The organism is Acinetobacter sp. Ag2 (assembly GCF_001005515.1).
In the GTDB taxonomy this organism is placed as follows: domain Bacteria; phylum Pseudomonadota; class Gammaproteobacteria; order Pseudomonadales; family Moraxellaceae; genus Acinetobacter; species Acinetobacter bereziniae.
The window spans coordinates 1-48,665 of the sequence record NZ_LBNA01000026.1 but is presented as its reverse complement, the minus strand read 5'-3'; the positions used below and the strand labels follow the sequence as shown (position 1 = coordinate 48,665).

Here is a 48,665-nt window from a genome sequence, read left to right as displayed (position 1 = left end):
AACATTGTTAGCAGGGATTAAAATAAAGTTAGAATCAGTTTAGCATTGAATATAGGACAGCCAAATAACAATCAATTTTATAATGATGAGGAAGTCCAACGAGATCATCTGTATCAATTAAATATGCTTATCTGTGACTCACAAATTTTCTAAGAATCTTGATAAAAGTATAGGGTCTGTGGACAATTCGTCTATGTTTGCGACTAGGTGTGTTTTTTAGGCGATTCTAGGCGCGAAATACGAAATTTAGTCATTCTAAATAAGTAGTTCGTAACGACGAAGCGACAAAAAACACGCTAGTCCCCGCTGCGCCTTGCGCTGCAAACAAAGCAGTGCTTTGTTCTGGCTCAGGGTTGTGGCTAAAATTATCTCAGGCTACGTTATGAAACTTAAAAATAGTCTCGCTATTCTCTTCATTTCCTTGCGGAGTATACTCCTCATACCTGCTCAATTTTAACCTAAACGCAAGCCATTTATGAAATGTAAACAGACCCTAAGATGAAGATTTTTTTATGAAAGAGAGGAATGATGATCGTTAGATAAGTTCATGAGAAAAATAGACGTTTACCCATACCAAGCTCGGAGCGCCCTGTAATATTCGGATTTGATCGTCACGCCAACTACAGGACAGCAAATCAAAAGTATTGGTGACTTTTGATCTCTCTGCGGATACATGGGTAATGTATTGCGGGAAGTAGATTACTCTAATTTTGATCAACTTGGGTAAATATTTAGTCGAATTATATTTTTTTGAGTAAAAAATAGACGAATAATTTAAACAGATTGAATAGATAAAATTTGAATTTAAAAACAGGATGTCAATGCATCCTGTTTTTAATAAATAGCTTAGTTCAATGATAGAGAAAACAATTAACGTTTAACCACAATCGAATCAATTCCACTATGTTGTAAGGTTTGCTGAGCGATGACTGCGGCATTCTGTGATTCATATGGACCAGAAATCACACGATACCAAGTTTTACCACCCTCAGTACTTTGTACAACATCAGCAGATAAACCATTTAAAATGATTTCGGCACGTCGAGCATCTGCGGCATCGGGATCATCATAACTACGAACTTGTAAGATGTATTCAGGTTGAGCAGGTGCTGTTCGTTCAGCATTGACACCGACATCAACATTGTCAGTTTGAGTTTGAGAAGGTGCTTCAACAATAACGGGTTGCTGCTGATTTTTATTCTCTGGAACCGCTTGTTCAGGAATCGGCGTCACTTGTTGTTGTGGCAACAAATCATAAAAGCGATAGTCTTTGTTGGTATCTTCTTGATAATGTTCAGACGTAATTTCATTTCGAGGTTGAACAGGCGCCCACGGTTTCCAGAGCATCAGAGCGACACCAAAACTTAACACGATTAAAATGACCACAAGCATCCCTAACCATTTAGGAATCAATGGTTGTTTAGGTTTGGTTGGTCTTTCAGACACACCGCGTTGCGTTTTTCCAAACACGAGAAATCCTCTTATTATTTATTGTTTAACATCGCGTTCAAGCATAGTTTCGCTTGAGCGCGATGTAAAGTAATGATTTATTGCTGACTTACATGCTTTCAGGTGCAGAAACACCAAGCAGTTCTAAACCATTACGAAGAACTTGCTGAACATTGGCAGAAAGCAATAAACGTGCTTGCGTCAATTCAGCATCATCACCTAAAACTTTATTCTCGTTGTACCAACCATGGAATAAAGCTGCAAGTTCTTTCAAGTAGTTACCCACTTGATGCGGTTCATAATTGTTTGCTGCACGAATAATCACTTCAGGGTATGCCGCAAGTTTCGCTAAAATCTCAGCCTCTGCTTCAAGTTCTAATTTTGCAGCAAATTGACGCGCACTTTCAGGATCAAATTGAATATTTGTTGTTGCCGCTTTTTCTAACATACGGCAAATACGAGCATGTGCATATTGAATATAATACACTGCATTGTCTTTGCTTTGTGATACAGCTAAATCTAAATCAAAATCAATGTGTTGTTCAGATTTGCGCATAACATAATAGAAACGTGCTGCATCATTTCCAACTTCTTTACGAAGATCACGTAAAGTCACAAATTGACCAGAGCGAGATGACATTTGTACCATCTCACCACCGCGCCATAAGCTTACAAACTGGACCAATAACACGGTGAGTTTTGATGAGTCATAACCCATTGCATCAATAGCTGCTTTTACACGTGAAATGTAACCGTGGTGGTCTGAGCCCCAAATATCAATCAGGTCAGTATAACCACGTTGTAACTTATTCAAATGGTAAGCAATGTCAGAAGCAAAATACGTGGTTTGCCCATTACGACGTTTTACAACACGATCTTTTTCATCACCAAATTCAGTCGATTTAAACCAGATGTTGCCATCTTTTTCATAAAGATAGCCACGTTGATCTAAAGTTTGTAGGGCTTCGTCAATTTTATCAGTCAACGATGCTTCACTAAACCATTGGTTGAAAGTTACGCCGAACTCACCAAGGTCATCTTTAATATCATCTAAAATGGCATGTAATGCAGCTTGATGGAACACACGATAGCCTTCACCAACCAATGTTTGTGAATTTTGAATCAAGCCATCGATATGCTTTTCTTTATCGCCTGAAAGCACAACTTTATTGCCATCTGCATCCAATTCCTCAGCGTATTGAACGTCTTCTGGAACATCTTTATAGATATCAGCAACAGCACGCACATAAGCATCACCATCTTTATCGATAATGCTTTGAGCAATTTCTTTAACGTAATCACCTTGGTAGGCATTTTTTGGGAAAACTAAAGTTTGCCCAGTCAATTCTAAGTAACGTAAATAAGTAGAGGTCGCAAGGATGTCCATTTGACGTCCTGCATCGTTGACATAATATTCACGATCAACTTTAGCACCTGTTGCTTCGAGTAATGTAGCAACAGTCATCCCGTAAGCTGCACCACGACCATGACCGACATGTAGGCTAGAGGTTGGGTTGGCAGAAACGAATTCAACTTGAATCTTTTTAGCTGCATTGGCTTGGGTTTTACCAAACAAATCTTTTTGTGCTTGAATTTGATCAAGTACAGCAAAGCGTTGATCTGCATTGAGGAAGAAGTTAATAAAACCAGGTCCAGCAATTTCAGCTTTTGCGATATCAACCACTTCTGGGAGGTTTGCTAAAATTTTCTCAGCAAGATCACGTGGTTTCATACCCGCAACTTTTGCACCCATCATGGCAATGTTTGATGCGAAATCACCGTGGCTTCGGTCCTTGGTTCGCGTTAAAACACTTGTGTTTTTCCAGTCAGATGGAAGAGTCCCTTCAGCTTGTAGGGATTGCACTGCATGATCAAGAGCTGCTTGTATGGCCGTATTCATAATCTATAGAGAAATAAATGTTGCAGAAAAACGCTAAATATAGCAAATTTTGAGCCTTTTAGGTGAATGCATTTGTATAGAATAAAACTTATTCAATCAGAAAGATCGTAGTGTGAGAGATTTGATCTATTCTCGAGTTTTATATGATCAACTGACAGCCTAGATAACCTGAGTTCGATAAAAATCCTTGATGAAAGATGATACATCCAAACCGCCTGATTATTCATACAAGTGATTTGGATGATTCATTTATTTTGTACTTTTTGAATTATTGATGGTCTTGCTATCTTCAGGCGACATGGATGTCGCCATGTTGAGCGGGGGTAAAGGATGTACCCCTCGCTCAACGAAAGATTTTTGTCACTTTTCATCTCTGAAAAGTGAGGGATCGCCTACGCAAAAGAATTTAAACTTTAGCACTAAATCGTGGCAGTGCAAGCTTTAGATCATCAAACAATTTATTGATCGCCTTCATTTTATTGATCAGAGAAATGAAACTATATTGATGGTTGCGCTTACGAAGCTCCGCTCCTCATCCAAAATCGGATGAAAATCCAGCAAAAATCCAGCAAAAATCCACATAGATTTATTATCTTTCAATGAGTTGAAGATTTGATTGCATCGAATTCACGTTAGATAGATCTTCTTTCAAAAAAGGATAACAAATGATGTTGGTGAGCTTTTTGGATCAATTTGATCATCAGGAAATGAAAAAAGAACAAATTATTCGGTTGTTTAGTTAAGTCCAAGATCTTGAATTTTCAAACTCAGGCTATTTTGTACTGGATATTCCAAATTAAGGACAAATCATTCTGTTATTTTGGTTTGTTGACAGCAAACACTTGATCTTGCGCTACGACAAAAATATCCCTACCGCACAACAAGGCGAATCTTGGTTAACTTGTAATGAACAAATGAATTCGAAATTTTTTGATATTGGCGACGATACTTGGCTGCCTTTAAACACAATCATTACATTGGAGCTTGCTTTAAATAGCATAGCCATGTTCTACGATGAACCAATGCGCTTACCTAATGAAACAAAGTGGCAAAATGTGTTGGATGTGATGTGGAATGATTGATTGTTTCACTCAGCTGAAAAGCATAAAATTGCCGTGCTAATTCAATTTTGAGTTCTCATGTCAAATATTCCTCCCACGATTATCGGAAATATTCCGAAACTCCCTGCAAAATTCGCTGCATGGATCATGCCTTTTTTCTTATCCTGTTTAATGAGTGGCATGGTGTCATTGATCAATATGTTCATCAATGTGGGTTTAGTGGAGGGTTTTTTGGCAAAATGGTTTTCGGCATGGATGGTTTCGTGGACCGTGGCATATCCAGTGGTATTGGTTGTTTTGCCGTTAGTACGTCGACTCACAGCTGTTTTTGTGGATATGCCCAAATAATTTAGTAGGTTGCTTACATGCAACTTACAGGTTTGCTGAGCAATTCAGCATGACCATTGTTAAAGGTGTAAAGTTTAGAATTATTAAAAATCTTAATCACTTTAGCCTTACTGAGCGCAGCTTGGAAACTTGGCATTTTTTTCGCATTGACCAGATCAAAAGGATTGCCATAGTTTTTATTGTCAATTAAAAACTGAACTTGTCCTGCTTGAGGGTCATGTGCTTTGAGTAATTCCTTAGCATCTTTGTCTTCAATACTAAATCCAGATTTTTGTGAAGGAATTTTACAGTTCAGACGTAAATACAAAATATTGCCGTCAGCAGATTTGTTTTGTAGGGTATAAATTCCTTGTAAATCATTTTCAATATAGACCCATTGTCCAGTAGGCATATTGAGTTTCATTTGTTCAAGCTTTTCTAAGGTTGCTTTACTGACATCGACTACGCCTTGTTTATCGACTTCTGGAACTTTTGCTTCGCCTAGACCAACCAAGCTTTTCACTTTTTCAGTGGTTTTGGAAACACTAGAAGATACTTTTTTGGCTGTTTGACAACCTGTGCAGATGACTGCAGTGCTTAGTAGAAGTATAAAAATATTTGTGTTCATTGTTATTGGTTTTGCTTCATTCAATTAAGGACAAAATAAATTGAAATACGAAAAAAATCAATCGTAGCTCAATGACATTGGAAATCGATAGATTTTAAAATTTGGATTAATTCATTGTTATTGATATAAAAAACAATAGATTGTATTAAATATTTAAAGAATTTGTAAAAAATGAGAATAATTTATCATTCTGTAAAATACTTTGAATATCACTATCACGTATCTAAATACCCATTTAGTGAAAAATAGGCTTAAGCTTGTATGCGACCAAAGTCGTAGCTTAGCAAAAGATAGAAGCAGAATGATTGCTTCAATGAGAATGGAAATGCCAACGGAAACCTTGAAAAAATATCCTCTATATATTCATTACGCAGGCAATGCCTTACTAGAACTGCCATTACTCAACAAAGGTTCAGCTTTCACAGAGGAAGAAAGAACCCAGTTTAACTTACATGGTTTGATTCCTCATGTGATTGAAAGTATCGAGGAACAAAGTCAACGTTCTTATCAGCAGTATTGTTCTTTCAGTGAAGCAATCAATAAGCATATTTATTTACGAAATATCCAAGACACCAACGAAACACTTTTTTACCACCTGATTGAAAATCATTTAAGTGAAATGATGCCGATTATTTATACTCCAACAGTGGGTGAGGCATGTCAGCGTTTTTCGGATATTTATCGACGTCATCGTGGCGTATTTATTTCATACCCTGATCGTAAATATATTGATGAGATCATCCATAACGTCAATCGTAAGAATGTTAAAGTGATTGTGATAACAGATGGTGAACGTATTCTTGGTTTAGGTGACCAAGGTATCGGTGGTATGGGGATTCCAATCGGAAAATTATCACTTTATACCGCTTGTGGTGGTATTAGCCCTGCATATACTTTGCCAATTACAATAGATGTGGGAACCAATAATCAACAATTACTCAATGATCCAATCTATATGGGATGGTCACAACCACGTGTCAGTGGTGACGAATACTATGAGTTTGTTGATGAAGTCATTGCTGCGGTAAAACGTCGTTGGCCAAAAGCTTTGATTCAGTTTGAAGATTTTGCACAAAAAAATGCCATGCCTTTGTTAGAAAAATATCGTGATAAGATTTGTTGCTTTAATGACGATATTCAAGGTACAGCAGCAGTGTGTGTAGGAACACTGATTGCGGCAAGCCGTGCGGCAGGCAAACAATTGAAAGATCAAAAAGTGACTTTCTTGGGTGCAGGTTCAGCAGGTTGTGGTATTGCAGAACAGATCATTGCGCAAATGGTGGCGGAAGGTTTAACTGATGCTGAAGCGCGTGCACAAGTATTTATGGTTGATCGTTTTGGTCTCATCACAGAAAATCAGCCAAACCTACTTGACTTCCAACGTAAGCTTGCACAAAAGCCTGATGATGTTGCACATTGGGGCAATCCAGAAGAAATAATTTCTCTACTGGATGTCGTTAAAAATGCCAAACCAACAGTATTGATTGGTGTATCGGGTCAACCGGGCTTATTTACAGAAGAAATCATTAAAACCATGGCTGAAAATTGTGAATATCCAATTGTGTTGCCTTTATCGAACCCAACTTCACGTGTAGAAGCTGTGCCTGCTGATATTATCCAATGGACAGAAGGTAAAGCATTAATTGCAACAGGTAGCCCGTTTGCGCCAGTGAATTATCATGGAGAAACCTTTAATATTTCACAATGCAATAACTCTTATATTTTCCCAGGTATTGGTTTAGGTGTTGTGGCTGTTCAAGCAACGCGTGTGACAGACAATATGCTGATGGCATCAAGTTCCGCTTTGGCAGATTGCTCACCGAAGTTAAACGATATCCATGCGGACTTATTACCTGATTTAAACGAATTGCAGAAAGTTTCTAAAATTATTGCATTTAAAGTTGCTCAAGCAGCAATGCAAGATGGTGTTGCGACGGTAATGAGTGATGAGCAATTACTCGAAAGTATTGAACAGAACTTTTGGAAACCAACTTATCGTGATTATAAGCGCGTTCCTTTTTAAGTGTTTTTAATTTTTTATAGAAGGGGCAAATTGCCCCTTTTGTAATAGGATAAACGGGTAAAATTGGAGATTTACATTGATTTAAATATCTGTATTTTTCTCATAAAAATAAGATCAATTTTGAGTATGTCAGTTACAAAAATAAAAATTTTAACAATTTCTGTATGTCTTTCTGTGAGTTTTTATTTACAATAAGCCAACATGTCATTGAATATCAATAACTAAAATGTTGAAAAATATTAATACTTTACTTGAAAGTTTTGGGTTAGGGTTGCAGACAAGGGCTGTCCATGTCCAATTCTCAAATCAAGCCTTAAATGGCAGTGTATTTCTACAGTGCATTCAGGGACAACAATATATTAATCAAGGATTGAAGGCAGAATTACTTTGTCTTTCAACCAATGCACATATCGCTTTAAAACAATTTATAGGTTGTCAGGTCGCTGTTGACCAAGTCACTGACTTTGGTGAGCTTTACCGAACCACAGGAATCATTACTGGTGCAAGTCAAGGACAAAGTGACGGTGCATTAAGTATTTACAAGCTCACGCTTGAAGATGCGACCAGTCTTTGGCATAAACGCCGCAATAGTCGCGTTTTCATGAATAAAAGTATTTTGGAAATATCTGAAGTTTTATTCAAGGAATGGCAAACCAAAAGTGCATTATTTGCATCTAGTTTGAGTTTGGATAGTCGTGGTTTAAAAAAACAATATGATGTGCGTCCTTTTGTGATGCAGTCAAACGAAACAGATTACGAATTTTTAACAAGATTATGGCGCAGTGAGGGAATTAACTGGTTGGTTGATGAATCTGAACGCATAGTTCCAGTTTCTGCTGCACAAATTCAAACCCAGAAATTAAGATTGATTGATGACAATAGTCAATATGAAGCAATGCCTAGGCGCAGTATACGCTTTCATCGTAGTCATGCAACAGAACGATTTGATACCATTACCAGCTTAATTGCACAACGATCAATCCAATCTACAGCTGTACAAGTGCAACGCTGGCAAGCTGACAATCTCGCACAAGATCAGGGTGATAGTCAACTCAGCAATCATCAGCATAGCGAACAACAAGACAATGAAACGTTGAGTTTAGAACAGGCTTGGACCATTAGTCCAGCGTGGACCAGTGATCTCAAGGGTGAAGATCAAACCACAGCTTCTAGCTCAGCTCAAGTGGATAAACTCAATACTCAACTTTCACAATACCAAGAACTACAAGCCAAATATTTTACCGCAATCAGTTCAGTACGTGATGCACAAGTTGGTTATTGGTTTGAGTTGAGAGAGCATCCAGAAATTGATCAGCATGAAGGTTCAGATCGCGAGTTCTTGATTCTCGGTAAAACCTTCTATAATCAGAATAACTTACCGAAAGAACTGCAAGATCAACTTTCTAAACTGCTTAATTTAAACTATTGGAATCATTTAATTAAAGATCAGCGTCAAGCCAATGAGCTGTCATTGGTACGACGCAGAATTCCAGTCGTTCCAGAGTACAATCCATTAACACACAGACCTTCTGCATTTCCGCAACGCGCTAAAGTGGTGGGTCCACAAGGTGAAACAATTTATGTGGACCAATGGGGACGCATTAAAGTTCGTTTCTTGTTTACCCGTAGCGACGATAATAGTCATGATGGTGGTGCAGGTTCCAATGATAACGATACCGACTCAGCATGGGTGGATGTATTAACCTCATGGGCAGGAGAAGGTTACGGTACACGTTTTCATCCTCGGATTGGTGAAATCGTGGTGATTGATTTCTTTGATGGTAATGTAGATCGTCCGTTTGTGATGGGGCGTTTACATGAAGCAGAACGTCATCAAACCATGTTTGATGTCAAAGGTCAGCTTCCTGATACCAAGAAACTCAGTGGTATCCGCTCATCTGAAGTCGGTGGTTCAGGCTTTAACCAACTCCGATTTGATGACACGACTGGGCAAATCAGTGCCCAACTGCAAAGTAGTCACGCAGCCACTCAACTTAACTTGGGAAATTTAAGTCATCCGAAAGATAAAGAAACCAGCAATGGGCGTGGCGAAGGTTTTGAATTAAGAACAGATGCTTATGGGGCGGTACGTGCAGGAAAAGGCATGCTTATCACAACCTATGCCCAAGAAAATGCAATTGCAGATCATTTAGAAGCAGCCCAAGCACAGTCCTTGTTGAATCAAGGGGCTGAAAGTATGAAAGTGCTAAGTGAGATTGCTGTAAAGCAACAAACCGATGCATTGAATGTCATCAATCGTTTGCCTAAGTTCATTCAATCACTTGAGTTAAAAAGTACAGGGCAGGCGCTCAACACAACTTTGAATCTATTTAAAGAAGGGGTGAGTAGTGATCCTTTGAATGCTTTAAAAGATTGTGGTGGATTTATTAAAGACATTGGTGCTTTAGGTGGTAATGCAAAAGGCATTGTGGATGAATTTAATGAATATTTTTCTGATGCAAAAGAAGCGGTTGAAAACTTAAAAGCCTTTATTGAAAATGTAGAAGAACACGGTACAGATATTATTAAAGGCAAGCTGGCAAGCTTAAAAGATAATATTAAATCTAATCCTTTTGAATCCATTAGTAATGTGGGTAAGGTTTTATCCAATGTCGAAATCAAAGATTTTGACATCATGAGTACTTGTGGAACATTCAATAAGGGGAACAAACTTGAAATTAAACCGTTGGAGGCTTTGAGTAGTTTGCAGGGCTTTATGGAGGGTTATACACAAGGTCTGGAAGATAGCAGCGACAACGCCAAACAAGAACAAGGTAAAATTTTCCGTCAAGCATTGATGCTATTGGCTTCGCCAAATGGGATTGCATTAACCACACCAGAAGACATTATTTTTCAAGCTTCTCAAGATATAGCTGAAAGTGCAAATGGTTCGATTAACATGAGCGCTCAGAAGAATATTGTGGGTCATGCACAAGATAAAATTAGTTTGTTTGCCGCACAGAAAGGTTTAAGTGCTTTTGCTGCAAAAGGACCGATAAAAGTACAGGCTCAGGATGATTTGATTGAAATCATTGCGAAGAAAGTGATTAAGCTGATTGCAACTGAAGATAAGATTGAGTTAACCAGCTCTAAAGAGATTGATCTAAAAGCGGGTGGTACTCAGCTGGTGGTTAATGGTAGTGGTGTCTTTATCAAGACGGGCGGGAAGTTTGAGGTGAAATCTGGACAACAGTTGTTTACCAGTGGGGCAACAGTGAATGCGCAGTTGCCGAAAATGCCTGAGAGTGGAATTTTTAGCCGACGTTTTGATTTTAGTAATATTTTTAGTAAAGATGAATTAAAACAGCAGGTCAGATTTAAGTTCGTAAATCATTCACGAAAAACTGAATTTATTGGTGTTTTGGATGAACTTGGACGCACACAACGGTTTTTCAGTGATAGTGCTGACGATGTCGAAGCAATTATTCTTGGGCATGATAGTGAAGATTTAAAAGAATTAATAGTTATAAAGAACGATATTGATGACACTTCAGATCATAGTAGTTGTGAGGGTGAGGGCTGTTGTGGCGCTGCAGATGATCATGATGCAATAGAAGATCAAAATGAATCTTGTAGTGAAGATTTAGAAGCAGATTTTTGTAATTTTGGAAAGTAAGGCTTGATCATGAAAACAATATTTTCTTTCTTATTCATTTTATTATTTGTGACTTGGTGTAATGCAGAAGTTATCAAGGAATTTCCAAAACGGAACATTGATAATGAAGTCGTAAGCTTTAATTATATAGAGTCTGATAAATGTAGCTTTCAGCGTAAAGATATTAAAGAGCCTGTCTCTAAGCTTTTAAAGCAAAATAAGATAGATCTAAATACAGGTCATTGGTTACATATTCCTGATGAGTGTTGGAATATCAAAAGTTCAGATCAAAATATTTTACTTATCTCATTAACAAATAAAAATAAACCTCAGAAATTTTATATTATTGATGACGGTAAGAGTTTAGGTGATGTAATGCTCAACCTAAATGAAGATTTGAGTTTCAATTTTGATAAAAATAAAATGAAATTTTCTACAAATATGAGTGATAAAACAAAAAATAAAGTTCTAATTTTATTTAAACAAATTGATCAAGAATCTAAGGGGGCATTATGAGTTTTGTTTCTCCAGTAAACGGAAAGTCATTTGGTGAGGATAGGCAAGCATATATATATGCAGTATCTCGTCGAGAGTCTTCATCAGATTTGAGTTTATCTGACCTTGTCGATCCTAATTTGACTGCTAGAAAAGTACATAATGGTAAAACCGCAGGTTATGGATTTATTGGTTATTTTCAATTTGGCGAAAGTGCACTTTATGATTTGGGGTATTTTAAGCCACCATATACTTTTAGTAATGATCCTAATAGCCTTTTTCAGAAATCATTTTCGGTGAATGACTGGAATGGAAGTTGGACGGGCTTAGATGATGTAACTTCGAAAAGTGTTTTTCTCAAAGATCGAACGGTTCAAATAAAAGCATTTAATAAATGGATCAATACACTCTGCACTCGGCTGAACAATCGAAATGTAAATGAATTTTATGGCGTTCGTATTAATGGGGTTGAAATTACAGAGTCAGGATGCATTGCAGGAGCACACTTAAAAGGTCCTAAATATGTTTTAGAGTTTGTACAGGGTTTAGGTAACCAAGCTGATGCTTTTGGAACAAAAGTGGGTGAATATATATCATTATTTGCTCATTATGATTTAGAAAGCTGTTGTAATCGTAAGATTTATATCAATGTTGTGGACGAACAAGGGAATGCTGTTTCAGGTAAAAAAATTATAGTAGAGTCCGAGTACAAAGAAGGAAAATATTATAGCAAAATTGGAAAGATTTCTAATGATTATAAAACAAGTGAAGAAGGAAAAATTCCTGTAATTGTTAGGCATCCTGGCACTAAAATAAAAATAATTGTTGATGGAAAAGCACTTGAGATTACGCAGCAAAAAGATAAGAAGGAAAGTTATACAATCAAATTAACCAAACAAATATCAGTACCCGTTGTTTTAGAACAGAATAGTGCTCCTCAACCAAAACCACAGGCGAATAAAACGCCTCAAGAAGTTAGAAATGAGCAAGCTCCAAGTATTTCAGAAGAATCTAAAGCAGTTGAAACGAAAGATGTGAACTTCAATATACAGATTGTTGAAGCTGATACTGGAAAACCAATCTCAAATATGGGCTTTTTTCTTACCTATAAAAATAATATTAAAAAGCATTCTGCAGATGGGAGTGGCATAAAACATAATATTTCAGCAGAAGTCGGTCAAGATATAGAGGTTTCTGTTTCAGGGGATGGAAAATACCAAAAGATTCATCACTTCAAGGTTGAAGAATCACTCTCTAATCAGACAATAAAAGTGAGACTTCCTGTTCATAGCTTTCAGATGATTGTCAAAAAAGATGATCAAGTTGTTCCAAATACCGCTGTAACCATTTTTTATCGAGGGCGGCAAATTTCAAAAAAAACCAATGCTGCAGGTGTAATTAACTTAAAAATGTTAGTTGGTTTTGTATATGGTTTTGGTATTGGTTCAAATTCATTGGTAAAAGCTCGGGTAATTAATGGAAGTCCGTATAGGATATTTAGAATAAATGAAGGTTTTATCAAGGAATCGAGACGATTGGAATCAGGGCAAAAAGTTCCACAACAAAACCCTGTTACTAATGCGCCGTCCCAAAGTAAGCCTAATCCACCAGCTCCTGCTAAAGTACCCGAAGTTAAACAAGAGCCACCCAAAGTGTCCCAACAAAATACTCATACAGAGAATGGGGGTAAACCTTTAACAACTGTTTCTAATCAAACACCCGCGACAAGTGATACGACGCGTTATCATATTTACTCTGATGGTAAAATCAAAAGAGAGAATGCGGCTGCAACAGGTTTTGCTGAATATATTTATTATGATAAAAATGGACAATCACATCATATTGGCAAAACTGAATTTATCGTTGCGCCTAAACGTAAAAAAGGTAACGGGGTCGTAGGTGGAAATGTTTATTTGGTAGACCAAAGGACGCTCAAATCCTACAAGAGTCCGGATGGTAAAGTCGGATATTTGTGGGATATTTATTTACCAGGTCGATCAAGATATTATCTTAAGGGAGATGCGTTTGCAGCAGTTATTGGTGCTATGTGCTCTTTAGGATACGGTTATTATCATGGTTCTGGATTTAGTGCTCGAGATGGTCGATCGGTAGGTAGTGATTCACACTTCAACGGGATTAATGGAGATTTTCGCTATCTAGGAATTAATGGTTGCCATAAAGATGGTCCGGTTCTTGTGAGCCACATCGATAGATTTGACTGGGATGCGAATGTAAGATTTGTAAATGCACTATATCTTTTTGGTTATAAAGCATTTGGGTCACAAGTGATGAAGAGAAAGGGTCAGCCAAACAGAACTTTGCCCCATGTCACTTTTACAAATGGTGATCACGATAACCATTTACATTTACAGGGTTATCAACCAAATATTCAGGACATATAAAGGCATCTTATGTACATTAAAAAATTTATCCCATTGTTGATTTTATTTTCACTTGTAGCCTGTCAAAAGGCAGAAAATAAGATGTTAAACTCAGATTCACCAAAGATGAGTGAATCGAAAGTCAATAGTGACCTTTTAACTAATGAATATAAACAAGTTAAATTACCATTAGATTCTAAAGCATTAATGATCAATGATAAATTCATCCAATTAGATAAATATCCAGTTAATCAAAAGGATTTAAAACTATTTTATTCTGGAGAGGATCAAGCTCGAATTTTGATGACTGCAGTTAACAAAATTGGAAGCAAAGAATATTTATTAGGTTTGATTGCTGTAAATTTTAATAATTACGAAGGTTCAGGACCTGCGCAAGTAATATTTTTATCAGGTGGTGAAAACAACAAGAATAATTATAAAAATACTTTGTTTATAACGATGGGAGGTAAGTTTCCAATCTTGGATCACCAAGTCAAAAGATTTGATGATATAAATGAAAATAAATTGAAAAATTATTGCATCCAATCTTTTGTTATTAATAATGATTTTAGTAAAAATGAAGAAATGAAATGTGTGGGAAATGAACCAAGTATAGAAAAAAAGAATTTTAGATTAAATATTAATCGACCTGGGTATGATGAGTTTTAAAGCTGTGTTTTATTGGCTGTAGATATTTCATCGTATCTATGGGTTGATAGAGAGTAAATATTATTGACAAAATTACTCTTTTAATCAACTTTAAATCATGTCTGTTCGTTATTGATAAAGCTAGGTTAGATGAACTTAAACACTTAGATAAAGCTTATTTAGCTCAATAATTAAGCTTTATAAGATATGTAAATTGCATAAATTAATTGATCTTTCTTTGGGTTTAAAATATTGAATTTATATAAGGAATAGGCATATTTAACTATTTCTTAAATTTATTAATCTTTATTTTTTAAACAGAAATAAGCATCGTGCGTAGATTCTATTGTCATGGTAACAAAATTATTTTTAGAAAGTACTCCTAATCATTTAAATCCAAATTCTAGAAAAAATTTATCAATATCATCAATAGCAAAAAAAAGTGAGATGGCAAGTGAAAAAACAGTTTGGTATATTAATGTTTATAAGTTTATTTTGTATTACAGGTTGTAGTGCAAAATCAGTTGAAAAGGATGCGGTATTAAAATTAAAAGTTGAACCTTGTGGTTTCGATTATGATATAGATAATTATTATTGCAAAGCAGATAAATTAAATTTATATAAAAAAAATATTGGGAATAAGGCAGATTTTAATAAAAATTATACGATAATTAAAATAAATGATGGAAAATATTATCGAATAGTTGCACTCAACCAAAAAGATTTAAAGGCTTATCCTTTAAATTATCAAATAGATTATAAGTCTAAATTTGATTATTCGGTGAATAATGATAGCTTGTGTGTTACAGGAGATTTTTATGCATATAGAGATGATTACAGTAATTCAAAGTTATGTTTTAAGGTGATAAATGGAAGTTTTGTAAAAACAAATATTTCTGAAAATTTACCCAAAAGTACTAAAGAAAGCAATTTAAAAAAGATATTAATTCCTAATGCCTCAAATTACTTCTTGAAGTGTTTAAAAAGCAACTCTGAAAGTAAATGTGAGAAGCTAAGTGATTTGGAAAATCATGTATATAGTTTGAACGATGTGAAAAATATGTCGCCAGAAATTTATACGATCTTAAGCCAGAATAAAATTAATCATTTAAATTTAGATGGAGTTAAATTTATACCAGATATAGGAGATTCACAATTTGTGATTGGTGAAAAATATCATGACACAGATAATGGATCGACGACTTTATTCTATTTGATTAAAATAAAGCCAAAGATTGAAGTTTATAATCTTGGAGAAAGCTATGCTATTGATGGTAAATATAACTTAAGCTATAAAGATTCTGCGGAGAATAATAAAAATATAAAATTAAATTAATCTATAATATTTATAGTTAATTTCTGGATGAAAAGCAGCTTCATAAAGTTGCTTTTTCATTTAAAATATAGAGAAACTTTCGATTTCGATCATATAAAATTTAAGCTGAAGGCTTTCTATCTTTAATTGCTATAATGAGTGTCTATGAAAAAATTAATCTTAATATTCTTACTGTTATTCAGTATGGGTGGTCTTGCATTTGCTCAACCTAACACTTCCTGTAAAAATGATGATGAAAGCCTCATATGTATTAGAAGCAGCTCAAAGGCTGTCATTAATGAAATGAAAAAAGTGATCCTTAATATTGAGGAATCGTCTGATAATCTGCAAAAATTTCAAATATCTCAATCGAAGTGGTTAGCTTATAAAAATGCATACTGTAAAGATTTTATGGGTGAAGAAGCAAGCAATGCTCAAGGCGATGGTGCAACCATAATAATTGAATCATGTTTGCTCGATATTGATAAAGCAAGACTAGATGAACTTAAACGATTAAATAAAGTTTATTCAGCTCAATAATTAAGCTTTACAAGGTATTTAAATTGCATAAATTAATTTAAGGAATAGTCATATTTAACTATTCCTTAGCTATTTCAATCTTCTAAAATCTCTTCCAACACTTCTTCATTCGGTGCAAAGAAGTACGCACCATCGACAGGAGTCACAAAGTGTAATAAACGGTCATGAATTCCATCGCCTTGAGTACCAAACATATTGACTAACATGCGATCAATACGGGTTAAATCTTTGGTATAAGCAATAAAAAATAAGCCTTGCTCACCTTGTCCATCGCCATAAGGGAGAGAGTGACGCAGAATTTCTAATTCTTCACCTTCATTATCTTCGATAACAACACGAGCAATATGGGCATTTTCAGGTTTGTGTTCATCGTCCATCTCAATACTTTCTAATTTAGAACGACCAATCACATTTTCCTGTGCATCTACTTTTAAGCGTTTCCATTTTTCAAGCTCATGGACATAACGCTGCGCAAAAATAAAAGATCCATCTTCGAAAATACCTGAATCTTCACCCAATAAAGCAGTCTCCGCACGATCATCTGGAAATTGAGGATTTTCGGTACCATCAATAAATCCCGTTAGGTCACGACCATCGAGATAACGGAAACATACACGTTCGTCTAAAACTTCAACTTGATCTTGAATACCATCAAAAAAGGATTGGCTTAGTGCAAAACAAATGTCCGTGCGTGCAGAAGCAATGTGAATCAGAACATCCGCAGGAACAACAGGCATTTGAAATGCACCTTGAATCGGTTCTAACTGCTTAAACCCTTCAGGCGAAGTATGATAAAGCTTTGACCATAGTTCAGGACCAAAAGCGATTGCAGTTTTAATCTCAGCTTCGGGGTGTTGCGTGATCAGGCGATCACGAGTGCTCAATAAGGCATTGAGACGCTTTTTTAAGCCATCAATAGACAGATTTTTTAAATTTAAAACGATGAAACGCGCATGGTCAGAGGGTAAAGGTAAAATTACAGATTGGGCTGTCATATCGAGATGGCTCCTCAATTTTTATTTATCAATCTAGCTATTGTGCATGAACTGGCAACAGCTGGGTAGTAAAGTCTTATACTTTTTACCAATTAAATTAATCGAAATGTGTCGTTTTAAAACCGCTATAATGCTTTGTTCAAAATATTTTATTTTTTGTTATGTCCTATCAAGTTTGGTTTGCATATATGTTGGCGTGTTGGGTGATTAGTATATCACCTGGTGCTGGCGCTATTGCGTCAATGTCAAGTGGTCTAAATTATGGTTTTCGCCGTGGTTACTGGAATGCTATTGGTTTACAGCTGGCTTTACTGGTACAAATTATAATTGTTGCTGCTGGAGTAGGGGTATTATTTGCCACTACACCGATGGCTTTTCTTGTAGTGAAATGGTTCGGTGTGTGCTATTTACTCTACTTGGCCTATGTGCAATGGACAGCTAAAACACAATCTATAGATATCCCAACTGAACAACCGACTAAATCCATTCCCAAGTTGATTCTATACGGCTTTGTGGTCAATATCAGTAATCCAAAAGCGATCGTATTCTTACTTGCAGTATTGCCGCAATTTTTAGATCTGTCTAAACCACAATGGATTCAATATGTGATTATGGCGATCACGATGATTACGATCGATTTAATTGTGATGGCTGGCTACACAGGGTTGGCTGCAAAAGTCTTGAGATTGCTTAAATCCCCCAAGCAACAAAAGTATATGAATCGTACTTTCGCAGTGTTATTTAGTTGTGCTGCTGGTTTGTTGAGTTTAGTACATCAGTAAAAGTCTCATGGTTTGAGTTATTGAACAATTAAAAATAAATCCAATAGAATATCTGTTAAGCCGAGGGTCATTTGAATTATTTAGAATTTTATCTGTATGCCATCAGTGTAATTATCATGATTGCAACACCAGGACCAGTCATGATTTTGGTGGCAAGTGCAGGCTTAAAAGGCGGTTATCGCAAATCATTACAAACCATCGTCGGAACAAATCTCGCATCTTTGGTACTGATTGCAATTTCCATTTTAATTTTAAAGGGAATGTTGAGTGTTAATGAAACACTTTTCCTGATCATCAAAATCCTTGGATGTCTTTATATTGCTTATTTAGGTTATGGCATTCTCAAAGAGGTGTGGTTTCAGCAAGACCAGCCGTTGACTACTGTACTTTCGCCAGTAGAGGGTGGTTTAACGAAAGGTTTTCTGGTCGGTATTTCAAACCCTAAAGATATTATTTTTTTCTCTTCGTTTTTTCCACAATTTATCCATGTTCATTCATATCTGAATGTAAGTTTAGTTATCCTTGTGATCACATGGATTATCTTGGATTTCCTCACCTTATCTATAGTTTATTTATCTTTTAATCAGTTGTCTAAAAGTCGAATTTATCCCAAAATATTAGGGCTTTGCGGTTTAATTTTAGTCACAATCGCGCTTTATGGCTTATACATTTCAGCTCAAAGTCTATTTTAAGTATTGGATGTTCAATGAACCCTATAAGCAATGCTAGGGTTTAATTGAAATCATCCTTTTTTAATTTTCATCGTGCAGAAGATCAGTGTAAACAATAAAGACATGGTCAAAACAATGCTTAGACCTGTTGAAATATTTAATGCTGCACTTGACCATAAGCCTACAGTGACACCAATTTGTGCAATCACAAAAGCACCGATCACCATTTGTTTAGGTGAGTGCGAAATCAAACGTGCAGCTAAAGCAGGAATAACCAGAAGAGCACCCATCAGCAACGAGCCGACCGCACGTAAAGCCAGTACCGTGAACAATGCCAATAACAACATAAAAATTAAACGTTGCCATTTGGCATTAACACCTTCACTGACTGCAATATCTGGATCAATCGCAATTTGAATTTGCGCCTGCCAGTGAGAATACAAAATTGCCAAAGCGCCAATAATGACAGCCGCGAAAACAGCTAAGTCAGACCATTCAATCGTCAGTAAGTCACCGAATAAATAGCTCAATAGTTCTGGGCGTAAAGCAGGTAAGTGCTGGATCAGCAATAAACCTGAACAGAGTAGGGTGGCTGCGCATAAAGCAAGTAAAGCATCATTTGGCAGGCGAGGGTCGTGTAGAACCCACAGCACAGCAACCAAAAGTACTGCGGTAAAAGTAACACCGACCCAGAGCGGTAAACTTAACACTGCTGCCAAAGCCACACCCAGCAAAGTACCATGAGCCATGGTATCTGCAAAGAAAGACATTCTGCGCCATAACATCAAACAGCCCAGTGGTGCAGTTAGAAACACCAACAGTGTGCCCATGATCCAAGCAGGTAAGAGTAATTCTAACCATTCCATCATGGTTTAAGCTTCCGGTTCAGGGTGAATGTGAGGATGTGGACCATGTTCACAGGTCTTAGCAGAATCACCATGCGCGCAATGATCATGGTGATGTTGGTAAAAGGCATGTTGCTTGCCAAAAGTGTCACCAAATAAAGCCTGATACTCAGGATGTTGTTGAATGCTGTCTGGTAAGCCGCTGCAACATATATGCTTGTTTAAACATACAACACGTTGTGTTCCTTGCATCACCCATTGTAAATCATGAGAGACAATCAAGATGGCACAACCATAACGTTCAGGTAAACTTCGAACATAGCCATATAACTCTGCCTCAGACTGGATATCTAAACCTTGCATAGGCTCATCTAAGACTAAAATATCAGGTTGGCGTAATAATGCCCGTGCTAATAAAACGCGTTGACGTTCGCCACCGGAAAGTTGTTGTACTTTAGAGTTTTCGAGTTTGGCTATGCCTGTATCGCGAATGATTTCTGCTTTAATGGCCTTATCACATTTTTCCAGATCAAGAAGATCTTTTACTCTTAATGGAAGGCTATGAGAGGGGTTGAATTTTTGAGGTACATAGGCGAGTTTCAGTTTTGATGAACTGACAATACTCCCTGAATTGGGTTTTAAAATACCCAACAGTACTTTGATCAATGTGGATTTACCCGCACCATTGGGACCAATAAGCGTGACAATTTCTTGTTTTTGTAGCGAAAAATCTACATTTTTTAAAATGTCACGATCATCAATCTGGACATTGATCTGCTTTAGCTGAACAAGCGGGGTGTTCACGCTTTGCTTGAGCACTGCTGACATATTCCTGAAATCTCAATAATACTATGATGTGCTTTGAACTGGTCGGACTCTGCCAAATGATTCAATTGTTGAATCAAACCTATTGCTGAAGCTTCTTTCACTGTATGGCATTCAGTACAGATCAAAAAAGCAGCTTGATGTCCTTCACGTGGATGACAGCAAGGGATATAGGCATTAATAGAGGTTAAACGATGAATAAATCCTTTTTCTAAAAGGAAGTCGAGTGTTCTATATACCGTTGGAGGGGCTGCTGGTCGTTCCGCAGCACCTTTCATCTTGGCTAAAAGGTCATATGCACCAACGGGTCCTGATGCATTCAAAATCAACTCCAGTACTTCTTTACGTAAGGGAGTAAGACGCGCGCCTGAGGTTGCACAAAGGTTTTCTGCTTCTGATAAACGCTCTTGTACATTGAGATGATCGTGTACACCATGCAAAGTATCATGGTGTTCGTGTGAACATAAGCTCATATCAGACCTCAAAACTTCTTATTTGAATGAAGAGAATCATAAATATTAACATGAAGCTCTATCAACTTACGAATGGCGTAGGTATTTTTTAACTTTTGTTATACTATAACATAAATTTTTTTTGGTAATACACTCCCATGAATCGCATGATCGCTTTTTGCTTATGTGCATTATTTGCTAGTGTCACTTGGGCTCAAGCGCCTTTGGTGGTCTCTACTCATCCTATTTATCTGATTGCAAAAGAAATCACCCAAGGAGTAGAAGAACCTGTTTTGCTGTTAGGGAATCAGACCGGGCATGATGTACAGTTAACACCAGATAATCGAAAGACGATTATGGATGCTTCATTGGTGGTTTGGTTGGGTAAAGCACACGAAGCACCTTTAGAAAAAGTTCTTGGAGACAATGCTAAAGCCATCTCGATTCTTGACTCAGGTATTATTCAGGCGCTTCCACTTAGAAATCCGAAAGGCATTGCACTTAAAGACACGATAGATACTCATGTTTGGTTAGATCCAAACAATGCAGTACGTATAGGCTTCTTTATTGCTGCCTTGAGATCACAACAGCATCCTGAAAATAAAACTGCTTATTGGAACAACGCGAAAAAATTTGCCAATGAAATGTTGCTCGCTTCACAAAAAATTACCACAGCGGGTGTCGCACGTCCTTATTGGGCATATCACGATGCTTACCAATATCTTGAGCGTTCACTCAATTTAAAATTTGCAGGTGCAATGACGGATGACCCACATGTGGCACCGACTGTTACACAAATCAAGTTTTTAAACGATACGCGTCCTTACAAAAAAATGTGTTTACTTGCAGAAGCCAGTGCGAGTCCGAGTCAATATCGAAAATTGGGAGAAATTTCTTTTCAATCCGTTGATGAGACTTTAGCAAAACAACAAGATTTTGTGGTTGCATGGCAAGCTTTGGCACAACAGACACAAGCCTGCGTACTTAATGCACGAAAATGATGCAAAAATTAATCAACAAATGCTCATATGAAAAGCAACCTGTATATCGAAAAAAACACGACTAAGGTCGGGAAAAGATTGCATGTTCAGGGGTGTAACTCTATAATGCCTGCGATTAAAAACGATCATCAGCTAAACTTGTCAAGCATTTATGCTGTGAGTGGATAAAAAATGAGCCAAACTAGTCGCTTGATTGACCGACGATTAGCAAAAGCTTTGGTCTATTTACAAGCATTAATGATACCTGTTTCAGCCTTGGTAGCGTGGGTCTTGAAAGACTCGACTGCGGCTTTAAGTGCAGCATTAGGTGCACTGTTATGTTGGCTTGCCAGTTGTTATTTTTCTTGGCAGTCGTTTCGAGCCGCTGGTGCACGTGCTTCAAAACAGGTTCTTTCGAACATGTATCGAGGCTTGATGGGCAAATTTGCAATTGTGATCGTTGGTTTCATTTTAATTTTAAGCAATGTTAAACCGTTATCCCCGGTAGCATTGTTTTGTGGTTTTATTCTCGTGCAGGCGATGTCGTGGGTTGCTCCATTTTGGGTAGCACGGCAACAAAAACGAGTATAAGCGCAGCAGAAATTGAAAATTTTTTTGGGGATTAACGAGATATCATGCAGCACGCGATATTCGTTAACCCTATTTATTATTTGACATTGACCAGGTGTGATTTATGGCTGCTGAAGAACATGCCCTGACTTCGACCGAGTATATCAAGCATCACTTGACCAATATGACCTATGGCAAAATGCCAGATGGTACTTGGAAATTGGCTGAGAATGGTGCAGAAGCTCAACAGATGGGGTTCACTGCTATTCACTTGGATTCAATGGGTTGGTCAATTGGCCTTGGTTTGATTTTCTGTTTGATATTCTGGTGTGTGGCGAAAGCTGCAAACTCTGGTGTTCCTACCAAGTTCCAGTCTGCAATCGAAATGATTATCGAGTTTGTTGACTCAAGTGTTCGTGATACGTTTCATGGTAAATCACGTTTAATTGCACCTTTAGCCTTGACCATTTTTGTGTGGATTTTCCTCATGAATGCGATGGACTTAATTCCTGTTGACTGGATTCCTTATCTAGCACAACAAATTGGTGCAAGTGTATTTGGCATGGACCCTCACCACGTTTACTTCAAGGTTGTTCCATCTACAGATCCTAACATTACCCTTGGTATGTCATTGTCTGTATTTGCGTTGATCTTGTTCTATAGTATCCGTGAAAAAGGCATCGGCGGTTTCGTTGGTGAATTAGCACTTAACCCATTTAATCCAAGTAACCCAGTTGCAAAAGCGTTATTGATTCCAGTGAACTTGATTCTAGAATTAGTAACATTCCTTGCACGTCCAATTTCATTGGCGCTCCGACTATTCGGTAACATGTATGCGGGTGAGTTGATCTTCATCTTGATCGCGTTGTTACCTTTCTGGATCCAATGGGCGTTGTCTGTGCCTTGGGCTATCTTCCACATTCTTGTTATTACGTTGCAAGCCTTCATTTTCATGATGCTAACAATCGTATACTTGAGCATGGCAAGCGAAAAACATTAATGGTATTGCCTAACTGTCATCAGGTGGTTAGGTATAATTTTTTTAATTTAATTTGGTATAAACCTAACCTCTGAGGAATTATCATGGAACTCACTTTAGGTCTAGTTGCAATTGCATCTGCTATCTTGATCGCTTTTGGTGCTTTAGGTACTGCGATTGGTTTTGGTCTTTTAGGCGGTCGCTTCCTTGAAGCTGTAGCTCGTCAACCAGAATTGGCTCCACAACTTCAAACTCGTATGTTCTTAATCGCGGGTCTTCTTGATGCTGTGCCTATGATCGGTGTTGGTATTGGCTTGTTCTTCATCTTCGCTAATCCATTTGTAGGTTAATCAGCTTAATTCCGAAATTCACTATTTGAGGAATTTGCAATGAATATCAACCTCACATTGTTTGGCCAAGCGATTGCATTTGCGATATTTGTCGCATTCTGCATGAAGTTTGTATGGCCACCACTAATCAATGCGATTAGTGAGCGTCAGCGTAAAATCGCTGATGGCTTAAACGCTGCGGAGAAAGCGAAAGCTGATCTTGCTGATGCACAAGCACAAGTTAAGCAAGAAATTGATGCGGCGAAAGCACAAGCGGCTCAATTGATCGAACAAGCGAACCGTCGTGCGGCACAATTGATCGAAGAAGCGCGTACTCAAGCATCTGCTGAAGGTGAGCGTATTCGTCAACAAGCAAAAGATGCTGTTGACCAAGACATCAATTCTGCTCGTGAAGAATTACGTCAACAAGTTGCTGCTCTTGCAGTTGCTGGTGCAGAGAAAATTCTGAACCAACAAGTTGACGCAGAAGCTCATAATGCCATGCTGAATCAGCTGGCTGCTAAACTTTAAGAGAGGCGAATATGGCTGAACTCTTGACGTTGGCACGCCCATACGCTAAAGCAGCATTTGCTTATGCATCTGAGCAAAATGCAACTGACGCTTGGTCAAATGCATTACAACTGCTCAGTGCTGCGGTGCAAGATGAAGCATTTTCCGCTTATTTAAATCGCCCTGAGTTGACACCTGCTGAGCAGGTTGGTCTTTTTGCGAAAGTTTTAGGTAACGAACAAACTGAAGCTGTGTCAAACTTTTTGACACTTCTTGCAGACAATGGCCGTTTAGCATTGTTACCTGAAATCGACACAGAATTTGAACAACTCAAATCGCAAAATAACAACACTGTAGATGTTGTGATTGAGTCAGCTTTCCCGCTGGACTCAGTGCAAGAACAGAAGTTGGCTCATGCGTTAGAAAAACGTTTGAACAGCGCTGTGAAAATTACAGTTGAAGTAAACCCAGCATTGATTGCTGGTGTTGTTATTCGTGCAGGCGACCAAGTGATAGATGATTCTGCGCTTAGCAAGCTTGAAAAAATGCGGACTCGTCTTCTAGCGTAATTGTTAAAAATAACTGCGAACAGAAGACTGAACTTTAAAAAGATTGAGGTATAGCGCAATGCAACAACTGAATCCATCCGAGATCAGTGCGCTCATTAAACAGCGTATCGGCGATCTGGACACCAGCGCGACCGCTAAGAACGAAGGGACCATTGTTATGGTTTCCGACGGTATTGTGCGTATTCACGGCCTTGCTGATGCAATGTACGGTGAAATGATCGAATTCGACGGCGGCTTATTTGGTATGGCACTGAACCTAGAACAGGATTCAGTGGGTGCCGTTGTCTTAGGTAACTACTTAAGCCTTCAAGAAGGTCAAAAAGCTCGTTGCACAGGTCGTGTATTAGAAGTTCCGGTTGGTCCAGAACTTTTAGGCCGTGTAGTAGATGCTTTGGGTAACCCAATTGATGGTAAAGGCCCTATTGATGCAAAACTTACTGATGCTGTTGAAAAAGTAGCACCAGGTGTTATTTGGCGTCAATCAGTGGATCAACCTGTACAAACTGGTTATAAATCAGTAGATACAATGATCCCTGTTGGTCGTGGTCAGCGTGAGTTGATCATCGGTGACCGTCAAACTGGTAAAACAGCAATGGCGATCGATGCGATCATTGCTCAAAAGCAGTCAGGCATTAAATGTGTATACGTTGCGATTGGTCAAAAACAATCAACAATTGCAAACGTAGTACGTAAGCTTGAAGAAACTGGCGCTATGGCGTACACGACTGTTGTAGCAGCAGCTGCTGCTGATCCTGCAGCGATGCAGTATCTAGCACCTTATGCTGGTTGTACAATGGGTGAGTACTTCCGTGACCGCGGTGAAGACGCGCTTATCATTTATGATGACTTGTCTAAACAAGCTGTTGCTTACCGTCAAATTTCATTGCTTCTTCGTCGTCCACCAGGTCGTGAAGCTTATCCTGGTGACGTGTTCTATCTTCATTCACGTCTACTTGAGCGTGCTTCTCGTGTATCTGCTGACTATGTTGAGAAATTCACGAATGGTGAAGTTAAAGGCCAAACTGGTTCATTAACTGCATTGCCAATTATTGAAACTCAAGCGGGTGACGTATCTGCATTCGTACCAACAAACGTAATTTCGATTACTGACGGTCAGATCTTCTTAGAAACATCATTATTCAACGCAGGTATTCGTCCTGCTGTGAACGCGGGTATCTCTGTATCACGTGTTGGTGGTTCTGCTCAAACTAAGATCATCAAAAAATTGTCAGGTGGTATCCGTACCGCTCTTGCACAATACCGTGAATTGGCTGCGTTTGCTCAGTTCGCTTCAGACCTTGACGAAGCAACTCGTAAGCAACTTGAACATGGTCAACGCGTAACTGAATTAATGAAGCAAAAGCAATATGCTCCATATTCAATAGCTGACCAAGCAGTTTCAATTTATGCATCTAACGAAGGCTATATGGCTGACGTTGAAGTGAAGAAAATCGTAGACTTTGATACTGCGTTGATCTCTTACTTCCGTTCAGAGCATGCTGCGTTAATGCAAAACATCGATGCAACTGGTAACTACGACAAAGACATCGAAGCTGCAATTAAAGCAGGTATTGAAAGCTTTAAAGCGACTCAAACTTACTAAGATTCAACGATGTTGAATCTAGTTAAGGTTTGGTTCACGGATCAACCTTCGGAAGCTCGAAAGGGCTTTCGAATACTAGGTTAAGCGTATGGCAAATTTAAAAGAAATTCGCGCCAAAGTAGCTAGTATCAAAAGCACGCAGAAAATTACTCGCGCGATGCAGATGGTAGCAGCTTCTAAGATGCGTCGTGCGCAAGAGCGCATGGCTCAGGGCCGTCCGTATGCCGAAAATATGCACCGTGTAATTGCTCATTTGGTACAAGCGAATCCTGAATACAAACATCGTTATATGGTTGAACGCCCAGTAAAACGCGTTGGCTATATCATTGTTTCTTCAGATCGTGGTCTTGCTGGTGGTTTGAACATTAACTTGTTCAAAAAAGTGGTTAAACACGTCCAACAGCAACAAGAGCAGTCAATTGAAGTTCAATTTGCTTTGATTGGTCAAAAAGCGGTTTCGTTTTTTAAAAACTACGGCGGTAAAGTACTTGGAGCAACTACAAACGTAGGTGATGCACCAAGTCTTGAACAGTTAACTGGTTCTGTACAGGTGATGTTAGATGCATTCGATAAAGGCGAATTAGATCGTATTTATCTTGTGTCAAACGGCTTTGTCAATGCCATGACTCAAAACCAAAAAATCGAACAACTCGTTCCTTTGGCTGCGGCTGATACGAACGAAGATCTTAACCGTCAATATGGTTGGGATTACTTATATGAACCAGAAGCTGAAGAGCTTTTAAATGGTTTATTGGTTCGTTACATTGAGTCTATGGTTTATCAAGGTGTGATTGAAAACATCGCATGTGAGCAATCTGCACGTATGGTTGCAATGAAAGCTGCAACTGATAACGCAGGTGAGCTTATCAAGAGCCTACAACTCATTTATAACAAGCTGCGTCAAGCCGCGATTACTCAGGAAATTTCTGAGATCGTTGGTGGTGCCGCTGCCGTTTAACATTATTTTGAATTGAGGAGACAGCAATGAGTAGCGGTCGTATCATTCAGATCATCGGCGCGGTTATCGACGTCGAGTTTGAACGCAACAGCGTTCCTAAGATCTATGACGCTCTCCAAGTTGACGGTACTGAAACTACTTTAGAAGTTCAGCAACAACTTGGTGATGGTGTAGTTCGTACCATCGCAATGGGATCTACTGAAGGTCTTAAACGTGGTCTAAACGTGTCTAATACTGGTGCGCCAATTTCTGTACCAGTAGGTACTGCATGTTTAGGTCGTATCATGGACGTTCTTGGTCGCCCAATCGACGAAGCTGGTCCTGTAGCGACTGAAGAGCGTTTACCGATTCACCGTCAAGCACCTTCTTATGCTGAACAAGCAGCTTCTACTGACCTTTTAGAAACAGGTATTAAAGTCATTGACTTACTTTGCCCGTTTGCAAAAGGTGGTAAAGTTGGTTTATTCGGTGGTGCCGGTGTTGGTAAAACTGTAAACATGATGGAATTGATCAACAACATCGCGAAAGCACACTCAGGTTTATCTGTGTTTGCTGGTGTTGGTGAGCGTACTCGTGAAGGTAACGACTTCTATCACGAGATGAAAGATTCTAACGTTCTTGACAAAGTAGCAATGGTCTACGGTCAGATGAATGAGCCACCAGGTAACCGTTTACGCGTAGCGTTAACTGGTTTGACGATGGCGGAATACTTCCGTGATGAGAAAGATGAAAACGGTAAAGGCCGTGACGTATTGTTGTTCGTTGACAACATTTACCGTTACACATTGGCTGGTACTGAAGTATCTGCTCTTTTAGGTCGTATGCCATCTGCAGTAGGTTACCAACCGACGCTTGCAGAAGAGATGGGTGTTCTTCAAGAACGTATTACATCGACTAAGTCTGGTTCGATTACATCTATCCAAGCGGTATATGTACCTGCCGATGACTTAACAGATCCATCGCCTGCAACTACATTTGCTCACTTAGATGCAACTGTAGTATTGAGCCGTGACATCGCATCTTCTGGTATTTATCCAGCGATCGATCCACTTGACTCTACTTCACGCCAGTTAGATCCATTGGTTGTTGGTGCTGAGCATTATGAAATTGCACGTTCTGTACAGAACGTATTGCAACGTTATAAAGAGCTTAAAGACATCATTGCGATCTTGGGTATGGACGAGTTAGCTGAAGAAGACAAACTTACTGTGTATCGTGCACGTAAGATCCAACGTTTCTTCTCTCAACCGTTCCACGTAGCTGAAGTGTTTACTGGTGCTCCTGGTAAACTTGTACCACTTAAAGAAACAATTCGTGGCTTTAAAGGTCTTCTAGCTGGTGAATACGATCACATCCCAGAACAAGCGTTCTATATGGTTGGTGGTATTGACGAAGTGATCGCTAAAGCCGAGAAGCTTTAATTAGCAACTCTCATTTAGGAGATTCACATGTCGACTATGCAATGTGATGTTGTAAGTGTTAAAGAGTCTTTGTACTCAGGCACTGTGACAATGCTTATCGCAAAAGGTGCTGGCGGTGAATTGGGTATTATGCCTGGTCACGCGCCCTTAGTCACTTTGCTCAAGCCGGGCGCGATTCGCGTTCTGCTTGAAAACGGTACAGAAGAGTTAATCTATGTATCTGGTGGTGTTCTAGAAGTTCAACCGCATGTCGTTACGGTTCTTGCAGATACTGCAGTTCGTGCTGACAACTTAGATGAAGCTGCAATTCTTGAAGCACGTAAAAATGCTGAACAGTTGCTTGCAAATCAAAAGAGCGATTTGGACGCTGCTGCTGCTTTGGCTGCGCTTGCAGAAACTGCTGCTCAGTTGGAAACCATCCGCAAAATCAAAAACCGCGCTCAATAAGACGCAGTTGGCGATTGAAAAACCACCCGAGAGGGTGGTTTTTTATGCTGTTACTTAACAAATGGGTTATAACGAAAACTTAGATTTTAGAATTGAATACGCATTGAGTTTAACATTATCTAATTTATTTACACATGAGTGATATAAACAAGGGACTATATGAAGCTTACTCGAATAAATAAATATATTCTAAAACGTTTGTTTTTGATTCAATAAAAATTGCTGTTGTATAAATTGACTATAATCATCACCTAAAGGTAATTCATAATCTTTAAAAATTTGCCGACGTGTTGAGACTGTCGGTTGTTTTGTTTTTGGATTAAAACCAGTTTTTTCAATGTCTGTCCAATATAAACCTGTGCCACGCTTCTGCCATGATGGTAATTCATTGAAGTTAATTTCACGGCTAAAAAGTAAATCATGTTTTTCTTGACGATTTAAGCCCTTAACTTCATTGGTTGCATTTTTTACAGTTTCACCTTCTTTACGTAACATCCAATAGCAATGTGCATTGAGTGCGTTGCGATGAGCATCTTCATGGCGCCAACGAAAATAATCTTCAGTCATTTTTGCATTGGGTAGTATACAAATTCGAGCGTCAAAAGTTGCCATCTCACTATGTAAGACGCTGAACTTTGCACTGGCTTCTGCGGCGAGGATAGAAATGATTTTCCGTGTTTTACGATTAAAGCTGTCATCTTTGAAATGAAACAATAAGGAGATTTCATCGCTTTGTGTATAACCATAAATGATGTTGAAACCACACTGCATTAAATGGGCTGTTGTTTCGACCATCAGGTCTCGAAAGCGGATGTCAAAAGGCGCTTCAAATTGCCAAACTTCTTTAGTGAGCTTAGTAAAGCCACGCCCATCCAAGCGGACCACAATATACTGTTCAGGTGGAACACAAAAGTCGTAAGCTGTTTCAAACACTCGTAATGTGCGATCTAAATCATCAAATCTCATGGCGATACTACTAATTATTCATCATGCTAAAGTTATATTTCAAGATGAACTAGTTTTAGCATAATCTGAACAATAAAAATGGAATTTTATTCAATGATGCAACTTATTGAGCAACAAGCACACTTTTGGGAACTCTACCAAGCCCAAGACCGATACTATCTCAGTATTGCTGTCGATATGAGCTCAGTTGTATCTTGTTGGGATATTGCACTCACTGAAACAGATATTGTGCAATATCAGCACAAAGGACGAATTGCAATCGAAGATTTGGCAAATTCAATTGTGGCAGAAACCTATCGTGGTGATTTTTCCAATTTAGAACGCGATAAAGTCCCTGTACAAATTCAACAACAAATGCAAATGGCATTTAAAGTATGGAAAACAGCGCAAGACTAAATTTTTATAGATCAACAGACTGAATTGCAAAACCATCGTTTGGAATGAGTTTTACTTTAAATAACGTATCAAAGCCTTCAGAAATTTTGGGAATTTCAAGTTTATAAAAGGTCGCTTTTACTCCCTTTTCGGGAATATTGGCTTTACCTGAGCGTTGAGCATTACGCTGTAAAGTACTGTCGAGGTCTGTTTCAAAATAATAAGAAATAACTTGAAAACCTACAGCTTTGGCACGTTGAATATAACGGGCGCGATCTATCTGGCGCATGTTGGTATTGTCGATCACAATTTTGGTTTTTGAAGCCAACGCTGCTTCAAAGATCATATTCTCACGATGCCTTGTTTTCAGCATATCTAAATTGATACGTAAATGCGTATGGTAAAAATAGTGTTGATAAAATGTTGATTTACCAGAAGCTTGTACACCTGTGAATAGAATCAGTTGCATGAAACACTACAAAAATACGATGAATTCCGTATTAAACCATGTTTATGAATTTTGCTACAATTGATTCAATGTTGAGAACGCTTATAAATCTAAAATGAAAAAATATATTCAATTTCGCTCTATATTTTCCGTATTTATTTTCGGCAGTCTGAGTGCTTGTCAAAGTCAGTTTGTCACTACACCGAACCTACCCACTGAAGCCAATTTGGTGGCAAATTCAGTCAATAATGGTTTGGAAACGGAGTTGAATATTGATTATATTATTGCCTTTAAAAATTTAAAAATGGCATATGGTCAATGTGTTGCTTTTACTGGCGAACATGAGTTTGTATTTACTGACAATAAATTAGAACAAGATCTGGAAATGGGGACTTTATTCGCACGTACAGAGGGTGGAGCCTATTTATCAAAAACTCTGGTGGAATCTATTGGTAAGAATAGAACTCGATTAACACTATTCTTACCAGTAGGTTATAAATCTGCTCAAGCACGTTTTAAACTTGATGCAAAACGAGCATTAGGACAAGATCCGTCATGTAATGTTGCAAAGCCTATTTAAATGAATCAATCAGATATCGGATCAACTTTGTTCAGAAGAAGCTGTATCTTTTGAGTTGGGAATCACCATACTGGCAAGTTTAAGCATATCCATCTGAATATTATTCATTTGCTGTTCAATTTTCTTAAAATCAACTTTTGAAATATCCAAGTCGCCATTTAAAAGTGCTGAATTAAGAAGCTGCTGATTACTTTGTAATACTTGTTGGCGTAAGCCATCTATTTCCTGACTTTTTAGATCTAGGGAAATTAAAGCAGTATTAAAGCCCTGTAGCTCTCGACTCAGATCTTTTACAGTTTGTTGTAAGACAACATGATCTTTAGATTGAATGGCCTGTTGCAAATCAGACTGGGTCTGTTGCAGTTTCTCCATATAATCACCCGTTTTTAATTGAGCATCGGCGACATCACGAGCGATATAAAACAAATTGCCAGATTTCAAATCCTCAGTGCTTTTATGGGACACTTCTGATTTTTGCTCAAGTGCTGAATCAGATGCTTGAGTTGATTCAGTCTGTTGAGTGTCTTGTTGTTGACGTGATTGTTCAGCGGCTTGATTACAGCCCAAAAGTAAAATGCCTGAAGTAAAAATAATAAAAGGTAAAACAGCACCTTGTAGTAACTTTTTCATTGAAATCCAAAATCCATTTGATGGGCTATGTAGTGAATATAGGATGCAAAAATGTAGAGATTGAGGATTGTTGCAAAGGGCATACAGACTGTAACGTGAACCATTCAATTCTTTAAAAAAAGTGAAATACGAGTGCAATGGTTGCACTCGTACGCTTATTTAATCGTGAGTATCGAATGTTCTATAAAATGAGGCTAAAGTTTTTAGAGCATCAATTTACGATGTTTAGTATCAAGTTGCGCTGTTATTTAAAGTTGTGTTGTTATTTAGCCAATTCAGCTTCGATTGCTGAAGTGATACGTGGGTCATCAGCAGTAATATCTGGTGCAAAACGTGCCACAATTTCACCATTTTTTCCAATTAAGAACTTCTCAAAGTTCCAAAGTACTTCTGGTTTAGGATTTGGCGTTAAACCGTAATCGACTAAATCTTTCCACCATGGACCTTCACCAATTCGCTCTGGAATTGAATGAATTAAAGTATCATAGAGCGGGTGCTTGTCATCGCCAGCCACAGAAATTTTTGCAAAAAGTGGAAAGTCGACATTGTAGGTCAATGAACAAAATTGCTCGATCTCATCATTGCTACCAGGTTCTTGAGCAAGAAAGTTATTTGCAGGAAAGCCTAAAACTTCAAATCCTTGCTCTTTTTTTTCGGTATAAAGTTTTTCCAGCCCCTCATATTGTGGCGTTAGCCCACATTTAGAAGCAACATTGACAATTAACAGGACTTTACCTTGATATTGATTCAAGGTAACTGGCTCACCTTTGATGGTATTGACTGGAATATCGTATACAGAATTGCTCATGGCTTTATCCTTAAACATTAAGTCTTCAAGTAGAAAAATATGTTTAATGTTTTAACGATATTGCATGATTTCGGCAAGTTGCATTTGTATCTAAGTGCAAATAAAAAAAGCAGATCAAGAGACCTGCTTTTAGCATGAATCAAATTGAATTGATTATGGTGCAGCATTGGCTTTCGTTTGAAGCGCTTGCATTTCAGTTAACAGGCTTTGCTGTAACTCAGTACCTTTCTTTTGAAGTTCCATAATTTTTTGTGGATCTGGTGAACTTGCTAAACCAGCTTCAGACATTTCAACGCCTAGGTTGTTTGATTCTTTCATTTTGTCACGTACTGATGCAACTTCAGTACTCTTAAGTGCTAAACCATCAAGGTCTTTGTTGAAGCCATCAACATAAGTTTTCATTTTATCAACAACGCCTTTCAGCGCATCTTTATCACCTTTTTGAGCAGCTTGCATAACTTCAGTTTGGAAGTTTAATGCTTCTTTTGCTTTCGCTGTAGACATTGTTTGAAGTGCAGTTAAGTCACTTTTGATATCCGCAGCATTGTTGGTGCTGAGTGAAGCAGCCGCAGCAGCTGGTTTGCTGTCTGTGCCAGACGCAGCATCTGCTGGTTTTTTGTCACACGCAGTTAAAACCAATGCTGAAGCACATAGCGTAGCAAGTAGTAATTTTTTCATTATAAAACCCTTCATTATTTAAAATTCTTAAGAACCTGACCCTAAGTCTACATATTCATAAAGTTATATGCTTAATTTTGAGCATAAGATGCAAAATGCACAATTTTAAGGCAATTTTCTATAGTATTTTTGTACATAAGCTTAGCAATAAAGTGAAAATTGTCACTCAAAAGAGGTTCTAATCTAAATATTTCGCATCTGAGCAGGTGTCTGCTGTGTATAACGTTTAAAAAATTCAATAAAGCTAGAAGTGTGTTGGTATCCCAATTCTAGGCTGATTTTTTTCACTGAAAAACCTTGTTGAATCAGTGAAATAGCATGAATGATTTTGGCACGATTGCGCCATTCAGACAGAGACAGTTTTAGCGAATCTTGGCTGAGTCGAAGTGCGTGTCGTTCAGTAATCTGAAAGCTATCTAAGATTTCCTGTAAGCCGTGGTTAAATTGCTGGGTATCTGAAAGCTGTTCAAGAATTGGCTTTAAAATGGGATGATTTGTTTGCGGTAAATAGTGTTCATAACAGGGGCTATTTTGAATTTGATCAACCAACAGTTGTAATAGGTGTTGATGATATGTTGGAGAAGGAATTCCTTGCTTTTGCTGATCCAAAATTTCTTCAATGGTATGGCGCAAAAATGGTCGAATACTTAATGTTTGTGTGTTGCTTGACAACTGTTGGCAAAGCTGCGGATGAAGACGGATACAAATATAATGTGTTAATAAATCATCGACCGCTGTACAGCAATGTTCAGTTTGCGGGGGAATCCATAAACCATAACTGGGCGGTGATAAATAAGTTTGATCTGCAACGGTCAGCTCTAAAGTACCATTTAGGCTTAAATTGAAGTCACCCCATAAATTACAATGAGGGGTGACGACATCATGTTTCTGATAGAAAAATTCTTCTACGGAAATCAGATTGGAATACATGGTTAAAAGTTTAACTCTCACATTGCATAGCATTGGTTTCAGTTTTTGGATTATTTAAGCCTCGACTCAAAGTGAAAATTGAAATAAAGGCTAAAAGAATAAAGCTAAGTACACTATACAATAAAATGTTGGCATTAAAATGATCAACAATATAGCCGCCGATCAAAGCACCTGTTGCAATCATCACTTGGAAAAAACCAACAAATAAAGGCATGCCTTTTTCAACTGCATGAGGCGCATGTAAAAACATCCATATATTGGCTGTTGTTGGAAACGCACCAAATGCAAAACCCCACAGCGCAGTCAGAATAAATGCACCAATCGGTTGAATTGCCAAGAGTGGGAAGCCGAAGAACACAATCCCAAAACAAATTGCGACAAAGGCAAAAGTATAGCGAACATTTAAATTACCACTGTAACCAGCAAACGCATTCCCAAATACGCCAGCTACACCAAATAGTAACAAGAGTGAACTGATGGTTGCATTATCAAATCCTGCTGAATTTTTGAAAAATGGTGTGAGATAACTAAATGAAGAAAAGTGAGCTAAACCAATCAATAAGATAATAATTAAACCTTGTCTGGCTTTATTGATTCTTAATAGAGCAGGTAAGTCTTTAAAATGGATGGCTGATTCTGGTTTTAGACTCGGGATAAATTTGACACCCAGCAACAACACAATAAATCCAATGACAGCGGTAATGGCAAATGATGTACGCCAACCATAAGCATCACTGAGCCATGTGCCAATTGGCACACCAAGTACAGTCGCTAAAGTTACACCAGCCATAACCGTCGCTGTTGCTTTGGCAATAGGCAGGTGTTTCGGAGCTAAACGATCACTTAAAGCAATGGCAGTTGCCCAGAAGCCACCAATGGCAAAACCAAGAATAAAGCGGCTGATTAATAAAATTTCAAAATTCGGTGCAATTGCAGTAATGGCATTGGCAATAACCATGGTTGCAGCAAGGGCGAGTAGCAAATAACGTCGATCTAAATTTTTTACCAGTACGGGTAACAATGGAGCCGCTAAGGCTGCCATGATGCCTGGTAATGTAATCATTAACCCTGCTGTACCCACAGAGACATGCAAATCTGTAGAAATGCTATTCAGAACACCAATAGGAAGGAATTCGCTGGTGACCAAAGCGAAAGCAGTGACAGCAACGGTAAGCAGTGCTAGCCAACTGCCTTGATTACTGGGGGCAACCTCTGATGAAGGTTGTTGCGAAATTTCTGATTGCATCATGTTCATGAATATAGTCCTGATGAAAGCATGAGAATGTGAGAGGGAGTTTTAATTGATTAGCGATCGTTATAAAAATAAAATATTTGATTAATTCTTAGCTGTCAATTAATTTAATAATGTTTGTTATAAAAATATGTGTGAAGATTATGGCGAATTCTGAAGAACATGATTTAGTCGCAGAAAAACAGGTAATTAAACGCGGACGTGGTCGCCCCAAATGTTTTGATGAGCAACAGGCATTGCACAAAGCGATGTTGTTGTTCTGGGAATTTGGTTATGAGGCGACATCGATGAGTGATTTAACCAAAGCACTCAATCTTACTGCACCGAGTATTTACAGTAGTTTTGGTGATAAATCACAGTTTTTTCATGCCTGTTTAGCCTATTACTTAAAACATGAGGCTTGTTCACTAGATATTATTTTTCAACAAGCCAAGACTGCAAAAATTGCGATTGAACTTTATCTGCATGAAAATCTTAAAAAACTTGTTCAACAGAATAAACCAACAGGCTGTATGTTGGTGACAGCAACCATCAATTGTTCTCAAGAACATGCACCAATTCAACATGATTTATTACTCAAAAGACAACAAGTCAAAGAAAGAATTTATCAACGCTTAGAGCAAGGGATAAAAGATGGTGATCTAAATCCACAAGCCGATTTACAAGCAATGGCAGATTATTATTCTACGGTGATCCAAGGTTTAACCATGCAAGCTCGTGATGGTGTGGGGTTAAAACAGTTGCAAAATGTGGTGGCACTGGCAATAAAGACTTGGGACTTATTTTAGGTTTAAGAATTTTCAGTAATATCAATACCTCACAGTGATTTGTCTGAAAAACCCTATAGATGTCTGAAATGCCATATTTAAATTGATTCAGACTTCATTGATAATTCTTGCAAGTTCTCATGAATAGTGGAAGTTATGTACACCAACACGAAACCCATGTGGTGGGCAGTCAGTTTACCCATTATCGCTGTCTTGATCTGGTCACTCAATATTGCAGTGACACGTTATGTCACAGATTATATTTCACCTGTCAGTATTAGTTTTTATCGCTGGTTGGTGGCATTTATTCTTTTGACTCCTTTTATGTTGTCTAAGGTCTGGCAGCAACGGGATTTAATCCGTCAACACTTTGTTCAATTTGCCGTACTGAGTGCTTTTGGGATGTTCTTGTACCAAGGTTTGGCATATAGTGCGGCGCATTACACCACTGCAACGAATATGGGGATTATCAATGCCTTTATTCCAGTATTTACGATACTGGTATCGATGATGTTGTTGCGTGAAATTCCAAATCGCTATGCAGTGATCGGGAGCATATTGTCTTTTGCAGGATTAGTGTATGTGATCGGGCGTGGAGATTTTGCTAATTTGACTCAATTGGCAGGTCATTCTGGTGATCTGATCATGGTCTTAGCTGTGTTCTTTTATGCCTTTTATGGCGTATTTTTAAAGAAATGGCAATTAAAAGTGCCCTTACTCCTGAGTCTATATGTACAAATCGCATTTACTTTGATTTATCACTTACCTTTTGTATTTTATTTAGGGATCGATACGATAAATGCGAGTAATGTTGCCAGTGTGCTGTATGCAGGTGCATTCCCATCCCTCATCGCACCTTTACTTTGGATGATGGCGGTTCAATATTTGGGTCCAAATCGAACCAGTATTTTTATGAACTTAATGCCTGTATTTACCGCCATTATTGCTTATTTTTGGTTACATGAAGATTGGACGATTTATCATACAATTGGTGGGATCATCATTTTAGTCGGTATTGCTTTGGCACAAAAAAAGTCACATAGTGTCAAAAAAAGTAAATCTATTTCTGCATCTTAAATTTAAAACGAGTGAAATTTATACGATTAATCAACTATTTTGTGTTCTGATTCAGTATTAAATTCACTCAAAAATTATTTTTAATTAAGAATTTAGCGTTTAAAATCTTAAATAATAAAATAAATTTAACTACTTAAATATATTGCGAGTTTGTAGTCAATTGCTGATTATAAAGTATGATTAAAAAATAGGCGGAATAATATGTTTGTATTCGAAAAATATTTATAGGATAATATTTTTCATCGAGCCAATTAAGAATTTCTTAATGAAACTGGCTTATACTGTATTTATCAAATTCATCATACCCTCTGGATGTGATTAACCGCATCCTTTTTTATACTCAGCCAACCCTATATATGGCTGAGTTTTTTTTTTGCTTTTTTTAATGTCAATTTTCACAAAAGATGACGTGTTGATTGAGATATTTCAGATTAATCACGAATGATTTGCCCAGTTGAGGCATCAATAATTTTGCTTGGCTCTCGGCTTAAACCTAAATCACCATTTAAATAATTCAATTCTGAGCCAAAATAGTGACTGGCTTCTTGTAGTGAGCGAGCTGGTGTTAAACTTGCAGGATTGGCGCTGGTTGAAACAATAAAACCATTAAATGCATTGCACAAAGCTGTACATAATGGGTGATTGGTGACTCGAACAGCGACTTGTGTATGTTGACCTTTGATCCATTGTGGAATCTGTTCGTCTGCTGGAAGTAACCATGTTGTCGCTCGTTCCGTGTGAGAACGTTGAGTCCAAGATTGTATGATTTGTTCACGAATACTTGAGTCTACATTTGTTAGTAGATGTTCAACTTGCGAAAGCTGACCTGCCAGTAAGATGACCCCTTTTTCAATAGGGCGTTGCTTGAGTCTAAGAATTTCTAAAAATGCATGTTCATTAAATGGGTTGCAACCTAGACCCCATACCGCCTCTGTTGGATAAGCCAATACTTTACCTTGTTGAAGAATTTGTGCAGCTTCAGCAACTGAGGTTGTAATCATTGATGTTCACCTTGTCAGTTCGAAAAAATAGAAGGCTATTGTGAACCTTAATAGCTGACTCGGCAACGTAAGTATAGTCCAGATTGTTGAATGCAGAGTCCCAACAGTTCTAATTCCATCAAATAACTGGTTAATTGTGCGGTGTTGAGTTTGGATTTTTGAGCCAATGTATCTAGGTCTTGCCCAATCCAATCTAGTAATTGGTAGAGTTGGAATAAATGTTCAGGAATTTCAGGGTGCTGTGAGTTGGTTTCAGCTTGCTGTGTACATTGCCATTGGGTGGGTAGAGCTAAATCTTCCACAATTTGTTCAGGATGGTCAACAAGGATTGCACCCTCACGAATGAGTTGATGGCAACCTTGGTGGTGTTCTCCATAGATATGCCCAGGAATGGCAAAAATAATTTTACCTTGCTCAGCCGCCGTTTGAGCGGTAATTAATGAGCCGCTACCCAATTGTGCTTCTGCGACAAGAACACCTAGACTTAAACCGCTCACAATACGATTTCGATAAGGAAAATTACGTGAAATAGGCTGAGTCTCTGGAAGATACTCACTGATGATGCTTCCAGAATTTTGTAAAATTTGCTCTTGTAACTTTCGATTTTGACTTGGATAAACTAAATCTAACCCTGTACCAATCACAGCAATAGTTCGCTGGTTTTTGAGACCACCCATATGTGCAGCTTCATCAATTCCTTGCGCTAAACCGCTGGTAATAAAAAAACCTTTTTCACTTAAATAATAAGCAAAATCATATGCCACTTGTTTTCCATGTGGACTGGCTTTTCGACTACCGACAATTGCAATCTGAGGTTGACTCAAGTTTTGTGAAGATCCTTTTCCAAATAAAATTGGAGGATGGTTGTGATAAGGAAGCAGTTGTTGTGGGTAATTTGAATCAGTATCTAATAGAATAAAATCACTATGTTGTTGGATTTTATCTAAGCATATTTTAAATTGGGATTGTCCTTGTGCTGTTACAAAGACATTGGCTCTTTCGATATGATTTTTATGAATTTTAAGTTCAGACCAACGGGGTAAGCTTTCTGGAGCTACCGCTTTTGCAATAGAACCAAAATAACTCTCTAGCTTACGGAAGGCGCTGGTTGAGTGTTGAACCAAATACCAAAGTTGAATGGCATTCAATTGATGATCGGGTATTTGATTCAACATATATACATCACACTACTGAAAAATCACTGATCTGTAATCGCAGGTGGTTTGATCTCAGCACCTATTTTAATCGGTAAATTGCTTTCTAAAATATAAGCATAGCTCAGATGATCAAAACTTTTAAAAATCATCAGTGTACCAATTTGCTGACTTGGTAATTTTACCGATTCCTTGGTTTTTGGATCACGAACAACTTCACCTTGTTGATAAATACTAAATACTTGTCCAGGTTTCGCACCTTGTAAGTTACCGCGATCAATAGTGACCACACTGTGTTGCGCTGCTGTACCAATCGAACCTTGGACACGCACCACTTTACCACCAGTACTCACTTCATTAGTGGTGGTTGGATAGAACAAGCTCGGTAGTTCTGCATCATAGCTAGGAAGAACATAATCACCTTTACGAACTTCTGCATTGTAGCTCTTGGTCAATTCAAGTGTGGTGACATCATTTTCACCCGCCGTTGCGATTGCTGAAGCAACTTCAGATAACTCCAGTCCCGCATTAAACTTTTTACCTTCCGCATTGAGGAATATATAAGGTTTACCTTCGCGGTAAATGCCATAACGCTGACCTACCACTAAGCCATTTCCGCGTGCATATACGGTTTGACCAGCACCCGTAATCACACGATTATCAGCAGCACCAATGGTATAAGGAATATTTTGTAAAGACTCAGGACTGATGACAATGCTGTGTTCTAGCCACGGTTGAATATCAGATAGAGGAATCACCGAAATTGCACTATTTAATGACTCTACACGTACTTGAGGGCGTAAAGATGTTCCACCTTGATGACGACGAATAATACCATCACAACCATCACCTTCATCCACGCCGATTAATGGACGACCATCTAAAGTACATAACAGTAATTTATCGCCAGGATAAATCCAGTGTGGATTTTTAACATGTTTATTGCTTGCCCAGATTTCAGGCCAACGCCACGGCTTACTTAAAAATTTCCCTGCGATATCCCATAAGGTATCACCACGTTTCACCACATAAACATTGGGTGCACTGGATTTGAGTGCAGGTGGATTAACATTTGGGCTTGCATGTGTCATTTCCATGTAAGTGAATCCTGCACTTAAACATAGTGTCACAGCAAGTAACTGTTTCTTGAACCCCTTGGCATGAAAACCTGTTATGCCAGTTAAAACCTTTTTCATTATCATAATTCCTAAAATTATGTCTCTATATGCGTTATAATACGCATATTACACACATTTTTTTAATGAAGCATATTCTTCATTTAGTTTTAAGATCAATGGCATAGCAACAGAGGATACAGTATGGCCTTATTACCAATTTTAAGTTTTCCTGATCCCCGTTTACGTACCATTGCAAAACCTGTCGATGCTGTAACTGATGAAATTCGTCAATTAGCAGCTGACATGTTTGAAACCATGTATGAAGCGCCAGGTATTGGTCTGGCTGCTACACAGGTCGATCAACATATTCAACTTATCGTCATGGATTTGTCTGAAAATAAAGACCAACCTATGGTGTTCATTAACCCCAAAATAACACCACTTACAGAAGAAACATTCTCTTATGAAGAGGGATGTCTTTCTGTTCCCCAAATATACGATAAAGTTGAGCGTCCGTCACGAGTTAAAATCGAAGCAATTGACCTTGATGGTAAAGCTTTTGAGCTTGAAGCGGATGAATTATTGGCTGTGTGTATTCAACATGAAATGGACCACTTAAACGGTAAGTTATTTGTTGATTATTTATCTCCGTTGAAGCGTCAACGTGCACGTGAAAAAGTTGAAAAAGTCGTGCGTCAACGTGAAAAGCAGAAAGTTCCTGCAAAACGTTGATATAGAGAATTGAAAGTTAAAAGTTTCTTGAATTTTTCTTCAATACAAAGCCCAATTTTGTTTGGGCTTTGTTATACTCTGGCTCGAAAAATGTTGAGACGAACGTTTTGTTGAGAATAGGTTTGCTGCTGGGTTTCACCGCAGTTTTTTTACAGATTGCTGTATTTTTACAGCCTTTGCTACCGAAGCAATATCAAATTGCGCCGGTCTGTGAAACTATTACTCAAGCTTTAGTGCAAAGTCACTTTTATGAGAAACATCAACAAAGCACTCATCATCAACATCATTCGGCTTCTTTGACGCAGGAGGCTTCGGGTCATCAGCATCTGATGGCACATCATGAGCCTGCTGTACAAGAACAGACAAGCCATCATCATGATGCAGGTCACCAGTGCCAATACTGTACAGTCTATGGCAATCTGGTTTTACCTCCAGAACTTGAAGTCAAAGAAATCTTAGATCGTATTCAAGTACGTCTGGTTGCATTTCAAAAAGCATTTCGACATGTTTATTTTGTCCTGCAACGCTTATTCTTACTTCCTCAAGGACGCGCTCCGCCCGTTTTCGCTTAAATCAAAACTTTTTTTAGGATCTTTTTGTCGAGGTCCTGATGCTGCTTTGTCGCAGCTCATATTTATGATTTAAGAGAAAGAAAATGGCTCAACCTCAATTTTTTTTACAGCCCTTAGCGGCTGCGATTTCTATCGCTTGTTATTCAGTAACTGCTTTTGCTCAAGATCAGCAGGAAACTGCTCAACTCACACCGATTGTTGTGACAGCTCAGCTCAATAATGACGCCAACGGATTGATTGTTCATGCTGATCCTAAACAGCCAATTCAGCCTGTACCTGCAACAGATGGTGCGGACTATCTACAAAGTATCGCGGGTTTTAACGCCATTAAAAGTGGTGGAACCAATGGTGATGTTACGTTCCGTGGCATGTTTGGTACACGAATCAAAATATTGACAGATGGTACAGAAAACTTAGGCGCATGCCCTGCACGAATGGATGCACCAACATCATATATTCAACCTGAAAGCTTTGATCGAATTTCAGTCGTGAAAGGACCACAAACCGTTCAATATGCCAATACAGGTTCAGCAGCAACTGTCATTTTTGAGCGTCAGAAACCAACATTGACTGATGAGAAAAACTATCTAGGTCAAGCCAGTGTTTTGGTCGGATCTTTTGGGCGTTTGGACCACAACATTGAAGCTGCTGTTGGCGACAGTAAAAAATATTTACGTGTCAATGCCAACCGTTCTGAATCCAATAGCTATGAAGATGGTGATGGTCATAAAGTTCCATCTTCTTGGGAGCGCTGGAATACGGACTTGGCTCTGGGATGGACACCCAATGAGGATACTTGGGTTGAACTAACAGGCGGTAAAGCAGATGGTGAGGCTGAATATGCCGGTCGAACCATGGATGGCTCGCAGTTTGCTCGTGAAAGCCTTGGTCTACGTTTTGAGAAAAAAAATCTGAGCCCTGTGATTAAAAAACTCGAAGGGCAGGTTAACTATAGTTATAACGACCATATTATGGATAATTTTAGTTTGCGTATACCACCAATGACACATGATATGGATACGCATCAAATGGTGTCGAATCCAATGGCAATGCAAGTCACACGCCGTACCCTAAATAGTCGTTTAGCCATGACCAGTGAATGGGATAAGCTGAGTTTAATGACTGGGATAGATTCTCAGTTAAATAAACATGGCGGCAGTATGTCATCGCCAACGATGCCATCAATGAATGTTGCATTTAAAGAAGATATGCGTTTTCAATCTTATGGTGCATTTGGCGAGTTAGGCTATCAATTTAATGATGCTTATAAGTTAGTGACAGGTGCTCGTGTCGATCAAGTTAAAATTGATGCACTTAAACTGAATGATCAACGCAAAGAAACATTGCCAAGTGCCTTTATACGTTTAGAAAGCCAATATCCTGAGCATAATGCCAAGTCTTATATTGGTTTAGGTTATGTTGAACGTGTTCCAGATTATTGGGAATTATTTAGTACAGCACATGGCAATACAGGCATGACAAAGCCGACATTTAATGACCTTAAAACAGAAAAGACTTTACAGCTTGATCTTGGTTATCAATACCAACATGGTCCATTGAGCGCATGGACATCGGCATATGCAGGGTTGATTAATGACTTTATTTTATTGAGTTATCATAATCATCCGAAAGCTGGAATGGATGGGCATAGTCATGGTTCATCATTTAGTGCGGGTGCAAAAAATGTCGATGCAACCATTGCAGGTGCAGAAGCTGGGGTAGGTTACCAATTTACTGATGCCATTCAAGCTGATCTTAGTGCAATGTATGCATGGGGTGAAAATACCGACACACATCAAGCATTACCACAAATTGCGCCATTAGAAGGACGTTTAAACTTACGATATGTGCAAGATCAATATTCTTTTGGATTGTTATGGCGTGCTGTGGCAAAACAAGATCGTATTAGCCTAAACCAAGGTAATATTGTGGGTTATGACACAGGTGAAAGCAAAGGCTTTACGACTTTGGCTCTAAATGCTTCTTACAACATTCAAAAAAATCTGAATTTGTCTGTTGGTGTCGATAATGTATTCGATAAAACCTATACCGAACATTTGAATAAGTTAGGTGTTGGCGCTGATGGTCAAGTCGGCACACAGCAATTTAATAATACTGGGCGTAACTATTGGGCGCGCGTGAGCATGAAATTTTAATTTTACCGAAATATGAGGATGTCATATGAGTAACGACAGTAATAAATTATCGCCAGAAAAGTCATTTTGGGGATGGAAGTTGCTAGTCATCGCAATTATTTTAAGCTGCATTTTCATGGGAATCTTCTATTTGGCGATTACCAATGAACCTGACTATATGCCAAGTCAAAAACAGAAAACGGCTGAACAGCACGACATGTCTAAGATGAGTCATGAAGATATGCAAAATATGCAGCATTCCGCTTCAGAGCCAATGCATAATCATTGATGATGTGAAAATCTTAAAATAAAAAGGAGGTCTGAGGACTTCCTTTTTAATTACAGATACTTAAAATAGGGTCAAACAGTAAAGATAATTAGAAATGAATGAAAAAATAGAAGCTTATCTTGATATTTTTAAACAATATGGCGAAGTTTCCATCGCGGATGAAGAGTGGACAACAGCGTTTGAACAAATATTCAGAGAACGACTAAAAATTGAAGGAATTGACGAAATTCGTATTTATCAGACCATTGTACAACCTGATCGAAAATTAATTTGTAGAGTATTTCATCAACCCAGTATGAAAATTCTTCAGGAATATCCTGCAAGAACAGCATTTATTCGTTGGTTACCTTTGCTTTGTATTGTGCTTTGTTATTTTTTAATCATCTCACTGATTGCTTTAAGTTCAGAGAAAATGTTGACAGTGGCATTTCTACTATTCTTACCTTTTAGTCTGGGTGCGATCATGGAGTATGTGAAATCTTTAAAATCTCCAAATTCGTTAAAACAAACATTTCTTCAGCAAATTTATATTTTATTCGGGATCATTGTTGTTGGTGTAGTCATTTTAAGAGAGGGTGGCATTTGTCTTATTATGGCAGCGCCGATATTTTTCCTCTGTTCGACTTTAGGTGCGACATGCATACATTTTTTATGTCGACGTTTATGGAAGCCATATAATAAAGTTTACTCTATTGTACTTTTACCTTTGCTAGGCTTGTTACTATTACCTGATTTCTCTCAGTATCATAATGGTGTAACACGCCAAGAAATCATTGTTAATGCACCTATTCAAGATGTTTTTGCATCGATTAATAATATCCAGCAGATTCAGTCCAGCGAAATAAAATTTAGTCCAATTTTTTTAATGGGTTTTCCAAAACCAATTTCTGGAATGACTGAGCAAACAGATAATGGTTTGATTCGTCAAATTTATTGGCAACGCGGTATTCATTTCCAAGAAAAAATCACTCAGTCTCATGCACCAACGCAGTTGGCTTGGACTTATGTTTTTAATCAGGAATCATTTCCCAAAGGGTCTTTAGATGATCATTTGAAAATTGGTGGAGCATATTTCAATTTGTTAACAACAGACTATCAGCTGGAAGCCATTAGTCCACAGCAAACGAAAATGGTATTAACGATCGATTATCGTTTATCAACTGAAGTGAATTGGTATGCGGATTTATGGACACGCTATGTGCTGAATGAATTTAGTGATGTTGTCCTTAATATCTATAAACACCGCTTGGAAAAACAAAGTTAAGGCTGAACACCTTAACTTTTCAAATCATGACTGATGCATACTCGCGAGTTGCTTTCCTGCATTTTGATAGAGGCTTAGGGCATATTCTTGTTTGGCACGACCACTTTCTTGCAAATATTGATCAAGTTTAGGGATATGTTTTGCACCACGATAAACCAATGTATTTTTAGCAATTAAATACAATGGATACCATGCCAGCGTACGCGGTTTTAGTCCTAGATTTTTCATTTTACGTTGCCCAATAAAAAACTGAGTAATGTCTAAATGGTTTTGATAAGCCTTTCTTTGTAAAAATCTATTGAAATATTTATAGTGCCGCTCAAAAGGTTCTTTGGATAAACTGACGGCTAAAGCTTTACTGCTTTCATCAACTTTGGGATGCGCATAATTCATCCACTGTAATAATTTCCACGCTTCAGACTCTTTATTGACTAACCATTTTTCATCTATTCCCATTAACCAACCCGCGTACTTCCAAAAATGCATCAAGGCATCGCACTCAGCTTTGCTTGGAAAAATACCAATGGCTCTCACACCGATCAGAAGCACCGCACTAAAGGCAATATTGGTCATGGCTTGATCATATTGATTGATGGGTGTGCCCCAAATCTCGTGATCCCAATCTTTTGACTTATTCAACTGATAACGTACTAGAGAATGAATGAACCGAACATAAATCGTCGAGGTAAAGCCATCGTTAAAACGTGAGAAGCTATTCAGTTGATTGACATCTAACCACCACTTATGCGTTTCTGCTAAACGTTTTCCTGCATATTTATGCAAAGCCCCAGTCTGAATAAGTGGTTGGTTAAAGCCAGGGTATTGATAACCTGTCATTAAAGCGAGATCACGTAGGATAAAAGTTCCATTGGAACCTAAACGATGCGTGAATTTGATTGCTGTTTCAATTTTGGCTGAATCCAGCCAACTCGGTGCATGCTCGACAATTTTAAAAAAATCAGTGAGCACTGGAATATCATGAGGAAGTTTATCTAAACCTTGATACAACGCCGTTTCAAAAAGCTTGCGATTTTGTCTAGGGTTGGTCATAACCCAATCCATAACTTGATCCATTGCATTATCACCAGTTTGTAGCGCATCGTTTAAAGATAAATACTCGGCATAACTTGGCTGTAGCGGTTGTTCTGTAAAATAATGAAAAATTCTAGTCTTGAGATTAGTTCGTGACATTTTTTCATAGGGTGCAAGTCGTTGTGGCTTAACTAAGGTTTGCATTTTTCGTTTGACCTGATTATTGTTTAGTCAAACTCTAATATGAATAATTATTCGTATTCAATTCGCATTTCGGGATGAATATGCCAATGAGAAAACAACCCCAACAACAACGTGCTCGAAATGTTGTAGATAGCATTTTAGAAGCAACACAATTGTGTATTGCTGAACACGGTTTGCTAAATGTCACCACACCAAAAATTTCTGAAAAATCAGGTGTCAGTGTCGGGTCGATATATCAGTATTTTGGCAATAAAGAAGAAATCGTTCAGGAGTTGCTACGCCGTAAAAGCGAGCAACTCGGGCTTGCACTTAAACAAATTGCCATCAGCCAAGAAGGTTTAAGTTTAAATGAAATCATACCGCTTAGTATTCAATTCGGTTTTGACATGATGAAAGCTGATGGTGGTTTCTTTATAGAGGTGTTGAAACATTGGCATGGTTATAACAATTCAGAAGCTGCAAAAGTTTTAGAAAAGCACTTCTATGAAGTCGGCTTATATGTATTCAGTCGCTTTTTTAAGGATTGGAGTTTTGAAGTGCTTAAGAATAAGTCTTTCGTCATTATTAACAGTACGCTTTTTACCATGATGCGCTATGTAAGCCATAATAACTTTCTAATTTCAGAGCAACAGCTTAAAAAAGAACTAACCTTAATGATCTTGGCTTATTTGGAACAAGACACCAACATCGTGCAATCTCAAAGCCAAGCCTAAAATAAAAGGCGATCCAAAACGTCAGTCCAAAATGTCAGTAGATGTGTGAAAGAACGGATTGTTTGGTTATTACCATTTCCACACGTGTCCTCATATGTAAGTAGAGTAAGTAGAGATAGTCATTCAGCAGATTATTGTGATCTTGATTCATAGGTAGGTATAGAACAAGAAATAATGAAGATAGAGATGAAAATTCGAGTGATGGTGCAGAACTGGAGAGGAGTGTTCAAAGAGACTAGTGAATTAAAATCATATTCAATGTGTGTTTTTTAAGCCAAAAAAGCATTTTTTCAATAAAAAAACCCGATTTAGGGGAATAAATAGGCAAACAAAGCGAAATTAAGAAAATAATTAAAAAAGGGGGTTGTGTTAGGTTAGGAATGCTGTAGAATGCACATCCATCGGCGGTGATGAAGATTAAAACTTCTGATAAAACAATGGCTTGGTTGAATTGATTAAGTTGGGTTTTAGAAAGGAAGTTTAAAAAATAATTTGAAATCACAGTTGACTTTCTAGAGATAGAGAGTAATATAGCCGACCTAGCTTGATGCTGACGAAGCATGAAGAAGATCATTAAGAGAATATGAAGAACAACTTGTGTGGATTTTTACTGATTGATTAATCGAAATATTATCATTGATT

The 48,665-nt window shown here is 38.0% G+C and carries 50 protein-coding genes; 31 read left to right on the top strand and 19 right to left on the bottom strand.

Annotated features, from left to right (window positions below; all coding sequences use genetic code 11):
* Nucleotides 1–870: 870 nt before the first annotated feature.
* Both AAV97_RS02320 and argS read right to left on the bottom strand, forming a co-directional pair.
* Nucleotides 871–1,470, bottom strand: coding sequence for an SPOR domain-containing protein (locus tag AAV97_RS02320; RefSeq protein ID WP_046759693.1), 600 nt, complete (start codon nt 1,468–1,470; stop codon nt 871–873).
* Nucleotides 1,471–1,558: 88 nt separating this feature from the next.
* Nucleotides 1,559–3,349, bottom strand: a complete 1,791-nt coding sequence (gene argS / locus AAV97_RS02315) for an arginine--tRNA ligase (RefSeq protein ID WP_005034609.1) — start codon at nt 3,347–3,349, stop codon at nt 1,559–1,561.
* 848 nt (nt 3,350–4,197) lie between these two features.
* On the opposite strand from argS, the gene AAV97_RS21335 reads away from it, so the two are divergent.
* On the top strand, nt 4,198–4,431 hold the full coding sequence (locus tag AAV97_RS21335) for a hypothetical protein (protein ID WP_010590816.1): 234 nt from the start codon (nt 4,198–4,200) through the stop codon (nt 4,429–4,431).
* 57 nt (nt 4,432–4,488) lie between these two features.
* Nucleotides 4,489–4,758 carry a DUF2798 domain-containing protein gene (locus AAV97_RS02305; protein ID WP_046759692.1) on the top strand — a complete coding sequence of 90 codons (270 nt, stop codon included), beginning with the start codon at nt 4,489–4,491 and terminating at the stop codon, nt 4,756–4,758.
* Between the two features lie 13 nt (nt 4,759–4,771).
* Here AAV97_RS02305 and AAV97_RS02300 read toward each other — a convergent pair whose 3' ends face one another.
* The gene (locus AAV97_RS02300) at nt 4,772–5,365 is read right to left on the bottom strand and encodes a hypothetical protein (protein ID WP_046759691.1); all 594 of its coding nucleotides are present in this window, start codon (nt 5,363–5,365) and stop codon (nt 4,772–4,774) included.
* A 325-nt stretch (nt 5,366–5,690) separates the two neighbouring features.
* Here AAV97_RS02300 and AAV97_RS02295 point away from each other — a divergent pair, with 325 nt between their 5' ends.
* From AAV97_RS02295 to AAV97_RS02265, 7 genes are all read left to right on the top strand, one after another.
* Nucleotides 5,691–7,388, top strand: coding sequence for an NAD-dependent malic enzyme (locus AAV97_RS02295; protein ID WP_005034606.1), 1,698 nt, complete (start codon nt 5,691–5,693; stop codon nt 7,386–7,388).
* A 226-nt stretch (nt 7,389–7,614) separates the two neighbouring features.
* Nucleotides 7,615–11,004 carry a type VI secretion system Vgr family protein gene (locus AAV97_RS02290; protein ID WP_046759690.1) on the top strand — a complete coding sequence of 1,130 codons (3,390 nt, stop codon included), beginning with the start codon at nt 7,615–7,617 and terminating at the stop codon, nt 11,002–11,004.
* Nucleotides 11,005–11,013: 9 nt separating this feature from the next.
* Entirely contained in the window at nt 11,014–11,499 is a 486-nt protein-coding gene (locus AAV97_RS02285; protein WP_005034602.1) for a hypothetical protein, read from the top strand.
* Nucleotides 11,496–13,880 (top strand): hypothetical protein, encoded by a 2,385-nt coding sequence (locus AAV97_RS02280; RefSeq protein ID WP_046759689.1) that lies wholly within the window; start codon nt 11,496–11,498, stop codon nt 13,878–13,880. Before AAV97_RS02285 ends, AAV97_RS02280 begins: the two co-directional genes overlap by 4 nt.
* A 9-nt stretch (nt 13,881–13,889) precedes the next feature.
* A complete protein-coding gene (locus tag AAV97_RS02275; RefSeq protein ID WP_046759688.1) occupies nt 13,890–14,528 on the top strand; it encodes a hypothetical protein in 639 nt (212 codons plus the stop codon).
* 433 nt (nt 14,529–14,961) lie between these two features.
* Nucleotides 14,962–15,843 carry a hypothetical protein gene (locus AAV97_RS21330; protein ID WP_228136497.1) on the top strand — a complete coding sequence of 294 codons (882 nt, stop codon included), beginning with the start codon at nt 14,962–14,964 and terminating at the stop codon, nt 15,841–15,843.
* A gap of 144 nt (nt 15,844–15,987) precedes the next feature.
* Nucleotides 15,988–16,362, top strand: coding sequence for a lysozyme inhibitor LprI family protein (locus AAV97_RS02265; protein ID WP_046759687.1), 375 nt, complete (start codon nt 15,988–15,990; stop codon nt 16,360–16,362).
* A 74-nt stretch (nt 16,363–16,436) separates the two neighbouring features.
* Here AAV97_RS02265 and AAV97_RS02260 read toward each other — a convergent pair whose 3' ends face one another.
* Nucleotides 16,437–17,357 carry a Dyp-type peroxidase gene (locus AAV97_RS02260; RefSeq protein WP_005034588.1) on the bottom strand — a complete coding sequence of 307 codons (921 nt, stop codon included), beginning with the start codon at nt 17,355–17,357 and terminating at the stop codon, nt 16,437–16,439.
* A 161-nt stretch (nt 17,358–17,518) separates the two neighbouring features.
* On the opposite strand from AAV97_RS02260, the gene AAV97_RS02255 reads away from it, so the two are divergent.
* Nucleotides 17,519–18,139: a LysE family transporter gene (locus AAV97_RS02255; protein WP_042086243.1), complete on the top strand. Its 621-nt coding sequence runs from the start codon at nt 17,519–17,521 to the stop codon at nt 18,137–18,139.
* Between the two features lie 71 nt (nt 18,140–18,210).
* Entirely contained in the window at nt 18,211–18,831 is a 621-nt protein-coding gene (locus tag AAV97_RS02250) for a LysE family translocator (protein WP_046759686.1), read from the top strand.
* A gap of 50 nt (nt 18,832–18,881) precedes the next feature.
* On the opposite strand, the gene znuB is transcribed toward AAV97_RS02250, so the two are convergent.
* Genes znuB through AAV97_RS02235 form a run of 3 tightly spaced genes read right to left on the bottom strand, consistent with a single transcriptional unit; the run spans nt 18,882 to nt 20,953 of the window.
* The gene (znuB, locus tag AAV97_RS02245) at nt 18,882–19,679 is read right to left on the bottom strand and encodes a zinc ABC transporter permease subunit ZnuB (RefSeq protein ID WP_005034582.1); all 798 of its coding nucleotides are present in this window, start codon (nt 19,677–19,679) and stop codon (nt 18,882–18,884) included.
* Between the two features lie 3 nt (nt 19,680–19,682).
* Nucleotides 19,683–20,483: a zinc ABC transporter ATP-binding protein ZnuC gene (gene znuC / locus AAV97_RS02240; protein WP_005034580.1), complete on the bottom strand. Its 801-nt coding sequence runs from the start codon at nt 20,481–20,483 to the stop codon at nt 19,683–19,685.
* Entirely contained in the window at nt 20,456–20,953 is a 498-nt protein-coding gene (locus tag AAV97_RS02235; protein WP_004831994.1) for a transcriptional repressor, read from the bottom strand. The genes znuC and AAV97_RS02235 overlap by 28 nt, the downstream gene beginning before the upstream one ends.
* A gap of 137 nt (nt 20,954–21,090) precedes the next feature.
* Between AAV97_RS02235 and AAV97_RS02230 the strand changes: the two genes are divergently transcribed.
* The 10 genes from AAV97_RS02230 to AAV97_RS02185 all read left to right on the top strand — a co-directional run bounded on the left by AAV97_RS02230 (nt 21,091) and on the right by AAV97_RS02185 (nt 29,298).
* A complete protein-coding gene (locus tag AAV97_RS02230) occupies nt 21,091–21,933 on the top strand; it encodes a metal ABC transporter substrate-binding protein (protein ID WP_046759685.1) in 843 nt (280 codons plus the stop codon).
* A gap of 171 nt (nt 21,934–22,104) precedes the next feature.
* Nucleotides 22,105–22,503, top strand: coding sequence for an ATP synthase subunit I (locus AAV97_RS02225; protein ID WP_005034576.1), 399 nt, complete (start codon nt 22,105–22,107; stop codon nt 22,501–22,503).
* A gap of 103 nt (nt 22,504–22,606) precedes the next feature.
* On the top strand, nt 22,607–23,482 hold the full coding sequence (gene atpB / locus AAV97_RS02220) for a F0F1 ATP synthase subunit A (RefSeq protein ID WP_004831991.1): 876 nt from the start codon (nt 22,607–22,609) through the stop codon (nt 23,480–23,482).
* 83 nt (nt 23,483–23,565) lie between these two features.
* Complete coding sequence (gene atpE / locus AAV97_RS02215; RefSeq protein WP_000424060.1) at nt 23,566–23,811, top strand: F0F1 ATP synthase subunit C; 246 nt, start codon at nt 23,566–23,568, stop codon at nt 23,809–23,811.
* A 39-nt stretch (nt 23,812–23,850) separates the two neighbouring features.
* On the top strand, nt 23,851–24,321 hold the full coding sequence (locus AAV97_RS02210) for a F0F1 ATP synthase subunit B (protein ID WP_004831990.1): 471 nt from the start codon (nt 23,851–23,853) through the stop codon (nt 24,319–24,321).
* A gap of 11 nt (nt 24,322–24,332) precedes the next feature.
* Nucleotides 24,333–24,869 (top strand): F0F1 ATP synthase subunit delta, encoded by a 537-nt coding sequence (locus AAV97_RS02205; protein ID WP_004831989.1) that lies wholly within the window; start codon nt 24,333–24,335, stop codon nt 24,867–24,869.
* A gap of 58 nt (nt 24,870–24,927) precedes the next feature.
* A complete protein-coding gene (gene atpA, locus AAV97_RS02200) occupies nt 24,928–26,472 on the top strand; it encodes a F0F1 ATP synthase subunit alpha (RefSeq protein WP_004831988.1) in 1,545 nt (514 codons plus the stop codon).
* An 88-nt stretch (nt 26,473–26,560) separates the two neighbouring features.
* Nucleotides 26,561–27,430: a F0F1 ATP synthase subunit gamma gene (atpG, locus tag AAV97_RS02195; RefSeq protein WP_004831987.1), complete on the top strand. Its 870-nt coding sequence runs from the start codon at nt 26,561–26,563 to the stop codon at nt 27,428–27,430.
* A 26-nt stretch (nt 27,431–27,456) separates the two neighbouring features.
* The gene (gene atpD, locus AAV97_RS02190; protein WP_004831984.1) at nt 27,457–28,851 is read left to right on the top strand and encodes a F0F1 ATP synthase subunit beta; all 1,395 of its coding nucleotides are present in this window, start codon (nt 27,457–27,459) and stop codon (nt 28,849–28,851) included.
* A gap of 27 nt (nt 28,852–28,878) precedes the next feature.
* Nucleotides 28,879–29,298: a F0F1 ATP synthase subunit epsilon gene (locus AAV97_RS02185; protein WP_004831982.1), complete on the top strand. Its 420-nt coding sequence runs from the start codon at nt 28,879–28,881 to the stop codon at nt 29,296–29,298.
* Nucleotides 29,299–29,487: 189 nt separating this feature from the next.
* Here AAV97_RS02185 and AAV97_RS02180 read toward each other — a convergent pair whose 3' ends face one another.
* Entirely contained in the window at nt 29,488–30,264 is a 777-nt protein-coding gene (locus tag AAV97_RS02180; protein WP_042086250.1) for a tRNA(His) guanylyltransferase Thg1 family protein, read from the bottom strand.
* Between the two features lie 96 nt (nt 30,265–30,360).
* Here AAV97_RS02180 and AAV97_RS02175 point away from each other — a divergent pair, with 96 nt between their 5' ends.
* Nucleotides 30,361–30,660 carry a hypothetical protein gene (locus AAV97_RS02175; RefSeq protein WP_046759694.1) on the top strand — a complete coding sequence of 100 codons (300 nt, stop codon included), beginning with the start codon at nt 30,361–30,363 and terminating at the stop codon, nt 30,658–30,660.
* Between the two features lie 4 nt (nt 30,661–30,664).
* Here AAV97_RS02175 and AAV97_RS02170 read toward each other — a convergent pair whose 3' ends face one another.
* Nucleotides 30,665–31,108, bottom strand: coding sequence for an ATP-binding protein (locus AAV97_RS02170; protein ID WP_042086251.1), 444 nt, complete (start codon nt 31,106–31,108; stop codon nt 30,665–30,667).
* A 94-nt stretch (nt 31,109–31,202) separates the two neighbouring features.
* Between AAV97_RS02170 and AAV97_RS02165 the strand changes: the two genes are divergently transcribed.
* Nucleotides 31,203–31,667 (top strand): hypothetical protein, encoded by a 465-nt coding sequence (locus AAV97_RS02165; RefSeq protein WP_004831975.1) that lies wholly within the window; start codon nt 31,203–31,205, stop codon nt 31,665–31,667.
* Nucleotides 31,668–31,688: 21 nt separating this feature from the next.
* Here the strand turns inward: AAV97_RS02165 and AAV97_RS02160 are convergent, their stop codons facing one another.
* The 5 genes from AAV97_RS02160 to AAV97_RS02140 all read right to left on the bottom strand — a co-directional run bounded on the left by AAV97_RS02160 (nt 31,689) and on the right by AAV97_RS02140 (nt 35,968).
* Nucleotides 31,689–32,297 carry a hypothetical protein gene (locus AAV97_RS02160; protein ID WP_046759684.1) on the bottom strand — a complete coding sequence of 203 codons (609 nt, stop codon included), beginning with the start codon at nt 32,295–32,297 and terminating at the stop codon, nt 31,689–31,691.
* A 262-nt stretch (nt 32,298–32,559) separates the two neighbouring features.
* The gene (locus AAV97_RS02155) at nt 32,560–33,105 is read right to left on the bottom strand and encodes a glutathione peroxidase (RefSeq protein WP_042086255.1); all 546 of its coding nucleotides are present in this window, start codon (nt 33,103–33,105) and stop codon (nt 32,560–32,562) included.
* A 153-nt stretch (nt 33,106–33,258) separates the two neighbouring features.
* Nucleotides 33,259–33,783 carry a hypothetical protein gene (locus tag AAV97_RS02150; protein ID WP_046759683.1) on the bottom strand — a complete coding sequence of 175 codons (525 nt, stop codon included), beginning with the start codon at nt 33,781–33,783 and terminating at the stop codon, nt 33,259–33,261.
* 183 nt (nt 33,784–33,966) lie between these two features.
* Nucleotides 33,967–34,713, bottom strand: coding sequence for a helix-turn-helix domain-containing protein (locus AAV97_RS02145; protein WP_046759682.1), 747 nt, complete (start codon nt 34,711–34,713; stop codon nt 33,967–33,969).
* Nucleotides 34,714–34,723: 10 nt separating this feature from the next.
* Entirely contained in the window at nt 34,724–35,968 is a 1,245-nt protein-coding gene (locus AAV97_RS02140; RefSeq protein ID WP_046759681.1) for an MFS transporter, read from the bottom strand.
* Nucleotides 35,969–36,108: 140 nt separating this feature from the next.
* Here AAV97_RS02140 and AAV97_RS02135 point away from each other — a divergent pair, with 140 nt between their 5' ends.
* Nucleotides 36,109–36,753 (top strand): TetR/AcrR family transcriptional regulator, encoded by a 645-nt coding sequence (locus AAV97_RS02135; protein WP_004831961.1) that lies wholly within the window; start codon nt 36,109–36,111, stop codon nt 36,751–36,753.
* 156 nt (nt 36,754–36,909) lie between these two features.
* On the top strand, nt 36,910–37,809 hold the full coding sequence (locus AAV97_RS02130) for a DMT family transporter (protein ID WP_004831959.1): 900 nt from the start codon (nt 36,910–36,912) through the stop codon (nt 37,807–37,809).
* 431 nt (nt 37,810–38,240) lie between these two features.
* Here AAV97_RS02130 and AAV97_RS02125 read toward each other — a convergent pair whose 3' ends face one another.
* Genes AAV97_RS02125 through AAV97_RS02115 form a run of 3 tightly spaced genes read right to left on the bottom strand, consistent with a single transcriptional unit; the run spans nt 38,241 to nt 41,160 of the window.
* On the bottom strand, nt 38,241–38,810 hold the full coding sequence (locus AAV97_RS02125; protein ID WP_046759680.1) for an L-threonylcarbamoyladenylate synthase: 570 nt from the start codon (nt 38,808–38,810) through the stop codon (nt 38,241–38,243).
* Between the two features lie 47 nt (nt 38,811–38,857).
* A complete protein-coding gene (gene dprA / locus AAV97_RS02120; RefSeq protein WP_042086267.1) occupies nt 38,858–39,985 on the bottom strand; it encodes a DNA-processing protein DprA in 1,128 nt (375 codons plus the stop codon).
* A gap of 23 nt (nt 39,986–40,008) precedes the next feature.
* Entirely contained in the window at nt 40,009–41,160 is a 1,152-nt protein-coding gene (locus tag AAV97_RS02115) for a LysM peptidoglycan-binding domain-containing protein (protein WP_046759679.1), read from the bottom strand.
* 123 nt (nt 41,161–41,283) lie between these two features.
* On the opposite strand from AAV97_RS02115, the gene def reads away from it, so the two are divergent.
* From def to AAV97_RS02090, 5 genes are all read left to right on the top strand, one after another.
* Complete coding sequence (gene def, locus AAV97_RS02110) at nt 41,284–41,814, top strand: peptide deformylase (RefSeq protein WP_004831951.1); 531 nt, start codon at nt 41,284–41,286, stop codon at nt 41,812–41,814.
* 68 nt (nt 41,815–41,882) lie between these two features.
* On the top strand, nt 41,883–42,386 hold the full coding sequence (locus AAV97_RS02105; RefSeq protein ID WP_370469256.1) for a DUF2946 family protein: 504 nt from the start codon (nt 41,883–41,885) through the stop codon (nt 42,384–42,386).
* An 83-nt stretch (nt 42,387–42,469) separates the two neighbouring features.
* Complete coding sequence (locus tag AAV97_RS02100) at nt 42,470–44,542, top strand: TonB-dependent copper receptor (protein ID WP_046759678.1); 2,073 nt, start codon at nt 42,470–42,472, stop codon at nt 44,540–44,542.
* A gap of 25 nt (nt 44,543–44,567) precedes the next feature.
* Nucleotides 44,568–44,810, top strand: coding sequence for a DUF4199 domain-containing protein (locus AAV97_RS02095; RefSeq protein WP_046759677.1), 243 nt, complete (start codon nt 44,568–44,570; stop codon nt 44,808–44,810).
* A 94-nt stretch (nt 44,811–44,904) separates the two neighbouring features.
* Nucleotides 44,905–46,074, top strand: a complete 1,170-nt coding sequence (locus AAV97_RS02090) for a hypothetical protein (protein ID WP_046759676.1) — start codon at nt 44,905–44,907, stop codon at nt 46,072–46,074.
* A gap of 24 nt (nt 46,075–46,098) precedes the next feature.
* Here the strand turns inward: AAV97_RS02090 and AAV97_RS02085 are convergent, their stop codons facing one another.
* Nucleotides 46,099–47,310 carry an oxygenase MpaB family protein gene (locus AAV97_RS02085; RefSeq protein ID WP_046759675.1) on the bottom strand — a complete coding sequence of 404 codons (1,212 nt, stop codon included), beginning with the start codon at nt 47,308–47,310 and terminating at the stop codon, nt 46,099–46,101.
* A gap of 86 nt (nt 47,311–47,396) precedes the next feature.
* On the opposite strand from AAV97_RS02085, the gene AAV97_RS02080 reads away from it, so the two are divergent.
* Nucleotides 47,397–48,023, top strand: a complete 627-nt coding sequence (locus AAV97_RS02080) for a TetR/AcrR family transcriptional regulator (RefSeq protein ID WP_046759674.1) — start codon at nt 47,397–47,399, stop codon at nt 48,021–48,023.
* A gap of 235 nt (nt 48,024–48,258) precedes the next feature.
* Here AAV97_RS02080 and AAV97_RS20785 read toward each other — a convergent pair whose 3' ends face one another.
* Nucleotides 48,259–48,585, bottom strand: coding sequence for a hypothetical protein (locus tag AAV97_RS20785; protein ID WP_081409714.1), 327 nt, complete (start codon nt 48,583–48,585; stop codon nt 48,259–48,261).
* Nucleotides 48,586–48,665: the final 80 nt, after the last annotated feature.

Coding starts and splice junctions, on each gene's coding strand:
- argS (WP_005034609.1), bottom strand. CDS start 3,349: ATGAATACGGCCATACAAGCAGCTCTTGATCATGCAGTGCAATCCCTA.
- AAV97_RS02305 (WP_046759692.1), top strand. CDS start 4,489: ATGTCAAATATTCCTCCCACGATTATCGGAAATATTCCGAAACTCCCT.
- AAV97_RS02300 (WP_046759691.1), bottom strand. CDS start 5,365: ATGAACACAAATATTTTTATACTTCTACTAAGCACTGCAGTCATCTGC.
- AAV97_RS02295 (WP_005034606.1), top strand. CDS start 5,691: ATGCCAACGGAAACCTTGAAAAAATATCCTCTATATATTCATTACGCA.
- AAV97_RS02290 (WP_046759690.1), top strand. CDS start 7,615: ATGTTGAAAAATATTAATACTTTACTTGAAAGTTTTGGGTTAGGGTTG.
- AAV97_RS02285 (WP_005034602.1), top strand. CDS start 11,014: ATGAAAACAATATTTTCTTTCTTATTCATTTTATTATTTGTGACTTGG.
- AAV97_RS02280 (WP_046759689.1), top strand. CDS start 11,496: ATGAGTTTTGTTTCTCCAGTAAACGGAAAGTCATTTGGTGAGGATAGG.
- AAV97_RS02275 (WP_046759688.1), top strand. CDS start 13,890: ATGTACATTAAAAAATTTATCCCATTGTTGATTTTATTTTCACTTGTA.
- AAV97_RS02265 (WP_046759687.1), top strand. CDS start 15,988: ATGAAAAAATTAATCTTAATATTCTTACTGTTATTCAGTATGGGTGGT.
- AAV97_RS02260 (WP_005034588.1), bottom strand. CDS start 17,357: ATGACAGCCCAATCTGTAATTTTACCTTTACCCTCTGACCATGCGCGT.
- AAV97_RS02255 (WP_042086243.1), top strand. CDS start 17,519: ATGTCCTATCAAGTTTGGTTTGCATATATGTTGGCGTGTTGGGTGATT.
- znuB (WP_005034582.1), bottom strand. CDS start 19,679: ATGATGGAATGGTTAGAATTACTCTTACCTGCTTGGATCATGGGCACA.
- znuC (WP_005034580.1), bottom strand. CDS start 20,483: ATGTCAGCAGTGCTCAAGCAAAGCGTGAACACCCCGCTTGTTCAGCTA.
- AAV97_RS02235 (WP_004831994.1), bottom strand. CDS start 20,953: ATGAGCTTATGTTCACACGAACACCATGATACTTTGCATGGTGTACAC.
- AAV97_RS02230 (WP_046759685.1), top strand. CDS start 21,091: ATGAATCGCATGATCGCTTTTTGCTTATGTGCATTATTTGCTAGTGTC.
- AAV97_RS02225 (WP_005034576.1), top strand. CDS start 22,105: ATGAGCCAAACTAGTCGCTTGATTGACCGACGATTAGCAAAAGCTTTG.
- atpB (WP_004831991.1), top strand. CDS start 22,607: ATGGCTGCTGAAGAACATGCCCTGACTTCGACCGAGTATATCAAGCAT.
- atpE (WP_000424060.1), top strand. CDS start 23,566: ATGGAACTCACTTTAGGTCTAGTTGCAATTGCATCTGCTATCTTGATC.
- AAV97_RS02210 (WP_004831990.1), top strand. CDS start 23,851: ATGAATATCAACCTCACATTGTTTGGCCAAGCGATTGCATTTGCGATA.
- AAV97_RS02205 (WP_004831989.1), top strand. CDS start 24,333: ATGGCTGAACTCTTGACGTTGGCACGCCCATACGCTAAAGCAGCATTT.
- atpA (WP_004831988.1), top strand. CDS start 24,928: ATGCAACAACTGAATCCATCCGAGATCAGTGCGCTCATTAAACAGCGT.
- atpG (WP_004831987.1), top strand. CDS start 26,561: ATGGCAAATTTAAAAGAAATTCGCGCCAAAGTAGCTAGTATCAAAAGC.
- atpD (WP_004831984.1), top strand. CDS start 27,457: ATGAGTAGCGGTCGTATCATTCAGATCATCGGCGCGGTTATCGACGTC.
- AAV97_RS02185 (WP_004831982.1), top strand. CDS start 28,879: ATGTCGACTATGCAATGTGATGTTGTAAGTGTTAAAGAGTCTTTGTAC.
- AAV97_RS02180 (WP_042086250.1), bottom strand. CDS start 30,264: ATGAGATTTGATGATTTAGATCGCACATTACGAGTGTTTGAAACAGCT.
- AAV97_RS02175 (WP_046759694.1), top strand. CDS start 30,361: ATGCAACTTATTGAGCAACAAGCACACTTTTGGGAACTCTACCAAGCC.
- AAV97_RS02170 (WP_042086251.1), bottom strand. CDS start 31,108: ATGCAACTGATTCTATTCACAGGTGTACAAGCTTCTGGTAAATCAACA.
- AAV97_RS02165 (WP_004831975.1), top strand. CDS start 31,203: ATGAAAAAATATATTCAATTTCGCTCTATATTTTCCGTATTTATTTTC.
- AAV97_RS02160 (WP_046759684.1), bottom strand. CDS start 32,297: ATGAAAAAGTTACTACAAGGTGCTGTTTTACCTTTTATTATTTTTACT.
- AAV97_RS02155 (WP_042086255.1), bottom strand. CDS start 33,105: ATGAGCAATTCTGTATACGATATTCCAGTCAATACCATCAAAGGTGAG.
- AAV97_RS02150 (WP_046759683.1), bottom strand. CDS start 33,783: ATGAAAAAATTACTACTTGCTACGCTATGTGCTTCAGCATTGGTTTTA.
- AAV97_RS02145 (WP_046759682.1), bottom strand. CDS start 34,713: ATGTATTCCAATCTGATTTCCGTAGAAGAATTTTTCTATCAGAAACAT.
- AAV97_RS02140 (WP_046759681.1), bottom strand. CDS start 35,968: ATGAACATGATGCAATCAGAAATTTCGCAACAACCTTCATCAGAGGTT.
- AAV97_RS02135 (WP_004831961.1), top strand. CDS start 36,109: ATGGCGAATTCTGAAGAACATGATTTAGTCGCAGAAAAACAGGTAATT.
- AAV97_RS02130 (WP_004831959.1), top strand. CDS start 36,910: ATGTGGTGGGCAGTCAGTTTACCCATTATCGCTGTCTTGATCTGGTCA.
- AAV97_RS02125 (WP_046759680.1), bottom strand. CDS start 38,810: ATGATTACAACCTCAGTTGCTGAAGCTGCACAAATTCTTCAACAAGGT.
- dprA (WP_042086267.1), bottom strand. CDS start 39,985: ATGTTGAATCAAATACCCGATCATCAATTGAATGCCATTCAACTTTGG.
- AAV97_RS02115 (WP_046759679.1), bottom strand. CDS start 41,160: ATGAAAAAGGTTTTAACTGGCATAACAGGTTTTCATGCCAAGGGGTTC.
- def (WP_004831951.1), top strand. CDS start 41,284: ATGGCCTTATTACCAATTTTAAGTTTTCCTGATCCCCGTTTACGTACC.
- AAV97_RS02100 (WP_046759678.1), top strand. CDS start 42,470: ATGGCTCAACCTCAATTTTTTTTACAGCCCTTAGCGGCTGCGATTTCT.
- AAV97_RS02095 (WP_046759677.1), top strand. CDS start 44,568: ATGAGTAACGACAGTAATAAATTATCGCCAGAAAAGTCATTTTGGGGA.
- AAV97_RS02090 (WP_046759676.1), top strand. CDS start 44,905: ATGAATGAAAAAATAGAAGCTTATCTTGATATTTTTAAACAATATGGC.
- AAV97_RS02085 (WP_046759675.1), bottom strand. CDS start 47,310: ATGCAAACCTTAGTTAAGCCACAACGACTTGCACCCTATGAAAAAATG.
- AAV97_RS02080 (WP_046759674.1), top strand. CDS start 47,397: ATGAGAAAACAACCCCAACAACAACGTGCTCGAAATGTTGTAGATAGC.
- AAV97_RS20785 (WP_081409714.1), bottom strand. CDS start 48,585: ATGCTTCGTCAGCATCAAGCTAGGTCGGCTATATTACTCTCTATCTCT.